Genomic DNA, 53,358 nt, shown 5'->3' with positions numbered 1-53,358 from the left:
TTTGATTCACAATTAACTAAATAGTTTAATCCTGTACTCAATATCGATATGATTGTTCTCAAGATCGATTTTTTTAATTAATTCATGAAGGAGGGTTCTTAATCTCCCTATATCGGATGTGTCGAGTTCCAAGAATTCCGTAATTATTTTGTAAATGTTGGCCGTTTCATTCGCCACAGCCTGTATAGCTGAAATTTGATTATTAATTATATTTACCTCTTCCTCGATACCCTCAGCTTTCGTCTTTATTTCAATCATCTGCTCCTTATACATAGCCTCTGGGAACAAATCCCTTTGATCAAAAAGATCCCGTTGGTCTCTGTACAGCCTGTCGAGAAGTTTCATTCTGGATTTCTTATCTTCCTCAAGACGAGCGATATCGCTATTCCTATTATTGAATGCAGCTAGTTTGTTTTTATCTAACGTTCTTACCCGATTTCGAACAATTTCAATTACATCCGACTCCAACTCATCAGCGTTAACATTTGCTTGAGGGCATGCATCTCTACCGTATTTGTGGTAAGTTTTGCAAATATAGTACCGATATTCTTTATCTTTGAAAGAACGTTTTTGACATACCATGCCTTGGCCGCACTTTTTACAAAACAGGATCCCAGTTAATGGGTGATACGCTCGCCGTGGCTCTCTGTGATGTGTGCGTTCGTTTAGAATGGCTTGTGCTCTATAAAATACTTCTTCGCTTATCAAAGGCTCATGCGTGTTTTTTACTATCGTCCAATCAGAAGGTTTTATTTTTTGTACAACTTTCTTTTTTGTCATCCTGCCGGTATCATCATAATTTCTTTGAAGAACGTTTCTCCTTTTTCCGTAAACAGTATGGCCAATATAAGCTTGGTTCTTCAGAATTCGATTAATTGAAGTCCTGCTGAATAAGTTTCCGTCACGCGTACGTTCCCCCTTGTCATTCAAAGTTTTTGCTATTGAAAAAGTCCCCATGCCTTGCTCCGTGTACAAATTAAAAATCGTTCGCACTACATGACTCGAATCAGGATCAACTTCCAGTTTTTTTGTTTCGCTATTCAGCTTATAACCTATGGGGGCATCCGTATTCCATTGTCCACGACGTGCTTTTTGTTTTTTAGCGCTACTAACCCGAACCGATATTTTTTTGCTTTCTTGCTCGGAAAGGACAGACAGAATATCAAAGGTAATATTGTCTTTGTTATTACTGTCATAATTATCGTTAATCGCTATAACCCGTACCCCATATTGTTCAAACATCCCGATGATCGCCGGATTTTCCTGCTTATCTCTGCCAACACGACTCACTTCTTTGAATACTAAGACTTTACACTGACCACTCTTTGCTTTTTCGATAGCGTTTTTCATGGCCTCTCTATCAAAAACGCTCGTATAGTATCCTGAAACAGCATTATCTACAAAAATGCACTCTTCATCGAGGTAATATGTATCTCCGAGCCGGCTGATAAACTCCTCACCTTGGCTTAATTGATTTTCAACCGAATCGCCTTGCTTGTCCGTACTTACCCGGGCATAGATTCCACATGGGATCTTATTCGTTGTTTCCAATCCGCTTCTCACCCCTAAGGTTTTTTAGTTAATTCTAACAACACCCATTAATTTTTTCAATGTATCATTAACTAAAAAGGAGACCTCTTATGCAGAGGTCTCCTCATCGTTATTTGATTTTTCTACTTCTCTATCAGGCAATACGACTATGTCTAATTCCATACCATACTTAGATTTTGCATATTCTTTAACTTTTACTGCTAACCATTCATATGCAGGTTGGTCTCCGTCTTTTTCGGTATAAGTAAATTTCATTCGACCTCCCTCCCTTGAAACATTTTATTCACTGTTGCTCGTCCTCTATGTGCTTTACCAAGGTTTGAATATTGAGGATACGGAAATCCGAAAGCGTAAAAGCGAGCCGATAAAATGCCCTTAACCTCAAGTTTGTATATTTTGTTTTAGACATGGGCATTTCCGTGTCATAAATTTGGTAATCCCGCTTATAGTCGTCCTCCATATACCTTTTTGAGATGAGTAACCTTTCTTGGACAGGAAGTTTGGACACAGCTCGCTCGATCTTTTGTATGAAAATTCTCCGTCTCGCTGGCTCATCCACATTAAAGACCGCTACATTGGCCGTTTGGTCGCTGGTAACATTAGTTGGTCCACTTGGCCGATCCTCATAACTCGCTGTCATGGTTGGCTCCCGCTCATCAAAAGTGATCGATTTATAAAAACGGTATTTTTCAAATACTGCCTCAATCGCCTTCTGAGTTTTGGACCCGTCCAAATCATCTAATCTAGGAATTTTAAAATCAAATTCTTCCTGCATCCGTAATCACCTCGCCTCCAAGGTAACGAATTCCCCGGCCGAAGCCGGGGCCGGCATCAAAACGGCAGGTCATCGTCGCTTTTGGAGCCTACGCCGGCCATCGGATCATCTTCTTCGTCGAAATTAAGCTTTCCTTGGTTTGGATCGTCCGCCTCAACCGTTCCGTCTTGGTTGATTTTCCCTTTCAGCCCTTCGCGGTATTTTTTCTGATGCTCCCGGAACTCCTCAACCGATTGGTTGGTCTTAGATATGGTGAGGGCAACGTCCGTGCCGGATCGGCTGTAAAAGGCGCTGCTGCTCTCTTCGGATGTGCCGCCCTTGACCTCAAATTCCAGCACAGTTTTCTTGTCATCACGGTTTAGCTTCTTGAATTCCGCCTCGACTTTAACATCTCCCAAGCCCTCAATTTCCAGCGTAACCACGCTGCGTGAAAGTGCCCGAAGCTCCTCTTTTTCCTCGTCCTCACCCTTGACCCAGAAGGTCATAGATTCCTTTTTGCTGTCGCGAGTTTGCTTGTTAAATAAGGCTTTGATTGTAGTAGTCATGTATAATTTCCCCTCTCTATGAATTAATCGTAATAATTGCGATTGCTACGATAGCCGCGCAGCAGATGTATGCCAGAAGCTGCGAAAGCTTTTTGTCATCCCCACTCTCCGCGATGGTGCCTGCGAATGATAGGCCAGCAACGATATCTATTTGTATCAGGATCGTACTTTCCAGCAGCCTTACACGCCATCCTTATCACCTTCCCTCGGGAACTCATCCCACGTTCTACCGTCCAGAATACGGCCGGCGGCTTTCTTCCCGACTTTCCAAACCATCTCATCGTCAGGCGAACGAGTCCCAAAATCATAAGCAACACTCGCGGGTATATGTTCGTCGAAGTTACCTCCCGGCGCCCACTCTCCCCACTGCTTGAAGAAGAATGAGACTTCTGCCGTCTGGCATTGGTCCCGCAGGCTTCTCGCCCAATCCGGATTCATCGGGCGGGCGGCATGGCCGCTCTCTCCGCCGACGATGACCCAATTAATAAACTCGTTTGTCGGTTCCGCATTCGGGTATCCGTGAATGTTGTCGGGGTCGTAATATGACGGCTTCCACCCAGGAGTGAGCAGCCATTTCGACATGTCAACCGGTCCCAACAACGGCTCACAGGAGAGGAACCGTACCGCCGCCGGCGTTTGGAGCAGCAGCGGAATACGCTCGCCTGCCGCCTTCTGGTTCTCCACGCTGACGCCGAGCCAGACGTTGGGGAGGGGCCAAGCCATTCCTTCAGCACGTCGTTCATTTCCCACTTGTGCCTGGTATACTCCACCCGTTCCGGTCCATGCTGCAATCTTTTCTTTCCGGTTTGAGAGCCTGAAATATTCAGCCATCCGCTCCGGCCGTTTCGTCAGGACTTGGAAAGTATGCTCCGGGCACGACGCCATAACCGCAAAAACCTGATCGATGTAGTCGTCCGGAACGTCCGGGTGAAACAAATCGCTCATGCTGTTGACGAATATTCGCCGCGGGCGCCGCCACCGCAGCGGCTGGTCCAGCTTCTCCGGCCGAAGAGTAACCTTAAATCCTGTTTCGAAGTAATGCCCCGGCGTGCCCTGAAACCTTTCCGTGAACATTTTAGCGTAGCAGTTGCGGCAGCCCTCCGATACCTTCGTGCAGCCGGTGACCGGGTTCCAAGTAGCATCAGCCCATTCAATTCCTGTTTTGTCGCTCATGGCCGGCCCTCCCAATTCCAAAGCCGCTGCATGCCCTTGGCCGGGATCGGCTCGGGCAGTCGGCGAACGTCAGTAATCTCCCAGGCATAGCGCCCCTTTTCATACCACCCAAAATGATATTCATTATCCAAAGTGCTGAAATGAGTCTTCCGATTCTCGGATTCCAACACAACCACGCCGCCCAATACATCCCGATATACCTGAAAGCATTCATTCAATTTTGCTACGGCCACCACCGCCCCGGTTGGCAAATTATCCGCCGTGTACCCATGCCGAGCGAGTACCGCCTTGATTTCCGGTTGCTCGCAGGCAGAGCGGTCCACCTTCTTGCCGGCGTGAATCCCGAGCGGGCCCCGGTGCTTCGTGGCCCATCCTCTGGTTTCAAATCGTTTCTCGCCGAGGGCGATCAGCGTCGCCCAGGGCTGGAGTATCGTTATGGCTTTCATTTAGGCACATCCTCCCCTAAACTAATTTCGTTGTTCTTCCAGCGGAGATACTCTTCCAACTCTCGCCGTAGCGCCTCGTTTTCCTGGCGCAAGGTGCGGCTCCCCTTACAAGTGGAATGCCGCATATGGTCGCCAGTCCGAGCTATCTCGTCCTCATAAACCCCATAGCCGCAAATATAGCAATCGCCAAGGATGCAGCCGCTGGCCATCAGTCCGCCTTACGAAAGGGAAATACTTCCCAGCCTCTATTTCTCAGCTCATCACACATAACAGTTACAGCCATTGCCCGCTTGTTTCCCTGGCCCCCGCTTGTCGGGGGAATCATGTATCCGGGGCCAATCCATTCGCGCTTGGCTCGGCAATATAATCCGGCATCAATGATGGCTAGTAGTACCTTTGCCTCACGCTGCCGGGGGAGCCGTAGGAAAACCGAATCCAGGTTCGCCGTGCCGCCATCGTCTACCGCGTCAGCCGCAGCTTTTGCCGCGGCGTTAGCCTCTCGTAAATCGGTTACGAGCTTGTTCCAGTCCATGCTCAGCCCTCCACTTTTCTGAGGAATTCCGTGGCAAAACCGCCGCTGTAACCCTTAAGCCTCACCACTTCCGACCCACATAAATCCCAAGGTTCTGAATCTACTGTCCACACCGTCCCGGCGTATTTTTCCTTCCTCGCTTCGTAGCAAGAGTGCATTACTACCTGGTCGCCCTCTTTTAATCCAGACTTTTTATATTTTGGTTTCTTCATATTGATTAGCTCCCCTCAAAATAGAGTTAATTGTTCAACTACAGTCGGTTTTATCACTCTCGGCACCGCAAACCTGTCCCAGTTCGGCCCCGGCCAGGCCCCTGCGCCGTCCTCTGTGCGGAAGTAAACAAACTCTTGACCGTCTGGTAACAGCAGTCGCTCCACAAACCTGGCCGGGCCGACGTGGATGATGTACAAGTCATGCGTCCAATCGCCGGGCTGTGATTGTCTTATGCCGGCCAGAAGCGACATGCATTCTTCGTGGGTCAGCTGCCGTATCATGCCAATCCCTCGATGTCGAATAGCGTAGGCATTTCAACCTCGGCTTCCGCAGCCTGCAGGTAGCCAATCCCGTCTCGGTAATAGTCGGTGTTGAGTTCTACCCCGTAGCCGCGGCGCCCCATTTTGACCGCCATGTAGGGAACCGTCATCAGGCCGCCAAACGGGTCAAATACCAGGTCACCGGGGTTGCTGTAGCGGTTGATGATCCGCTCCACGATGTCGAGTTGGAGCGGGCAAACGTGCATTTGCTGGCGCCGCTGGCTTTTCGTGGTGTTGAGCGTCCGCATGCGGTTGATGTCGTCCCACACCTCATCCGTCCAGGATCCGGGAGCAACTACCATAAAGGTAGCCGGCAGTTTTCCGTCCCGGTCCAGCTTCTTCGCAAACTCCACGTGTTCGGCATAGCTATAGACGTTGCCCCTCGAGTATTTGCGGTATGCATCCTGCAGCTTATCCACCGGAACCGCGGCGAGCTCATCTTTGGTCAGCAGCCGGTCCCCGCTGGATCGCCAATACCCATGCGCGTCGATCTGCCATTGCGCCCGGGTGTACTCCTCTTTGGTTTTGGTGACCGGTTCGTCGGCATATGCTCGGCTGGTGTCGCTTGGCAGCCGGCGGAATAACAGAATGTATTCCGGGCAGCCGACGCCCATTTTGCTACCGTCTTTGCATTGCTCCGACCACCCGAGGCGGTAAGTCTGGTTGTTTTCCCGGACCACATCCGTTACAACCGTGATCATCCCAAAATAGCGGAAACCGTGCTTTTTGTAATGCTTGATGCAGTCCGCGTGGAAGTCCTCCATGGTCGGCATGCCGTCGCCGGTTGCATTTCCAAATAGGACCCGGTCTTTGACGTGGATTGCCGCTACCCGGCCAGGCTTCAAGATCCGGAGCAGCTGCGGCGTCAGGTGGTCCATCTGCTCAAAAAACCGCTCTGTGTCCTCGTTGTGGCCGAAATCGTTGTATGACGGCGTATATTCGTAATGATTGCTGAATGGGATGGACGTATGAATCAGATCGACGCTGCAGGCTGGCATGCTCTCCGCCTCCAGTACGCAATCGTTATTCACGGCCGTCCAGCGTTCGCCTTGTAATTTCACTCTCTCAACTCCAATCGTGCGGGCCAGCTTGTCGAGGACTGATGTTCCCGATAGCCCGTATTTCTTGATGATTTCCACCATCTTACCGACCAGATAATCATGCTGCCGCCATTTCTCCAGGAGAGTCTTCATGATCTCCGATTCGCTATCCATGTGGATGAAATGGACCTCACATGGGTGCTTTTGGCCAAATCTATAAATCCGGTGGACGGCTTGAATTGTGTCATTGAATGAATAATCGATGCCGGCAAAGACTTCGATATGGCTTTGCTGCAGGTTGGCCCCGGATCCTAATATCTCCGCTTTAGACAGGAGCACGATGTATTTCCGGGCCTTCCAATCCAGAATTCGCTGCTCTTTCTCGTCATGGGGCAGGCTTCCGTAAACGGAGGCAACGCTGATCCCCTCGGCGGCCAGCGCCCGCTCAATGGCGTCCTGCTCGTCGTTGAGATGGCACCATACAACGATCTGCTCCGGCAGGTTGGATTTGACGATCTCCACCACCCGGGCGACCCGCTGACAGATGCTTTCCCGCTTCTCCCGAGCCGCATCCTTAAGTCCCATGGCCGCATCCCGTAGTAAAAGCAGTTGTCCGTCCCGCTCTGCTCCGGCCTCGCTGTGGTCCACTGGCAGCTCATGGTACTGGATATCGAGCGGCGGCAGGTCATACCCCTCGTCGGAATACCCCAAATCGCTCGGCTTGGTGATGAACAGCGCCCAGGTTGATACCCAAAGCCAAAATTCCGTTTCCTTATGCGGGTACAGCGTCAGGTTGTTGGCCTTGGTCGAGTCCCGCTGAAAGAACCGCGTCAGCGCCTGGCCAGTGTCCATGACTTCTAAAAAGCCGGCGTAATGGATCAGCTCCTTGTATTTGTTCGGGCTCGGCGTGGCCGTGCAGACCAGTTTGAAGGGGACGCCTTTGAACTTGTCGAGGAACGTTTGATAGGTCTTGGTGCCGTATCCACGCAGCACGCTCGCCTCGTCCAATACACAGGCCGTGAAGTAAGTCGGATCGATGTCCCCGTCCCGAACCCGCTCGTAATTCGTGAGAAGGATGGAGCCGACGGCGCCCTCTACCTCCGCCATGGTCCGGACGTATTCCGGTTTCTCCATCCCCAGCAGGTTCACGGCGTCATTCTCAAACTCCAGCTTCACCCCGAGCGGGAGGATGATCAGCGCCTTGCCGCCTTTGTGCTTCATAACCAGCCGGCAGAACTCCAGCTCCTGAACTGTCTTTCCTAGCCCGAAGGCTTCGAACAACGCCCGGCAGCCGCCGCGGAGTGCCCAAGCGACCCCGCCCCGCTGATGTGGCTTGAGTACGGGATGTATTTCATCCGGGGAGACCATGAACCCCGTCTCCCTGGCTATCTCGATTTTGGTTTTTAAGAAATCAATGTAATTCAAAGATCAGGCCCTCCTTTCGTCTAAAATAAGAACGTTTGTTCCGTCACATGGGTGTGACCGTCCGCCGCCGCAGTCTTCCCGCGCCGTTTGGTCGTTTTTGGTTTTGGCTTTGGCTTTGGCTTTTGCTTCTTAACCGAGCCTGGATCGATGATCGCCATAATGACTTCTCGCTGGTATTTCGGATAAGCATCCAATTCTTCGCCGCGCTTGACGTTGTATACAGCTTCGGCGATCCGGGCAAGTACATAGGCATCAGCGATGTTGTCTGTTCGTGGCTTATCGCCCCAGTGGGATTCAACTGCAGCCATTACTCGGCGTTTAACTTCTTTGCCGTCCAGCTTCACCTTGCTTCCTGGCTCGCCTTCCCACTCGGCAACATTCACGAATTTTTTCAATTGATTAGGAGTTGCCGAGATAAAACCGCCGACTTTACGATCTGTTGCCAACCTGGCCCCCCAATTGAATCCGCTCGAAACCTTATTCGTATCGTATTGGGCCTCCATCGCGAAACCCTCTATGCAGACGTCATCGTCTGGCTTCAGGTGTCGATAGACCTCATTGAGGATCATATTTATGCGGGCCGGCGGCGAAGCTCCTTTTGCGACAAACTCAGTCCAACCGATCAGTCTGCCGTCAGGCCCGATGGCAACGAATCCCGTATGGGTGGCCGGGTCGATTCCGACGTGCCTCATACCGGAACACGATACGGCAGGATCAGATATAGGCTATCGCTGCCGCCTCCCGGCCGGATGATGATCGGGCTCATCGGTCCTGTGAATCCGATGTGTATTTGCTCGCTCTCAACCACCTTCAGCACATCCAGCATGTATTTGGAGTTGAACGCGATCCGCAGCGGTTCGCCCGTAAATTTGTCGGCCTCCAATTCCTCAAGTACCTTGCCGACCCCGGAGGATGTAGATTCAATTCGTACCGCCCCGTCATCCGCAGCGTTCATTCGGACGATGTTCGTTTTCTCCTCTCGGGCCAACAGGTACGCCCGGTCAAGAGCCGACTCGAACGCTTTGGAGCTCACATCCAGCTCCGATTTAAACGCGGTCGGGATGATCTTCGATGTGTCCGGGAAAGTGCCGTCCAGCAGGCGGGTGTAAAAGTGAGCTGCTCCGACATTGAATAGCACTTGGCTATTGCCTACCGAGATTTCGACATCGCCCTGATCCGGAATGATCTTGACCAGTTCATTAAGCGTCTTTGCGGCAATGACGGTGTTATGAAAGCTCATGTCCTCTGGTGCATCAATAGCGGCAATTACGCTGGCCAGACGATGCCGATCGGTTGCTAAGAGCTTTAGCCGCCCGCCGTCGAGGTTCCATAGCACCCCGGTAAGAATCGGGGAAGCTTCGTTGGTAGAAACCGCGAACACCGTAGACCGAATCAGCTCCTTGAGCTTACTCCCCGCTATCGCAAAGGTCAGATCATCGTCTACCGCCGGCGCCTTCGGGAACTCCTCCGGTTCCATTCCAACCAGCTCGATATCTGTCCGGCCCGACTTAATCCTGGTGCTAAATCCGTCCCCCACCTCGATCTCGACGGAGTCTTTCGGCAGCTTCTTTATGATATCGATGAAGAACTTGGCCGGGAGCACCACACTGCCTGTTTGCTCCACTGTGACGATCTCCGAACCGCTGGCCGCCTCTATCGGAATGAATGCCTGAATCGTCGTATCGATGTCGCTCGCCGTGAGCGTAACCTGATCTGATTCAACTTCCAACTTGATGCCAGTCAGGATCTGGATCGTCGTCTTGTTGCTGATTGCTTTGGAGACATGCTGGACGGCCTCGTTCAGTTCTTGCTTTGAAATACGGATTTTCATGCCCGTTTCATCCTCCTTTGTTGGCTTTTTGCCTTGCGATAGGACAATTTTCTATTTTTCTTACAACGCTTCTTGTAGGCTGTAGCTGCCAACAACCATTCCGCTCTAAGTCTTTCAACTTCATCGTTAGGCGTCTTGTGGTTATAACTCGCCTCAAAATTCCCGGCGATCAAGTCGGTATATCCATAGGAAAAATGGTCTTTAAAGTGTGTGTCCTCAGAGCTACGGCCGCATAGTGTTATCGTTTCGACCACGCCCCAGTGTTCTTCACTCCATGATCTGTTGTAAAGCTCCTCTCCACAGATTGGGCATTTGTTGAATCCATATTTGCGCTCGCATTTCATAGAGATCAGCTCTTCTTCCAGCTCATACCTGTCATATTCAAAGAGAACTGGCAGTTTCAAAAGCTTGCGGATAGATACGTCTCTCATTCCGTTCACCTTCCTTTCAGTCATCATCCAGCCAGGCCCCAATATCGATTTTTTTGCCCGTGTCCGGCGGAGCTGCTACTGGTTTGCTCGCCGGCGGCTTTGCGGCCGCGGGTGCGGTTTCAGGCGGCGGAGTGACGGCGCCCGGGTAAAAACTCACTCCCCGATCCCGGAGCCGGTATTCTTCGGCCACTTTCCACATCCGATCGTAGGCGGCTTTATATGCGGCCACTTCCCTCGGAGTGCTCAGTGGGTCCTCGATCAATTCTGCGCACTTAACCATCCGGCCGCATAGCTCGTTAAACTCCTCGTCGCTATCAATTCGTTCAGGAATTTTTGCCATTTCGGTCACCCAGCCTTCTTAACAGGCTCTTCATCAGAAAACTTCGAGAACTGGCGAAGGAACCACATTTCAACGGTTCCGGTGCCGATATTCCGCCCTTTGGCGATAATCACCTCGGCTATGCCCTTTTTCTCAGAATCCTTGTTGTAGTAGTCGTCCCGGTAAAGGAAGATGATAATATCGCCATCTTGTTCCAGCGAACCGGATTCGCGCAGGTCCGAAAGCATTGGCCGTTTATCGGGGCGTTGCTCGACGTTCCGGCTAAGCTGGGCTAATGCAACGACCGTTATGCCGTATTGCCGGGCCATTAGTTTTAGGCTGCGGCTGACATAAGAAACCTCCTCGCTTCGGTTCGGGAACTTCATCCCGGACGGAATCAGCTGAAGGTAATCGATGTAGATCACGATCCGTTTTCCCGGATTCTCTTTAACCAGGCGTTTGACCTCGCTGCGAATATGCTGCAGCGTCATTCCAGGCGTTTCGTCAATATAGATCGGGAGCCGGTCGAGTTCATCCCTCGCGTAGCTGTATTTCTCCCAATCGGTATCCGAGAAGCCACCGGACCGCATTTTATGGCTGTCGAGATTGCCCAGCGAGCAGATGAATCGTTCCGTAACGGTGATCGCCTTCATCTCCGCCGAGAATATCCCGGCGATTGCTCCCGAGCGAGCAACGGATATGGCATCATTCCCCATGTAAGCCGTTTTCCCCATACTCGGCCGCGCTGCGACGATCACGAAATCACCTTTCTGGTGGCCACCTGTCATTTTGTCGAGCTTCTTGGACAGCGTAGATGGCCCGGTCATACCCTTCTTTTTAGCCCGCTCCTGGATATCCTCGATGTGTCCATCCAGCACGTCCGCCATTTTGATCAACCCGGCACCTTTCTGCTTGGGGGCGAGCTCGGCCAGTTCTTCCAACTTCGCCCGGGCATCGGCAAGATGCTTTTGAACGTCTATTCCGTCCTGCTGCCCTTTTACGGCCATGGCCTCCATTACCGCGGCGGATTCGCGCTGAATGTATGCATTTCGAATGATTGCTTGGTATTGCTCGAATCGCGCCGCCGTCGGAACGGAGGAAGACAATTGACTAAGGTATGAAATGCCGCCCATGCGCATCATTTTGGACCCGGAGCGCGCGGCCATGAGTGTAAGGTCGATCGTCCCATCCTGCTCGTAGACAAATTTCATGTACCGGAAAATCAGGGAATGCCGTTCATCTGCACCGAAATCGTCGGCCGTCAGGTAGCAATCATCTATCAAATCCGGCTGGAGAAGGAAACTCCCCAGGACTGCCGTTTCCGCTTCGTAAAGTCCGTTCATCGCCGCGCACCCCATTTCTTTAAGATGTTCTCAGGTGGTGGAGTGGCATTTTCCCACCAATTCTCCTTTTGTTCAAGGAGCAGAGTGGTTTCGAGCTTCTGTTGCTCATAGTCGGTTTGCTCCTCCAGATCGGCCCGTACGATATCAGAGATTTCCGGGAAAAAGTGCTTCGTTTGGATGTAATGATTCAGGTTCCGAAGCGCCCTTTCCCCGTCGATATCGGCAAGCATTTCGCACCACAGGCGGAATATGCCAGGGTTCTTGCTAAGATTCGGGGCGCTGTTCGGGAAGGCCGCAGTAGCCTTCGCCAGAATTAAGCTGACCTCGTTCTCCGTCAACGCCGGCACCCCCCATCTGTTTTTTTAAGAAGTCCAGATTTTCGGATAGCGTATCGTTATTGCTCGAAGCCAATCCTTCAGGATCAACGGTAGGATAGTCCTTCCATCTCTCTTGGTTTAAATAGGTGGCTGGGTATGGAATGAACTTGGTTTCGGTCTCGAGCAGCTTGCAGGTTTCTACGAAGTTATTTGTAAAGGCGATCGCTTCGTCCGGATTAAATGAGTTGTGCTTACATAATCTCTTCCAAGACTCTCGGGCCTTTTTTCTACTCACCTTTCTTGGATAGATTTTGTAAAACTCATCGAAGAGAGCTTCTTTATCTTTAAAACTTATATTTAAAGAACTTATATCTTTATCTGGGGGTCTCTTTTGATACCCCAAAACCGGCTCTTGAGGGTTCAAATCTGATACCCCAGGGGGTTCAAATCTGATACCCCTATCCCCATCATTAGGGGGGTTCAAATCTGATACCCCGGGAATCGAGAACAGATCAAGTTGTTCATCCATCGAATCACCGCTTTTTTGAATTTCCCATTCATCATAATTTTTGTTAAAGGACAGCCTCCGCGGTTTAACACTCGTTTCTTTTTGAGTGACGACCAAGACGTTATAGCGTATAAGGTTTGAAGTCTCTCTTTTGATCGAGCTCTCCGGGAGGCCTGTGTTCTCCTGCAAAAAGGAGAGTGAGAAATCATGGTCTTTCCGGTGGAAACCGTATGTGTAACGCCATACAATCAATATGATCCTGAACTGAGTGGCGTTGAATTTGAACTTAGCCGCTGCTTCAATCAGTTCATGAGCCACCGGGGTAAACCCGTTTTCCTTCTGGACGTCCGCCATGCCTCCTCACCAACGTTCAGGTTTGTATTGATTTCAGATGATCCACGATTCTCTGAGTAAGTACAGATACTTCCCCACGCGGAGCCTCATGCCAATCGAGAATGATTTCTTCGATCTCGTTGCTCAGCCGCTCCTCCGGCGTTTTCTCGGCGGTGTAGCCGTAGGCGAGAGCGCAGATGAATTCATACCCGTGTGCAACGGCATACTCTCTTATTGACTCAAGCCGAGGAAAACCGTCCCCAGGTGATATTCGCAGCAAGCACTTAACAATATGGTCAATATCATAACCGTCATCGAAAAAACTCTGGAGTGCATCAACCACTTCCCGCGGCAGCTCCATCAACGGTTGCTCCCCGGCTGCCTTTTCAATCGTTTCAAGCAATATTCGTTTCTCTTCCTTGAGTCCGGCCAACTCCTTCGCATGCTTGGCCAGATCGTCGATTGCTTTGTCGTGCTGCCGGCGCAGCTTATTGCATTCATTTATTTTTTGATTGGCCACGGACTCGGCAAAACGCTTATGTTCTATCGCCTGGTCGAGCTTCTTCTGGATCCCGTTGTACTCGGCTTCGGTGTAAAGGAGCTCGCCGTCCTCTACACGGACGCCCTTAAGATGGTTACCTTTGATCAGATACGTCGAGGAACTGATATCATCAACCTCAAAAACGCTCCCTTGCTGGCCGAAATACCATGTCTCCTCATCGGAACCATTTGCGATCAAAACCTTTGGCATCAGACTCCGCCTCCAATCAGGAGCAGCGCCCGCTCGGCTTCTTTGCGATCATCCTCCGACAGATTGCCGAAGCGGAGCTGGTGAATCAGCTGCTTTTCCCGGTGCTTCTGGTCCTTCTCGACCAGATTTTGAAGCTGAGTGAAATGAAATTTATCCATTTATAAGACCTCCAAGAAATAATCTCGTTTATTGATAAGTCCTTTTTCAAAGAGCGCCATCCGAACCGCCTGCGAAGCGAGATTCGGCGAATTGTTTTTGGTGCTCAAGTGTGTTAGATAAATCCGCTCGCCGCGGCCTTGGACCAGCTTTTGAAGCGCCTCGGCTGTCTGGTCGTTGCTCAGATGGCCGCGATGCGGGTCGGCAATCCGGTCTTTGAGGTAATCATCATAGGGCCCGGTTTGCAGCATCTCCAGGTCGTGGTTGGCCTCTATGATGTAAATGTTGCTGCCCTCCATCATCTGAAGCATCTCTGCATCGATCTGGCCGGTGTCGAATACCACGCAGGCGCGGTTTCCAATGTCGTCCTCTACGGCGTATCCGACAGGCTCCAGGGTGTTGTGATGGGTTTGGAATGGATACACGTGCAGGCCGCCAAGTTCGACCGTGTCATACTTGCTGTATGTGGTTTCAAGGACCCGCTGCAGTTCCTCATCTACACCGCTGATCTTCTGCCATTCCCCGTGCGTCGCATATACCGGGATGCGATACTTTCCGGCCAGAGTCAAACCGCGCACATGATCACTGTGACTGTGTGTAATGAATACCGCTTGAATGTCCGTCGCGGCATTGATGCCCCTGGCCAGCAGCCGCTTTTCCAGGTCCCGCTTCCATTTGCCGGCATCGATCAGGATTCCGGTGGAGCCGCTTTGGAGAAAAATGCAGTTTCCGTCGCTCCCTGTCGCGAGAATCTCGACTTTCATGGCTTGAAATCCTCAAACAGCACAGAATTGAATGGTTTTCCGGGAAACTCTTGCAGGTAGACATCTGTATGAAAACCGCCCACTTCCGTCTTTTCGACCGTATAAACGACGCCTTCAACCAGACCGGATTCGCGAGCCTTTTCAGGCTCCCAATCATGCCCGTTCTTGTTTAAAAACCTAACCTTATCGCCTTTTTGGGCGTAGATGTTCATGGTTGGCGATGGTTCAATAAAGTTAAAGCTCATATCGATCGCTCCCTTTTGATTCGATCCTGCCAGCTTCGTTCAAATGTGCAGCCCTTTGCCGGCCATTCTTTATAGCGGCGGCCCCGGGAGAAGGAAACGAACATATCCGTCTCCTTCTCGTAGTACACGCCGTTCAGGGGCTTTTCGCCGCCAAGGTCAGCGCCGCCGAATAGGTCCAGTTGCTCAATATCAGAGCGGGAGGACATCTTGTTCCGCCTGCCGCTCGGCAATGTGGAGGTCCATCACCTTCAGGAGCGCCTTGTATTCGGTTGCTGTCGGCTTTTCACCCTTGATCTTGGCATTCTTCTTGATGTAATCCTCCATGCCTTCCGGTGTGGTGATGCCGAGCTTTTCAAAGTTTTCTTTCATTTTCTCGCGGTACTTTTTCAACTCGGCTGCATCGTTGGTTTGCGGCGCAGGCTCTGTTTTCGGCGCTTCTGCCGGCTGCTTGGTCTCGGCAGCGGCGGCGTTTACTTCGGCGGTGATGTCGCGGCGGATCGGTTCGCTTGTTTCCCCCGAAACCACAAACTCGCCTGATTCATCAATCGCGGCTGCGATATTAAATTGAGCCTTTACAGCGCGGGTACCGACATGCTTCTTGAACATATCAGGGTCGATGCTTCCGTCTTCAAGCTTCCAAAAGTTCGGGTTTTTCTTGACGTACTTCATGACCTCCGAAGTTTCCATGAGCACAATTACGTCCCGGGCTCCCTTCCGTTTAGCTATGGAGTACGCGCCGACAACCTTTCCGCGTGGAAAGCGAATCTTATGAGAGATTTTTGTTATGACACCTTCATCGTCTGTTTCAGCGAGAAAGCTATCAGTCTCGTTTTCGCAAATAACTTGGTTGAAAACCCCTTCGTAATCCTCGCATTCCTTGGCTTTCGATAGGAATCCCTCGTAGGAAACGCGGATATCGAGCTTTCCTCCATATACAATGGGGAAGGCGTGTTTCAGGAAAGGGTCCAGTCCCATCCGATTTACTTGGTACATAAAGAGATTAAATTGAGGGACGGAGCAATCTTTGCCTATCGTTTCCTTTAGGGTCTGAACTTCAGCGAGTCCCCATTGGCCGATGGCCTGAATTTGAGTAATATCGATTGCTTGAATCTGTGTATTTGAATTTGCCATATGAATGAGTGCCTCCTAAAAGAAAATGATTTTGACTTTGCCGGTATAGCGCTGAATCAAATGCCATCTGTCCGGCTCCTGCTTGCTGATCAACCAGTCCGACGGGGTAGCTACATGGGCGGCCAACATCTTAAGCTGGCGGCGTGTGGGGTTCTTGCCCTGTTTCATGGCGTCAACCCTGCGAATAGTATTTTTGGAATTTCACATCGAAGACTCTGGCGTGCTGTTTGCGACCGCGGCGCGAAACGATCCGCCCGTAATCATCATTGATCGCCTTAGCTACAGCCGACGGCCCCAGTTTCCCGCGCTGGTACGGCTTCTTTTCGGATGCCGGCCGCTTGAACTGGCGGCGAGCTTTGGCGGTTGCGTAGTCATAGGCGGCGCCGGATTGGATCGCGGCGATCAGTGCGTACTTTTTATCCTTGATGCGGCTGGTATATTTCATTTGGATAAGTCCTCCGTTTCGATTTTGAGTTTTTGACCTTTTACGGCCCGCCCGGTAATCAGTTGGCCGTAAACCGCGACCTCGCCCGTATACTCCCCGATGCCGTCGATAAATGTCGGGACAATCAGGCCGGATTGCTTATGCAGTACCTCTGTGAGCTCCAAGCCTGCGGTGATCTTCTCTCCTACGGAGAGGGGAGCATAGTCCTTGCCGTCCATCTGGATGCTGAAATCTGGATCGTATTCATTGCGTTCCTTAACGTATTTGTGCAGCCGAATCTTAAGCCGGGTGAACAGAGACTGGACCTTTTCTGCTTGCAGCTCGGCCTCTTTGGCGCGGTACGCCTTGATCGCGTCCAAAATGAAGACGGACTCTTTTAAGCTGGCGAGCGTGTCGGCCTCGGCCTTTTTGGCTGCGTCTACGTCCGCCTGCAACTGCTGCCGTCCCTCTTGGGCTTTGATCGAATCCTCCAACTCGTCCCGCTTCCGCTCCAGCTCCCGCATGTCGCCCCAGAACTCGGAAACGTCGATCAAATCAATGCCGGCAAGCAGTCTCTCCAACTCCTTGCGCTTGGTGACCAGGGCGGCATGATCCGTGCGCAGTTCCTCTTTCCGTTTTTCTTTGGTGTCAGTAACTACTTTGACCGCTTCCTCATCCAGCGGCCGCTTGCAACTCGGGCAGGTGTCCTCGATCGGCTCGTCGTAAACTTGCATGTACCGGTCTCTAGCTGCTTCAACTTGCTGCCGCGCCGCAACGAGTTCCGCCTGTAATGCGGCCCGCCTATCGTTGACCGTCTTGGCCGCCTCAATCTGCCCCTCAATTGCTTTGATCTGTTCCAGCAGCGCAGCCGACTCGGCTTTTGCCGCCTCGATGTCTGCAGGCCCATCCGGCAGGCGGTCCAGTTGTTCCTGTAGCGTTTTGGTGCGGCTCTGCGCGGCGATGTGCTGCTTCTCAAGCTTCGATTTCTGCCCGCCAGTCCCGCCGTGAATCTTCTGGAGATCGTCGAGCGAATGCTTCTTGGTCAACTCGTCGAGCTTCGCCGCGGCCGGGTTAAGCGGAATGTCCTTCGGCTTTTGCCCTGGATCAGTCCGGCTCATTTCGGCCAGGACTTCGGACTTCGCCGGCGGAACGGTATACTTGAGGATCTGTTCCCGCTGCTTAGTCCAGTGTTGGGTGAAGAAGAACCCCGGGTTATAAAGGGATAGGAAGTCCTCTTTGTTGAATAGGTCGGCCACAGCAGCCGCGTATTCCTTTGCTTTGACCGGAACATCGTTGATCAGATAAACCGTGTCCCCGCCGTCAATCCCCCGCTCGAAGGTCATTTCCTCGCCATCTACGCTAAAGGTGAGCCGGGCCCGCACGACGTCGAAATCATAGGTGGTTGGCGAAGGGTTATAGGTCTTCCCGAACAGGTCTGTGCCGAAGAAAATCCATGCCGGCGATTCACCGATCGTCGTTTTCCCTTCGCCGTTCTGGCCGGATAATTTCGTGATGTCGCCATAATTGACATCCACTTTACGGGTCCCGGCGAAGTTTTGAAGCTCCAGCCGGATGAATTCAATTCGCTTTGCCAATTCACGTCCCTCGCTTTCTTGTGTTATATTGAGGTTGGAATATTTCTTATTGGCCGCTCTCTTTTGGGCGGCTTTTTTATTGCTCTTCCAATTTGCCTAACCAAAGCTCCGCCGTTTCAATGTGCGTGATAGCTACGCTGCGCTCGCGGCTGTTATCCAGCTTTTGCACCTCTTGCAGCGCCTCGGATAAGGCGATCAGCGCTTTTTGCAGTTGGTCCATGCGGTTCACCTCCCTTCCTGAATCTAAAGCTCGGCGAGTTCTTGCTTGAGTAGTTCGATTTCTTGTACTACTTGGTTCAGGACAGCGACCTTGGCGCTGGCTGCAAGGCGTTTGAACCTGTATTTCTGAATCTCGACGCTCCTGTTTCCGGAAGTAAGTTCAACATTTTCACAAGGCTCGCTGTACTTGATAAAATCCTCCAAGATCTCGATGTTCTTTTTGATTTCACGAGCTTTATCAACCCGTTCGCCCATGTATTGCAGCGTTTGATCGTCCATGCCTTTCCCTCGCTTTCGCTTGATTTTTGGGCTCAGAAGCCCGATTTTGGCAAAAAAATAAATAGGCTTAGCGAAAATCAGTCGTTTTCGCAGTCCTCGCAGAGTCGCGGATAACCCGGCTCCTCGCCGTCGATCAGCGTGCTGCAACACTCGCACAGCAACCCTTCCAGGGCCATTTCAGCAGCTTCTCCCATCGTCTTCCTCACCTCCTTCCAGGGCTTCCTCCAACTGCTCGTCACGCTCCCGCTTGTATGCGGCTATCTCGTCTTCCTGGGGCTGCCGGGCCTGTTGCTCGCCCCAAAGCGGCCGGGAGAAGCGGTCGAGGTTCAAGGCGTCCACGCCCCGGACTGGACCTGCCGGACAAATTCCTCAAATGTGATGCCGCGCTGCAGCCGGACCCGAAGCGTTCGGAAATATGCTCCCAGTCGGTCAATGTCGTCGCGGCGATCCGGCTGCGGCTTGCGTAAAAGGCTGAGTATCATCCGGTATTTCCGGTATTGCCGCCGGGCCCAATCTGCCATTTTGCTGCGCCCCTCCGCCTCCAACTTGCCCCGCAAGAACAGGAAGAAAGCCATTTTCATTCGAATCATTCTCATAAGCTCTGCGCCTCCATTTCATACAGTTTGTCGCAAAAGTAACGGACCAGGTCCTTATTCTTGATACACTCGGCTGCGTATGCTGCTTCTTTCAATCCGTCGATCTTTTGCACCAACTCCGCGTTGTCACGCAAGGCTTTAACCAGCTCCGGCCCCTGTAGTGGGCTTAGAGTGCCCGCCGCAAATTGTCGGTACAGATGGGCCAGAACGCGATGAGTTGAGTGGATAAAGATCGCCACGTTATCACAATCCTTTCGTTTGGTTTCAATTCGCTTCATTCAGTTGTCAAAGAGCGGATGATGATTCTAGCTAAAGGCTATTTGAGAGTTCGCCTGCTCTATATCCCGCAGTAACTTCCCATGTGGCCGCCAGCCGCCAACATATTCCTTCGCCTTGTCGAAATCCTTAACCAAGGTGTTTTTATAGGAATGTGTGTTGAAGTAGCCTTTGAAGTCCTTCCAGAGCGAAGAATAGATTTCCCCGCGGATCGTCTTGTCCTGATATGCAGGACTCTCTTTCCCGCCGAGTGCTGCAAGCACGGTTTTATTCGCGATCAGCTGCAGGTCGTTCTGCTGCCCATAATCAATGGTCGTGTTGTTCTCCAGCCGAGCCACCCGGACCTCAAATGCCTGAGTGCGCTGGTCGAGCAAGAAGATCGCCTGAAGCTCTTGGCTGAGTTGCTCGTAGGGGTTCGACTTAACCCGGTAATAATCGTCCACCAGCATTTCATAAGCTTCCCATGCCTGATCCGTGTTGAGTGACTTGGCGTGCATCCAGGCGCCCTTTTCGGTCCAGAGGTAGAGGATGGGAGCGAATTTAAGGTTGTCGTCATTTTGACGAGAAGATTTGAATGCCTTCAGTTCCTCGCCTTTTAATGAATAAAAGTGCTTTCCTTCCGTGTAACGCGATTCATTCCTTTCAAAATTCTTGCTGATGATCTTTGTTTCAGTCCCAAACGCCTCCGCCAACTGCGCCGTCGTCAGCACGCGCTGGCCTTCGTGATCAATTACTTGCAATTTGCTCATGTTCTACCTCCTTTTCGTCACTGGAAATGCTCGTGATCTCGATTTTGATTTCGAGAGCTTCACAAACTTCATTGATGATTAGTTCATGCCAACGACGCTCACCTTTAAGCAAATCGCTGATATATTGATAACTTCGCCCAGTTGCTCTTGCTAAATCAGCTCTGCTCATTCCTTTTGCGTCCATGGCTTCCTTGACTGCTGCTGTGAAGTTCATCTTGTGCTCACCTCCATGACCCAATAATAAGCATTGTGCTTACATCTGTAAAACAGCAAAATTAAGCATTATGTTTAAATAATTAGCATTATGCTGATAATACAAGCATAATGCTTTAAAATGCTCAATATTTCAACAAAATGCTGATTGTTTAATTTCTGCTGTAATGTTATGATCTATTTCAGCAAAATGCTGAAATTTAAAGAGGTATTTTTCATATAAGGAGTTGTTTATCGGTGGCAGAAGTCAATAATCGCTTGAAAGAACTAAGGAAGGATCGGGGTTTAAGTGGAATTGCAATAGCAAGGCAACTCGATATTACTCCGCAATATTATTACGACATAGAAAAAGGAGAGCGACGCCTTACGACTGAAATAGCTGCTAAGCTTGTTCCGGTACTAAAAGCAACGGTGGATTACATCATTGGTGTGACCGATGTAAATCAATATGGAGAAGAATCAGAAGTAAAAAACCCCGACCCTCACGAAGAGTCGGAGTTAGCTGATATTCCTATCGAACGATTGAATCAGTACAAGCTGTCATACAAGGGGCATACTTTAAGCAAGGACGAGGCTGACGACATCATTGAGCTTTTGGAAGCAGCTTTGAAGCGTTGGAAGAAATAAGGCACTCTAAATACAGTGTCGCTTCTGAGACATCTACACCTTGGCAATCCAGCAGCTTTATATAGTCTTCCAAATCAATCTCTCTGTTTCGAATAGGTCATCACTCCTGGTAGAAAATTTTTCCGTGGCGAGACGTTGATATGATGATAGCATAAAACCGAACAAAAAACGAGAACAAATGTTCTGAAAATGAAATGAAAATGGAAAGGAGTTTCCAATGGCGTTCCTGCTCGGGGAATGCCTGTTGTTGGACCGATTGAATGAGAAAGAGATTTCGTCGGCTGAATTCGCAAGACACATGAAATGTTCCCGCTCCTTCGTAAGCCAGTTGATTTCTGGCAAGTCTAAAATGTCTCTTGAATTTGCGATCAACGCCGCCCACTTTCTCAATTGCCGCGTGACTGATTTGTATGTACTTGAATGGTCCAACGACAGGAAAGAGTAGATTTTCTACTCTCCCCCGAGTATGTGGTTAAGCAACGCTTAACAATCCATTTTCACCCTTATTTTAAGCTCTTTTCGACACCATGTCCCACGAATAAAGTCGATTAAAATTTACCGTTCACCCCCTGCGAACGGTTATCATCACCACATTTCCTTTGCTTTCCTCCGCGACACTTTCACGCCCTTCCCCAGACCCGCTTTGTCGAAATATGCAATTTTGACAACATTGTCATACTTTTTTACTAGGTTAATATTCACAAGAGCCCGCCTAGACGCCCTTACGTAGCCTTCTTTGGCTAGTATAACTTCCCATTCGCCTAACGTTTGCGGCAGCCTGTAGGCACTATCAGGCGTATGAAAACGCAGGTCTCCATTCACAACCTCAACGTACAAAATGTCCGCGATACGTTGTTTTTGCAGCCTTCCGTTTTCGTCAATAAGTATGATTATCATGTCGTCACCTCAGTTGTAAGTTTCCTATCAATCACTTAAATTATGTACTGATATAGCAAATATTGAATGGTTCTGATAGACTAAATTAAAATCCAGATTTTAGGGGGAATAGAGTTGAAAAAGCCGTTTTATAAGCAGGTTTGGTTCTGGGTTGTGGTCGTCGTCCTCGGAGGAATAATCGGATTATTTACGGAGGATAAAACGCCTGAGGAGCCGGCCATAGCCGAACCGCAAAAAGAACAAGCTAAGCCAACGGAGCCTGAAAAAAAAGAAGAGGCAAAAGAACCTACAGAAGAGGAATGGCAGAAGAGTTATAGGGAAATTGCTTTGGGTGAAGCTCAAGCCTACATAGAATTGACGGTTAAAGGGACCATAACCCCTGAAAACCACGAATCAAGAACCGGAGTGCTTTTGCAATATTCGGAAAAGATAACCGGCGAGGATAAAGAGGACTTCAAGAAGCTCGCTGAAGCTGTGAAATCTGATAATCTTGCTGAAGCAAAGCGGCTGTACACGACGCTTGGTGGCGAAGATTTTGAAGAATTGAACAAGGAGCCCGGGCCTAAGAAAACTGAGTCAAAAAAAGAACCTGAGCAGAATTCGAAGCCTGGAGACATTGGGATGGACGTCGAAGGTTTCCGCAAAGCGTTCAATTCTGCTGCCAAGAGTTCGAACATTGATATGAAACTTGGGGAAATAAAGGTTGAAGAGGGAGCCGTACAGGATGTATTCACACACAAAATTAGTGACTATGTTGCTCTAACAGGCAGTGTGAACAAATCAGATAAAAGTATGCGAGAAGTGACGATGGTCGGGGCCGGGGATGGAAGCATTGAGTCTGGAACAGACATGCTTCTTACCGTCGGTTTATTAATCGCAGCAACGAATCCAGATTTATCTCCTGATGAGCGTGGCAGTGTATTGGAAGATGTCGGATTACTGGACGAAAATGTGGACCTTAAAAAAATCAATAAATCCACTGAAAGAAATGGTATCAAGTACACATTGAAGGGCACGGAAGAATTGGGAGTTTGGTTCATCGTTTCGGATGCAAATGAAAAGTAAGAAAACAAGCAGCTCCCTGCAAATTAGGGGCTGCTTTTGTAATGGCCTTATATCAACGGCCGATATAATCCCGCTCAGCTCGGTGTCTTCAAACTCGCCCCAACCCCCGCAATGTAAGCTCCTAGCCGGATACTGATTTCCGAACGCATCACATCGCGAGTCATCCCAAAACGCTCCTCATATCCTCGACACAGGAAACGGTGATACACGACCAAATCTGCATGTTCGTCACTGACAATCTTTATGTTACGTTTCGTTAATTCGCGTTTTATATCACGCATGTCTTTGCTTATTTTGTTCATGACCGCTTGGCCAACTGCCAGATAAAGCTGCTTTAAAAGGTTAGAACTGCGCTCAATGTCATCTACGCTCTTTTGCACCATCGTAAGCATGTAAGGTAGTAAGATGTAGTCGCGGATCATAGTGAACTCCTCTATCGTGGGTCGAGACGTCTTTTTGGGGTCATTTCGACTTTCATATTGCTCTTGATGCTCGGTGAGCAGCATCTTTGATTTCCACCGCTCGTTACCGTCCAGTTTGCCCAATTATTATGACCTCCTATCTGTTCCGCTCGTTATCGCACTAAAACGCGAACATTCGTTTGTATTATAAACCAATCAAATTTAAATGAAAAGCCCCCTCGGAGTTATTCCAAGATGGGCTTTTCATTATGTGTACAGTTAAAAAAGTACAGAAATCGAAACAAAATGTTTTACATTACGTACATAAAGTGATATAATAAATACAGGAAGTGAAACATGAGCTTCCGAAAGGAGGGAAAAGAAACGATGGACAAACTGGTGTACGAAGCTTTTAAAAAGCTCCAAAAACAGGAACACCTCCTGAAAGTGATTCGCGAACAGCGCGGGCTGGGACGAATCACTCAGAAGGAGTTCCGGGAACGCGAGGCGGAGATACTTGACCGGTATCGCCTCACAGTGCAGGAGCAACGCGCATACGACCTATACGTCATCATGACGCAGGGCCGCAAGCGCCGGAAGTAAGATAGGGAGAGGGGCCGAGCAGTTAGGCCCCTCTCTTCCTTTTCCCACGCCGCACCTGCTTATAATTTATCACAAACCACTCGTAGTGATCCATAAAACTATCGAAGTCAACGTAGACAAACGGTATTAACAAGTTCCCCTCTACTTTGTACTCGATTTCCCTGGGCAACATTATGCCTCCTCCTTTATGTGCTCCATAATATCGTTGGGTTGGCAATCAAAATACGTGCATAGCTTATCAATCACGTCCAGGGAGACATTTTCCCCTTTGTCAAATTTAGCTACCGTTGCTGGCCCAAAGCCCAAAGTTGATTTCAAATCCGTTCTTTTCATATCTTTTTCTAGCAGTAGTCGAAAAAGAGGTTTATACGAGAATGGCATATCATTCACCTTCCGAAACTTTATAATCTAAATATAATACACAAAATACAGAAAAGCAAACTTTTTGTTTGACATCATGTATCGTATATGATACATTAAGTACAGGAAATAAAACTTATCAAAAAAAACGGAGGGAATCGAAATGAAAAACGTAATGGTAAGAGCTTGGGAGATCGCACAGACGGCTGTAGTAAAGTTTGGCGGTAAGGTAAAAGAATACTTTGCCCAGGCTCTTGCCATGGCGTGGAAGGAGGTGAAGGCCAGAGTGGAAAAGTTCGAAATCACACTTAATGCGGACACAAAAAAGTGCCGTACTTGGCTGGCGCAAATCGTAGGAACGCATCCGGTCTACAAGTTGGATCGCAAATTCCTGGTGAAAGACTGGGACGATGAGTACGGAAACAAAGTATTCTGCCTCAACGACGGATATTATGAGTCGTTTAACGGCAAACGGAAACAGTTCTTTAAAGTAGTCGGTGGGGAGTGTGTCGAGATGTCTTTACTCGACATGCAAGTGGCGGTGACGGAGTCGGGATTCTAAAAGCCGCTTGATGCTCGAACATCAAGCGGCCGGGCGGGAAAACTTTCGACGGCCTTCCCGCCCTCCATTATAACAAAATTGGAGGAATTGCAAATGAGAACGTGGGAAAGAAGCGGTTACTCTGTAAAGGAAATGCCATTTGATTACTCGCTGCATGAATTTGCGGTTGTTAAGGATAACGAAACGGTGGCAGTTATTACTCCTGGATCGATCGACGACATGGAGGCCATCATCTCCGATCTGGATGCCGGCCATGACGTAAACGGCTGGGAGGACGGCATGGGGAACACGATCAGCATTTAATGTAGTCTGCGGTCGCGGATACCCGCAGCGTATAGTTTAATATAAAATACTCAACTGCCAACAGATTTGGAGAGATGGTATGAATTTAATTGAATTGAAAGACGATTTTGATATGTGGCTTAGATCAGAAGGGATTAAGACGCAAAGCATCCGCAATATCATTTCTCCATTCCAGGAGTTCGCCGCCTTTTGTGCGGCGAACGGAATACATCAAGCTGAGAGACTGGACCTAAGTTTATGCCGGGAATATATGGTTTGGCTGACAGATCGACCAAACCACCACACAGGCAAACCTCTATCCGCTGCTACCCGAGCTAAACATTACGATGCTTTGCGACGGCTGGATCAGTTTCTGCGGGAGCGCGGTGTAATACCCTCGTCAATAACTGATGGTATTCAACGACCGCTGTCCCGCAAAACGATAATCCAAAGCTTTACTCCCGATCAACTACAAGCCATCATCGATGCCGTGAGGGAGACTCGCACAGAGCAAAGATACAAAGATCGTATGGCATTGTTACTGTACATGCTGGCCAGTAGCGGATTAAGGATTAACGAAGCGTTGCATTTGCGTGTCTCCGCTATTGATCATAACAAGCGGATGATGGTCGTGCTAGGCAAAGGTGACAAGGAGCGAGAGGTGCCGGTGTCGTATGAGCTCTCCCGGCTGATGCAGGAATATATACAAAAGTATGCCATCGATCACGATGACTATCTATTTGCCTCTCGTTACGGCAAGCCTTTACAGACATCCTCAATACGGGATGCGCTCCGGAGGGCAAAAAAATTATTGGGAACGCACTTGGGCATAGATCAACTTAGGGTTAGCCCTCATACATTCCGTCATACTTTTGCTAGGTTGTGGGTAGTAAATGGCGGCAATACAATCGCCCTATCTCGCATTATGGGACATACATCAACACAGATGACCGACAAATACGTGCGTCTGTGGGGCGTTGATTTAAACAAGGCTTATGACACCTGCAACCCATGCAGGGACATAACGCCCCCTAAAATATAGTCAAAAACCCGGGCTTCGGCCCCTCTAAGGAGGATACAAATGGATAAAGATGAATTAAACGTATTAGGTACATGCCGAGCATGCGAGGAAGCGGAGCTACTGAACAGCGAACGATATTGCAGAAGTTGCGCGGAAGAAATATACAACGAGGAGAATAACGCATTGAAACAGTAACGCTGATTGTCAGTATGGCGGCGCTGGTGCTGTCGGTTGTAGCGCTGGTGCTGTCGGTTGTAGCGCTGGTGCTGTCGGTTGTAGCGCTGGTTCGGACGATCAAACGAATATAAGCGCGTAAGCCCTCACCTACAGGGAGGCGGTGCGAAAGGGGAAATGAAGGATGAAAAGACTAATGCGTGTAGTGACAAAGGATTCGTTATCTTCACACGAGTTTGCGGTGGAGAGAGGATTTTTCCCTCCTGAAATTGACGTGATTGGGGTGGAAGTCCCTACCTTTGACACCCATTTGCTGACTAGGATTCATCGCCCCTTTTTGTTTGACAAGGGTGTGAAAATCCCGGAACAAGGGGTATTGTTTGTCGCTGAAACATCAGGTGACAAAATAGTATCTTGGAGCGACGATTTTAAAATTAAGGTGGTTCCTTACTTTTACAGAGGGACATTTACCAGCTTACAGTTGGTAAGAACTTTAGAAAGTTTCGATATTCGGGAAGCTATTTTTAATGAATCTGATGTTGAAAGGGGAGGCGAACCTTTTGCTCGATTTGGGTATGACAAGGCAACCCTGTTGTCCGCACTTAATTCTCTTAATAGGGAATTAGAGGAATGTGGACTAGAAGAAATGAAAAGTCGTACAGAAATTATATTCGGATGACAAAAGGCCCCGTTATGGGGCCTCCGTCGTAAGTGTAGCTCGATATCTTTCAATCCGTGCCCGCGCAAGGCAGGCAAAAACTACACTGTCATTTTATACCTATGCTCCAATATCGTCAAGTAATAAAAAGCCCACTAACCTATGTGGTCGGTGGGCTTTGTCGTGGTCAGGAAAATTTTCCTTGGGTGAAAAGAAAAAAGCCCCACCCGCAGGACGCGGACAGGGCTTCTTCTACCGATTCTTTCGGATTTTATTAAATCATATCCTATTTTTGGGATGCTCGCAACCCTATGGCTAAAGTTCTCCATCCCTCCGCTGTAAGTTCCGGATCTCTGATCAGTCCGCCCAGGTCTGCCGAACCAAATTCATCTACAAACCATTTCGGTGCCGTCACCTTTTTATTCTCTTCCTCCAGATCTGTCACCCGGGATACCAATTTATCAAATGCTTTCTTTTCTTCTGGCGTCATTGCTTCTTCACTCTCCTGTTTTTTAGAAATGGCTGAAAAAATCCAATATTGCTTTGCCTCAGACTTAAACACCGATTCTTTGGCTGTTACTTTGCCGTCGTCCTTAACACCTTGATTAATCAAGCCGTCGGACCCATATTTTCGGTTGTCATGGTTCGGGTCAAAAACGTCGATCGATCCGTCCGAATTGATACCAACGAGCAAAATAAAATGACCGCCGGACGTAAAATGCCCGCGGCCCATCGAGGCGATCACTAATTTGCCTTCCCGCAGCGCAGCCTTGGCGGCGTCCAGGCTACCAGTCTGGACACAGGATAAACCGTAATGCTTCGCAGCGCTGGCGAAAAACCCCCACGCAGTGCCGTTATTCGCGGTCCTGTACCCGTTTTTTATGGCGTACTGACAAGTTTCAGTCGGCAGGATCTCTTTACCCAGGAATGTGCTCGCCACCATTGCGAACGATGTGGGGCCACAACCAGAAGCGCCTATCGTCTCGCCAGCGTCCCCGTCAATGGTGTACGGAGTGTTCTTCCATTTCTGGTCCTCTTGGCTATAATATACAAGCTTCATTTTCCTTCACCTTCTTTTCCAGTCTCGCCCGCTACTCCGCCTTTACCTTGCAGGATAGCAATAGCCTTTTGCAGTCCCGGAGGGATAGGCGCCCCGAGCCGCCCGGCGTTTTCAAGCAGGCTCAAAAGCTCGTTAGCAAGGTAAAAAAAGATTGCCGCATCCCTAAATAGGTGTGCGTCTCCCAACGCGGTATCTACCAAGTGAGCCACAGCCACGATGGCAAAGATCGATACTTTTTTGGCGATCCCCCAGCCGCCGATCCGGCTACTCAATTTCCCCTCCTGGGCTGCTGCGGCTACCCCGGAAATATAGTCGATAACCACAAAAGCCAGTAGGATATTTAACAACGACGACCAACCCCCAAATAAAAATGATGCTGCCGATCCGCCGACAGCGATAAGCCCTTTGATTACGGTATCCACTTTGATCATCCCCTCTTATCTTTAATAACCCCGGATCGGCTCCGAGGGCATAAAAAATACGCCTATTTGGCGTCAGTATCAAGCAGCTCTTTCACCTGTTCTTTCCAGCGCAGCGGCACATCATCGACGGTCCGTAACTGCTTCCGGATTAAATCACAGTAGATTTCAGCCATTTGTTTTCTCACCTCCTTGACCGGCGGCGATCATCTCAGCCAATTCCGCTAGGGCAAGCTGCGTTTTGGTCTTGTCTACTTCCGCCGCTTCGGCCAGCTCGGCGAGTGCCACTTTCAGCTTTGTGTTTTCTTCTTGCAGGCGCTCCAGCTCTGTCTGTTCCGCTGGCGGATGAAGCGCAGCGATCTCTTCCGGCGTCAGGCCTTCGGACCAGTACGCCACCGGGTCCCGGTTGTTGTCAGCATTCCACGCCTTCAAATCAAAACGCGGCAGGTACAGCCCAGTTGGAACCGGCACGCCGACGATAAACCCGGCTGGCTGCGGCTCCTCTTCCGACCGCTCCAGTTCAGCGGCGGTATCGGTTTCAGGCGGCATCTCCATGGCCGCCGCAGGTGGATCGGCATAAAAAGGGACGACGCCGGAAAAGGCATCGTCCACATGTTTGACACCAACATAATAGCCCTCAAGGTCTATTTTTATCGCTTCTTTCACAGGTGCTACCTCCAATCTAAAGATACGGAAACAGAATTAAATATAATCACGGAACGGGCGTCAGAGGCCAGTCTCACTGATCCGTCCGGGTAAAAATCAACCACGACGCTTCGGAGCTCCGCGCCGGAATCATATGTGGCAAGCACTAACGTCGTGACTGTTTTCGGCGTGTAATCATCCGGCAGCCTAAATAGTACGGTTCCCGCAATTTTAGCACCCGTAAACAGCGTTCCACCGACGTACAAAGTCAAGCCAATCTTTCGGTATTTTACGCTTCCAGTAGCACCATTAAGCAAGGTTGCGCCTATCCACCCCGGCACATCCTTCTCTTCCTTCTTCTGCTCAACAACGGACACACGCTGCAGCGCCTCGGCCACGCCAGCCGTCAGGTCGCTAATCTGCGCCTTTTCGTTCGCGGCCAGCGTGCCGATTATCGGCTGAATCGGGGATTTGTCGAGTTTAATATAAGTGGCAGAGTAAGTTGTTAAGGGATCATAACTAAAGGTTACACGGCGCTCATTCCCATAAGCGTTATTTGTCCTTAACTCCCAAGTGCTATCTTTTCGACTATTTCTATAAACGGAAATAAATCGATCTACCATATTAGTAAGCCGTGACGATGAATAATTTATGTCGTTGATAACAAAAGCAACACCTGATTGAACCGGGTTAGCCCGCTCTCGCAGCACAATCCCCGTACCGACTTCTACCATGTTATCGCCTTCGGTCAGCAACAGGCTACCTTCAGAAACAATTGGTTCAACGCTTTCTTTGGCTAGGCGGTACAGGAGTTGGCATGGAGTCCATTGGCTGTACGTGCCTGTTGGTAATATCTGCGTATCGGCAGGACCTTCCGGAGCTGAAATATCAACAATCGCTACCCATGCCTTAACCCCTGTACCATTGTAGGTACTGGTATGTCCTTGACCGACCGTAAACATCTTGTATCCGTTAAAATACGCCTTAACCTCGTCTTGAGTTGGCTCGTAGTCATCGCCCCAACCACTGTCAGCGCTAGGAATTGAGAGGATAGCACTTTTAATAGCCCCGTTCAAATACCATGAATCATTGATGTTAAAAGCATCATTTTTGGTAAGTAATTTCCCATCATACTTTGTCATCTCCCCTATTGTATCTGTGACAGTTGAGGGGTACACAGCGCCAGGAACAGGGGTTGAAATCGTCCTAAATCCGTCTTTACTTCCGTAAACGGTATAATTAAGCGATCCATCCAGCACAACCTTTTTCCACTTAGCCAACTTAAAATACTGCCCATTTTGTTCAAACAGTATATCCGGATCGCTCCCGTCCGTCGGGTTCGCGTGCAACTCCGTTTGAAAAGCAAGCACGGACTTGCGCTGCGGCTCAAACGGTTTGGGTTCGGCGCCTATGGTGAGCATCGGGTTTTTAAAGGTATAGGCGCCTGCCACTCCTGTACTGCCATTATAATTCCCAAAGAATATATATATGATGGAGTCATTTGGATTGATGGTCACTTCTTGCGAATTTGTCCATGGCACGATTTGAGTGGTACCATCCCGTGTCGTGACTGCCATATATCCATTATGTTCACAGGATAGGGTGTACTCCATATCTGGTTCTACATCTATCTGGAATTTAATGTAATGTCCTTCCGTGGACGTTGTCTTCTGAACCGCTTCATAATCGGAATTAAAACTCCATTCAGACGAAGGATTTGTAATTCTTTCATACTCATACAGCGGCGGAATCAGATTGTCAAACGTACTGATCGCATAGGGGCCGTCTACGCCATGAATGCCCGATGAACACATCGGAAATTCATCCGATATTTCTGCATGGGGCTTGCCGCTCAGCTCGTTATATTTTTCATCGGTAATCTGATATACGCGGACGCCGTCAACGTTAAAGGCGTCTTCTGAAGTGCCGCCTTTCGCTTCGAATCTTATTCTTACTCTTGTTACGGCCCCAAGTTGTGTTGGGGAAAGAAGGACGGTTACGGGCATCCATGTTAATCTTTGAATTGAGTTAAGCGTGGTAGAACTTAGCTTGCCCGCTGCACCCGATCCCTCAAAATACATAGTTAATTCGGTGAATCCCGTTGCCGGGAATCTTAAAAACGCTACCGCAACATAGTACCCACTAGAATCAACGTTAAAATATGGCGAACTTACCCCAGTATCCCCGGAACCACGTTGCTGTACCTTTATAGAACTTGGAACATCCTCATATGTTGAAGAATCTACGGATAAAAGAGGAGAATTAAATCCCGTCCATCCTACAATAGAGTCGCAACTTCCGGCATTCCCCAAAAGATTAATCAGCGTCCGGCCACGCATCTCCCCGAGACGGAACCGCGCGTCCTTCGGCGAATTGACCACCGTCAGCCCGGGCTGCAGCGCGACCGAATCAACCTCAGCGGTGTTAAAACGATCGGTAAATTCATCGTATTCGGCCACGTGGCTGTTGAATTCCTGCCTCGTAACCAAAGAGACCGATGGATCAATAGTAAATGTGACCGCTGATGTGTTACTGACGGCCAGAATCATTCGGAGGTAGAGATCCTTGGCGCTACCTTCTGACGGCGCAGGCTTATACGTTGCAGGATATTTGCCGATTGCAATTAGATCGCCGTCAGCATCGATTATACCCGCCTCTCTGATCGTAAACCCGCCAATCTCCGTCGGGATCGTGGTGTCGACAACAACCCAATTATTATGAGTGCTGTCAATAGACACATCAGATACGTTGCCACGCCATTTTTCGGCCCTGAGAGTTGTCTGAGATGGTGAAGGATCATAATAAGCACCTCCACCATCACCGACGGCCATTTGCGTGAGATTGACCAGTGGGCCGCCAGCTGCCGCAGTTGCAATCTTGTTTTGCCCGACGGTTGTCAGTATAGAATAAAACTCTGCCACAATTACGCCTCCTTGGGGTAAACTGTTATGACTTCTCCGGATTGCATACCCCATATGCCGTATGCTGTGCCGGTGGTCGATAAATAAATATTAAAATCCCTCATGTGACTTCGGGTGTTTTTGTATTGCATGATCAAGTCATCAAGTTGTGCTAACATCTCCTGCGTGATAGGCCTGGTCACTTCCAAAATCTCAATTCTAAATGTGTACGGATCACCGCCGTATTCAAACCATTCCTCAACGGCCCCCCGCATGCCGAGTAGCTCAAGAATCCGCTTGAGCGCTGCTTTTGTCCCCTTTTTTCGGTGTACATTGATCGAATTGAGGACAAGATTTTCCTCCTCCCCCCGAGTGATCGCCAAATCTACGCCCTCGACGTGATACTCCCAAAGCAATTCATCTATCCACTCGTCCGGCAGGCTGCTGATGTTATCCAAAAGTGTCAACCGGTCCGCTGCAAGTGATATGTCTTGGAGCTCACGGTCGAGAGCGCGGGCCGCAGCCTTGATACGGTTGTCTCGTAGCAGGTTTGCGGGCAGGATATCTACAAGGCTGACCGTTTGGATATTAGTCATCTGCAAGCCCTCCATACGTTACTGTGACTGTTTGCGCTATAGCTACTGTGTCATAATCAATCTCATAATAACTAAGCCCTCCAGTGTCAACTCGATACGCCCCGGCCTGCATAACTCTCCTGATTAGCTCTGATGGATTAATATCCCGTCCAAGGCGCGATTTTTGCCATAATACATAAGCCTGCACTGCCGCCTCTACCGTAGTTTGTATGGATGATACCGCCGCTGCATCATCTTTGTTAATCCAGTAGGTCAACTTAATGTCATAGTTGTATACCTCTGGCGCCCTGACAGTCACATTGTCCGTTAATGGTCGTATCTCTTCATCGTTGCATTTCTCCGCAACGGCATTTAAGATTTCCTCCCCGGGAATCTCCCCGCCCTGCAGTAACGGAATGATTTCGACCACTCCGGGCGTAGGGCTTTTGACTTCAACGTCAACGATCAATTGATTTGCGGATGCCGCCCAAAATCGATATGCACCGTCTGGACCGGCCACCGAAAAAGACTCCGGTGCAATATGGATTCGCTCGCGATATGCGTCGTCCGTCTCCTCGTCAGCCCCCCCTTCCGTAACGGTTGTATTGCTGGCTGACTGCACAAATGGCAGGGGATCAATAATGACGTTGATCTGTCCGATTGTAAACCCGTTGCCGATAGCTCCAGCCGTCGTACACTCTGCTGTAACAGTTCCGGTTGTTGATCCAGCCGGAATTTCAAGCACCTCAGTTGTTGCAAAATACAAGTCACTCCCATCATTAAGCCCCACCCTGATGCCTGCCGGGATATTTACCGCAGAGGTCAAAGATGCAGATAACTGAAACGAGAGTGTTGTACGAGCTGGAGTAGCTGGCAGGCGCGTAACATTGCTCCTTGCACCGATGTTGTCAAGTATCCCCCCGGCAGCATACCGCAAGAGATTTTGCTTTGCGCTATAGTTGATCGCCACCCTTTGCTGCACGATGATTTGCGCCAGGGCCGTCAAAAAAAGCCTTACCGGATCGCCTGGATAAAGTGTGCGACCAGCTAAGGCTTCGTAAATCGAGATAATATTGTTTTGCGTCTCACTTGCATCGACGCTTATAAATTCGATATCCGGCAAATCGGTTAGCACCATCAAGCTCCCTCCTCTACAACAAATTTGATAACCGGCAGCAGTTTGTTGGGCTCATCTACATTTGGATTGCTAAACGTAACCTCTGTCACCGTTGCCCGCGGCTCCTGCTCAAGTATCGCTGATATAATTAAGCCAGACAGACGGGCCTGCGCAACGGGTACTGGATCGTCAATCAGACTCCAATCGATGCCAATTCCGCGCGATCCGGGTGCCGAACCAAGGGCAGTTGTAACGATTGTTCGTATGTTCTGCGCCACTTCCTCATGGAGTGTGCTTGGAGCAAAGTTCACCCATTGAGTTTGAGATAAATCAACGCTATACGACATGGACATACTCCTGTAGCGTTATGGATACCTCTGCCGTCAGAACATTACCCCGATTATCTACAGTGCTCCAAGTCTGTTCGTATTGGGTAATGACCCACAGGGCCGTGCCGACACCTTTGCCGCCGATGGTGAGCGGCATTGCCTTACCGTCGCGCTCCAAGGCGACAATGTTGTCCATCTCCTTTCGCGGATTCACACCGTATTTCGCATCGAATCGCATCACAAAGCTTACGGTATCCAGTCCCGGCCCGATCCGTTGGGTAATGGGCTTTTTCCCAAGCACCTCATGCACGGCATAGCGGCCGCCGCCGGTCCGCCGGAAATCCCGGAAAGTCCGCAGTGTCTTTTCAGTTGCGATGAATACTATTGGTCCGAGAGAGCCGAGCATCATTCACCCTCCTCGGTAGGTATTTTCCCGAGGCAGTAACCATCTCCCGCGGAAGTAAATACGCACAACACTACATCTTCTACTTTCGGAGGAACAACTACAGCTTCAGTAAAGGGCAAAACGATAGGTAACTCATCAGATACCATATCATCCTGGTCTTCGAACAGTACCCTCACTGACAGGGCCTCTTCATCAACGGTTGAAACTGTACCTACCCTGACCGTGTTAATCATAATTACCACCCCAATACTGGCCTTATAGTTAAGTCGGTTACATAACCGCCGCTGCCTATTTTATGCGAAGCACTCTCAACTAAATATTTGCCGTTGAAGGTCCCCACTCCGCCGATTTCAATGACTACCCCAGCAGCCATCCGGATGTCACCGACGATCGACAGACTTGAGCGCCCCATATCCTTATTCTTTTCCCGCAGCGCATTACGGGCCTTTCTCAATGCTTCGGCTTTGCCGGTTACTTTCTCATTTATCTTCAAAACAGGCCCAATGGTCGGAGCGCCTGGCGGAACATACCTGACCCTATAGGTCTTGGTAGTCTTGCTGCTCCCTTTTGCTGCTGCTACCAATGCAGTCGCTGTACTGGAGGTCTTTGCGGTCTTCTTTTTCTTTGTTTGTGGTTGCGTGTAGCTGATCTCGCAGGCCACATATGCCGCATAGGACAGGGAAAAACCGAAGGTGTAGGAGAGAACTTTGTCCTTGCCAATGGTGTACGTAGCCACCGGCGCCTTTTTCTCGTACTCAAATTCGTCGAAAAGCACCAACTGCTTGTCGGTTACTTTTAGCGCGATCCCCTCTGATTTTGTCTGTTGCAGCAAAAATTCGAGGTCAGACTGTTCCGTCTGATCCAGCCGGTCATATGTCGGGTTAACTGGCGCAGAATACACAAGCTTATATCCCGCTCTTTTGGCTATCTCCCCAGCAATGGAGCGAAGCGTCACCTTTTCCCAGGCTTTGCTGCGCTTTTCCTGCCGGATGTTCGAGCGAACCCCCAGGCTCACGCCTTTGATTTGGACGACACTCGGCGGACCAGACACTTCCACGCTATCCACCTCGAAATCGCCCAAGGTAAGCTTCTGGGCCGTCCCAGGCTTATCCCAATGCCGGATCCGGATAGCTGCCTTGAGGCTGTCGCCGGGCAGCGGCATCCACTCCGGGGTTTGCCACTTGTTATCCCGGTCCTGAATGGTGATCTGCAGGTCGTCAAGCTCGCCGCTTGGCGCATCGTTATATGAAAAATCAGTCAGATACTTTGCGATATCAATAGACAGGTCGTATCCGTTGTAAGACAACTCCAGTTCGGCCCTGCGCGCGTCCACAGTCTTCATCCTGCACCTCTTTTCCACGGTGGCAGCGTGGCTGATTCCTCATCCGGGATCGCAGGGACGTTAAGGACCTCTCCCCCGCCAAAGATCACGGTATTCCTATGCTCAAGGTTGGCCATTATCAATTCAGGCACATATCGCTCTGTCCCAAAAAGCTTAAAGGAGATACCGTCCCAGGCATCTCCTTGTGTAGTGGTATAAGTCACGAAAAACTCACCCTCTTGCGTTGATTTGCCAACTGCTGCAGCATGCGCTCCAGTTCCGGCAGTGTCATAGCGACGCCCTGCCGTACCTGCTCTTTAATGCTGGAGTCACCGCCGCCTTGGATAGTAATTTGAGGCGCGAAATCCACGTAGATATCACCGCCGCCGCTACCTCCAGATCCTGCGCCTCCCGCAAAACCCAAAAGGCTCTCCAGCTTCGACAGCGGCAAGACCGCCTCTTGTTCTGCCCCTTCGCCGATCATTGCCAACGTCGGGCCGGTAGTCACCCCGCCGGCTGCCAATAGGGGAATCTGCGGCAGCTCGAATCCAAGCGTCTTGCCACCAAATCCCGGCACCCAATCGGGGATATCAATGCTGACCGTTCCGATTTTTTCAAAAACCTGATTAATCAGGCCAATGACCGCATTAATAGGAACCTTCAGAATTGAGACCAAGGCGGAGAATATGCCGTCGAAGACATCGACAACCCCCTGCCATGCCTTTCCCCAGTCCCCCGTGAAAACCCCTGTTATGAAGTCTAAAACGCCGCCGATGGTAGTCATCAGCCCGTTAAATATGCCGGAAACGGAATGTATTACAGAGAGAACCACAGCCTTAATCGTTGGGAATGCGAAATTAAACGCTCCGACCAAAGCGTCGATCACTGGCTTGACGAAGTTAAATAATGCCATAAAGGTGCTGCCTACCTTGGAGGATACGGAAACGATTGTTGGAAGCATTGCGTCAAACGCCCGACTCACTGCCGGCGCAATGTCATCGGCAATGAACCCGAAGACTTTTGAAATGATGGGCCACAACTTAGAACTGATGTACTGAACAGCTGGCATAATACCCTTGAGGATATTTGTTCCGACTTTGTACAACGTAGCCCCTACCTTGAGAGCAATGGGCAGTATCTGTTTAAATATGTCCCCTATACTGCCGAAAATGCTCTGAAATGTCGGGGCCATCGATTTGAACGAGCCCATAAGTTCGCCACTAATTCCCTTGAGGTCCGCAAAAACTGAGCCGATGGTGTCCTGTACAGATGCGGCGTCACTATCAGATAGTCCAAACATTTTTGCGATATCAAGTCCAGCGCCCACGAAGTCTCCGCTTAACGCCTTTTCAAAAGCTGGCTGGAGTTTTCCGCCGATCTTCCCGGCGGTTGCTGATATAAAGCCTCCCATCTTGGAGAAGAACCCCTGAATCACAGGAATTTTAACCTGAAACCAGTTACTGAATTTTTGTAGCAAGGGGAGGGCTGCCTGCGACAACGGCAGAAGGAACGTCGTCTGCAATTGTCTACCGATGCCCGAAAATGCTTTGCCGATGGTACTGTATTTTATTTCCGTGATCTCTTCCATCGTCGCCTTGGTCATGTCGAATTGTTTTTGTACATTTCCGTAAGCCTTGATTACACGTTCTTCGAGATCTTCGGCCTGCGTGCCGAACAGTTGCACTGAAACAGCGTTTTTCTTTTCGGCATCACTTATGGAATTGATCGCTTTAACCGTGGCCAGGAAAGCCTTCTGGGCAGTTACCCCGCCCTCAGCGAACTGTTTTGTCATTTCCTGACCATTAAGACCGATAGCTTTGTATGCTTCAAGGGATGCCTTCGACCCGTCTTTTGTCCGGATTCCAAACTCCTTGATACCATCCCCAACCTTGTCGAGATTAAAGGCCCCTGCCTCTAATCCAGCTGCGAATATATCAAACATTTGATCCGCCGAGAAGCCCAATTTAGCAAAATACGGAGCGTACTCATTCGCTGTATCAATCAGCTCGTCGGACTTGTTCAGCCCTTTCTGAGCCCCTTGAGCTAAAAGGTTGTACGCCTGTTCGCTCGTGATACCGAAGTTCTTGACCATCGTGTCCGCTGCCTTGATTGACTGGGTTATGTCCTCGCCAAATGTATCGGCATATGCAATAGCATACTTTGTGGAATCTTCCAACTCGGCGCCTGTTTGCTTAGTCACCTGCCGGACTATACTGATCGACTGAGCGAGGTCGTAGAACCCCTCTCCCAGGCCTTGGTTATACAGAGATTGGGCAACCTTGCCGAAGTTGTCCATTTCCCCCGCGGAAGCACCCGTAGCCGCTTTAATTTGGGCCATGGCACTGGAATATTCGTCGGCAAAGTTGTATGTTGCCACTCCAGCCGCTCCAAATGCAGCTGCTCCAGCTAAGGCCGCGCCGCCAACAAGGCCAACTGCTCCTATAGCCCCTGCAGCACCGCCGATTCCACCTCCACCATCAGGACCACCGCCGCCACTGCCCGGACCACCAGCATTTTGCAGGTCCCGCATTCGCCGCTCCAACTCTTCCACATCTCGCAAATATCGGCGCATGTCATTACCGAACATGTTACCCGGCATGCGTATGCCGCGTATTTGCTGCAGATTGGTGAGCAGTTGCCTGGACTCTCTGGCCGCTTCCTTCAGTTCTTGATTAAGGTTTGTAAAAATCCCTGTTGGCTTTGGAGCGGTGCGGATTTCTTGAAAATCCCGCTCCAGATGGCGCAAACCGTCCCTCAACGGCCGGACCATATCATCCGATATCCGGATAGAGTTGAGCCGCCGGGCCTTTTCCTCAAGGTCATTCAGGTCGCCCAGGGCCCGAGTCATGGACGTGGTGTATGATCCGGCGAGTTTTGCCGCCAGTTCAAAGGCTATTTTGTACGTTTTTCCGGCCAATGTTTACTCACCTCCTGCGACCTTTCCGCCCCCGAGGGGCTGTGTTTGCGTCTGCCTTTGCCCTTCGTTTATTGACAGATTCAACAGCCGCGGCCCATTTTGAGAGCTCGTCAATGCTCTGATTGAGCCAATACTCAAACGTAGAGCCGGGGACAGAGGCCAGCATAACGATGGCTTCCCTCAGCCCGCGCTCTATGTCGTCTCCTAGCCCTGTAAGAGCAAAAAATTAGCCGCTTTCTGGGTGACTTGAGAAAAGTCAGATCCCTTAAGCGACTGGATAAGTTCAGGTACAACATTTGCAGCTTTTGCAGCTACTGTGACCTGATAACTGATGGTAGTAGCTCGGACTGGAGCCACAATCCCTTCTTCCGGATCGATCCGCCGAGCCTGCTTTACACAGGCCAGCAAATCGTTGCCGTCCAAACTCTCGAAATCGAGCGTCAGTTCCGTGATTTCTTTGCCGTCGAAAACAATAGGCCGCATAAGCTTATAAACGCGCTCATCGGCCAGGGCTTGTACTTCGGTATTCTTTTTTTCGGTTGACATATATATTTGCTCCTCTCTTACATACCCAGATTAGCCCGTACTTGAGCAAGAAAGTCTACGCCGTCGATTACACAGATCATATTAAATTTGTCGATCTCTACCACGGTGGAGCCATCGTAATCCACCTTAAGATAAGTGACTTCCATCTCGTTGCTGTTATCCATGGTAGCTCCTACGGCCAGTGTACCCAACGGCGTATTTTTGGGCATGGCCCTCATAGCCACCCTAACCCCGACCTGCTTGTAAGTTGATGTGGCAGTGTCATATTCCTGAATCGACCCACGAAAATCGAGCTGGTGGGACTCCTGCCGAGCCAAAACGAAATTCGGCTTGGCGAGAGTGCGCCAGTTAAGCGTCGTCGTCATCGATCCAAAATGACCCAGGTTAGGGGAGTCGATTTCCCCACCAATGCCCGCTCCGCTCACCGTTTCTGACATAGATTCAAGGCTGGGTAGTTCTACGTCCACCACCCCAAGGTACTCTGTTCCGTTTCTGTACGCATTGAAATTGTTTAATTTCTCCTGAATTTGCTTCATAGTTCATCCCCCCCCTTAAGCTGCCAGTACAGACAGGTAGCTTGTGTCGTACTCAAGATCCATTACCAGCTCTTGCGCCGGTCCCGGCGGAGTTAAGAAGATTTTAAACCGTACGACCCCAGCCATAAGGCTTGTTGTCGGGTTGTCCTCTGCCCGGAACTCAACTCGCCCGCCGAGCAGGTTTCCGCTGGAAGTGAGCCCGTTGAGCCAGATGTTGATGCTATCGACCACCGTCTGGGTCAATCTCTTGTTCATCGGATCGTCTACCTTTTGCCAGTACGTTAAAACGAGTGAATTCCCCACCCAATTGAACATGCGGCGAATCGGAATAAAGCAGTCTTTCGGATCCGTTACTGCCGGATAAGCAGCAGTGTAGTTCCCCCACGCCTTCAGGCCGCCGATAAAATTGAGCCCGGTCACAATGCCCTGGCTGTTAAGGTAGTTGGATTGGTCAAGCCCCAACAGCACGTCTGTACCGTCAGCCAAAACCAAGCCGTTAGCCTTAAACGACTTATTGGACGGAGACACGGAGGGAATTCCGGCATTTGCTGCATCCGTCGCTCCGATCACACCCGCCAGTTGAGTGGACATGTGGTATTTGTATTCCCCCAGCTTGATCATAGGCCAGAGCGGCACCTGCATATCCGATGTGTAATTGTTGCTGTTTTTCCAGAGCGGCACATCCGTATAGCGTTTGGCCTCCGTGGTGTCAATGTCCGTGAGGGCCAAGGCTTTAAACACACTGTTTATGTTTGATGCCTTCGCCGTCATCACCGAAGCGACAACGGGGTCGCTGGAATAGCCAGGGGCCAGAATAAGACCCGGGACCAGCCCAAAGCGCGGAAAGACCTCCTGAATAAGCTCCAGGCCCGTCACCTTGCCTTCCGGGCTCACTCCGCCGATGATATCCGTAGAGTCGACAGCCCCCGGATCAAGCTTGGAATATGCCACGCTGAGCTCTTTAGTATCAGCGGGCACCGTAGACTTAAGCGAAATTACCACGTAGCCATCAGAATTAAATGCCAGCGTGTAATCCGTGTCCTTTTTGTATGTGGTTGTGCCACCAGAGTCCTTAACGACCACGGTGTTAAGCAGGATGCCTTCCTCCGCCAGCGTCACCATGCGGTTAACCACTGCTTTAGAGGCAGAAGGAACAGCAGTGAAGTGTTCAGCCGGGTTAAGGACGTTGATAAATACAACCGGCTTGAGCGCGTATTGCCGGAAATGACTATCCATGAACTCGCATAGAGTGTATTTCTGCCAGTCGCTTGAGTAACCAAACGCCCCGACTGCCTCCGCGAAGCTGTAGCAAAGGATAGGTACATTAACTGGTATCGTCGTCTCTTTGGACTGGTTGACTGGAGCCGTACCCACCACAATCGGCAGTCCGGCCGTGGCCTCGACAGGGCTTAACAACGATGTGGCCGTTTCATTAATCGTGATACCGTGGTTAGCCAACTACTCCGCCTCCATTCTTGATAGATTCAAATGCCACTTGCTCGAATGTTCCCGGCGTGGCGATGCGTTTTTGTGTGTATGCCAGCTCGGATACCGGCACAATTAAATCGGTGAGCTGCGGATACTTCTCTTTGAGATCATCCAGCGTCACTGGCAGGCCGCCGGAAAATACCGTGTATTGATTCAGGCGTCCCCTCTCCAAACTGGGGCCGACATAAATCATTGGCACCGGCTTAGTGGTCATGGTTTTCGCCTGTTTTGGTGATTTTTTGACCTCTACAGGATCGCTTTTGACATTTTCATCACTCATTCCATCTTGCCTCCCTTCTAATAGTCAAAAGGGACCTCTTCCAGCACCGCCGGAAGGGTCCACTTTGTCTTTGCCATCCCAACCCATTCCGGCTGCGGCTGGCCCTCGAAGAGCTCCCACGAGTACGGAAGCTCCATCCTAAACCGTTTTTCAATAACCCTTTGCTTGAGCAGGGCTATGCGTACATGCTCCATAACGTTCAAAACGTCCTTGAAACCTTCGTCATCATCGGATTTCGTACCAAAATAGAGCAGTACATTTACCACATGCCCGCTGTCCTGTGCGTCTCCAGTGTGCAGCCGAACGATGACATAAGGATAATCCGGTGTATTGATGTTTTCGGCTGTCTTTGACGGGAGATATCCCTCATGGACCTGCACCTGCTCCGAAACATAATCCGACAGCACGTCCTCAATAAACCGTTTAATAGCTCCGCTAAGCAGTATCGGCGTGGACAACGCCTTTCACCTCATTTCAGTATTCGTCCTACTTCGTGCTCCAACCGTTTAAGCATACGGTTCTCGGCCTCATCCTCGATGTGCTTGATCACCTGCGGCTCATTGAGCATGACAGGGATTGCAGGGCCGTGCAGCTCGGTAATTGGCAGCTCGGGATAATCCTTTTTGGCATTTCTTGCACGTTTTCTGCCGCTCTGGCCGTGCGGGTGCTTCCTCTTCAAAACACGTATTCCGCCTGAGCCAGCATGGATAAAGGCTGAACCAATCTTTTTTGTATTTCCCCGCTTCACCGCAACCTTTACGGGCTTAGGCTTCGCTGGGTTAGCCTGTTTCGGCGTCAATTTGAAAGCTCTGAGCGGCAGATTAGGCCCCTTGGCTTTAATGATAACCTCGCCTGCATCGGCCGCAGAGAGCACGATCCGCATGGACGCCTTCACATCTTGCGCCTTGACGTTGTACGTCTCCCGCAGCTTGCGGCTGGCTTCCGTCATAACGCCCTGGCCTACCCGGTTCAGGGCCTTAGAAGCCGCCTCCTGCATCCTGTGACGTAGCGCCTTGGTGCTTTTGACAGCCTCCCTCAAGCCCTCCGTTTTCAATCCAGATTCGCCTCCAGTGTGATAACGAACATGCCTGCAGCATCGTTTACCAGCGCAACAGTGAATCGATCCCCGTCAAAATTAATGACCTGTCCTTTCCTCGGCGTATATCCGAGTGTCGCTGACTCAACGTGAATGATTTTGCGCAGCACAGAAACCCCCTCAGCGTAATCAAGGGGGCTTAGATTGTCGCTCGCATCCACTATGACGGGCATTGTTCGACCATCGATCGTGTGCTCATTTGCAAATTCTTCGAGGTTCATGAACACATTTTCAACGTCCCTTGCGAGCTGGTCTTTAAAGCTGGACATTCAGATCACCATCCAGCGGCAGTTGGTTGGCGTACCACTCCTCGTATTGGGCAATACGGTCCTCTTCCTTGCCGGCCGGCTCAATCGTCAAGGCTTTAAGATGGGCCTTTTGCTCATCGGCTTTCAACTCGGCGAATTCCTCGACGGAGAGGACCAGGCCAACGAGCGGGAGCTGACCTCCAACAGCTAGACCAGGCGGATTGACCATCGAGTCCTCGTCATTTGCAAGCCCCGTTTGCGCCGGCCGAATATCAGGTGCTAGTTCACAAACGCCGAGTTCCAGCAAGCGCTGTTCTTCCGTTTCATCCAAAGGAGGGATGATCTCCCCCGCCTTATACATCCGGTCACCAGCCAAAACCTTGTTATATTTTTTTACTTTCAAACTCATAGGGCGCCTCCTATACCTGAGCGACGAACCAGCCGTCAATATCATCTGGGATTGGTATCGGGCGAGTGCTTAAGCGAATCATACGGGCATCGCTGTTTTGGTCCGCCCAAGACTTAGGAATACGCGTGCCCTCATAAGTATGAAACTGACCATCTGCCTCCATTTGGGTTACAGCGCCATAAGAAAAGCCGCCCAGATTCGGCCGGCAAAGGATAACATAATCGTCAGGGATATATGGCTGCTCAGTGTTATTATCATCGATAAACCAGTCATTGTAGGTGTACATTTCCATGCCAAGTTCAGGAAGACGTCCTACAAATGTCAAAGCTTCGTTGATAACGCTCGGATTCATCAGTGCAAGGGTGGCGTTTTGTTGGTCAACCAACTTTTGAATTTCAGGATCTTGCCTAAAATCCTCCCATGCCCCTTGTCCAAATATAACCATCGTCGGGGCGCTTCCGGATTTTTTAATAACCTCAAGCCGCCAATCCTTCAGGTTCTTCAGCTTTTTACCGGCGGAACCAGCATCTTTCCATCTATTGGTGCCGGCCAAAGTCACCTTATTGTCAAAACCGTAGTTGATTTCGTCCTCAACATACTCGGAATCCAGTCTATCGATGTAACCTTTCACAACGATCGAATGACCCAAGAACAACTCTCTAGCCATCCATTCGATCCGACGAGCGTTCATATCCTCAAGTTCTGAGAGGTCTTTGGCAAGCATTTCGGCTTGACGTTGCGCCGGCGTGCGCTGGCTGAATACATTTTCACCCATACCACGGGTCATTAGGTCGTCAATCGTCAAAATCCGCTGTGGCGCGATCTTCGGCGCCTTGTATTCCTTGGTTTGGTAACCATCACGGGCCACTGTGATACCACCAACACGCGGTGCCACGAATGGCGCCATCGGGCGCTTGCCCTTCTTGTAATCGAAAATCACGTTTTCAGTAACAAACGTCGTAACTCTCGGGAAAAATGTGCTGCTGAAAAACTTCCGCAGCGGCATTGTCTTATTAATAGCCTGCAGCATTGTCGTAGTTCTGTACAAATCCAAATTCATAGCCATTATATGGTTTCCCCCTTAACCTTCATAAGCTTGAACATCTTTGATAAAGATGCCCAGCGTGCGCAAGCGCTCTTCGTGCTTATCGGCCGTATCAGTGCCGCCAAAAATGAGGGCCTGGCGATTGAACGAGCCGGAGCTGTAAGCAGTTGTGACGACATTATCGGTCGCCCCTGCGGCCCCGGTGTCGATCGTATCCGTCAGGATGGAGTCGGCCAGCTGGCTGCCGTCAGTCTTGGAACTATCAACAGGTACGGCCAGGCTGTCTGCCGTTACGATCCCGACGACCGTACCCCTTTTAAGCACGCCTTGGCCTGCTTTAAGCGTCACGGCTTTAATATCCGTCGGGTGTTTCGTGTCGTAAAACAGATTATCCGGCGTTGTCGAGCCAAAGTTATCATTCCAAAGGTTTGCCATTAATTTTTCGCCTCCATTCCGCCTCTTTGGGCATTCATCGCGTTTGCAATAGCATCGATTTGAGCAGCTTCCTGGACCTTCTTCTGGTCGCCGTCCAATGGTGTTTGTGATTGGATGCCGCCATTGTTTTGCAACTCTTGCTGGCGAGCATTGATAAATGCCTCGCCGCGGCCGGCATCCTGTTTCAGAGCTAAGAAAGCCAGCTTTTCAGCATTCATAGGCTCCTCATATTTAGCCTTATTGACCAGTTCCGGGGAGACGGTGTTGGCGATTTCTTCGATCTCCTTAATCCGGTTCCGCTCTGCAGTTACTGCATCTTTCGTAACCTGATCGACAAGTTGGTTATACAGTTGCGGGTACTCGTTTTTCAGTTCTTCAATATTTGTGATAGGCACGTCGTCACTCTCCTTTGCGTTTTTGTTTTGCGGCGCCGATTCAGCACCGCCGGCAGCTGGATTTACCTTTTGCCATTGCTCGAAAAAGCGTCTCATCGCCGAATCAGTGCTATTTTGAATGGCCTTCATGCTAAACGAGAACGAATTTTGAACGGGGTCGGTACCGCCTTCCTGGTACAGGATCCCGTCTGCAAACTTTTCGTTTACGGCTTTTTGAGCACTCATCCAAGTCGTTTCATCCATCAACTGTGATAAATGCTCTCGACTTGACTTGGTTCTTCCCTCGTAGATATTCAGGATCGCTTCCTTGACCTCATTCAGGACCTCGGCAGCTTTAATCATGTCTTTGTATTCCCCTTGTGCTTGAGTCCAAGGGTTATGAGCCATCATAATCCCGCCAGGGCTGATAAGAATCTCGTCTGCCGCCATCGGAATAATGGAGCCAGCCGAAACGCCTTTTGTGATCTTCGCAACAACGTGTCCCGATTGCTTTTTATGCTCCTGGAGGGCGTTATAAATCCCCATAGCCGCGAAAACATCACCACCCCAACTGTCCACCCAAACCGTGATGTTCTTTCCCTTAAATTCAGCGAGCTGCGTTTTAAACGTGTTTGGGCTGGCCGCTGGGATACCAAGCCATTCGTAAAACCAAGCGTCGTCGTCGCTGATAATCTCGCCCTCAATACGCAGTTCGGCTTCTTCATCGCTGAGATTTTTAAAGCTCCAAAATTTACTCATCTTCTTTGTTCACCTCCTTTCCTGGATTGGATGGTGCGGCCGGCTTCGCGATCGATGTGGACAGCCCAGCCTTCTGCAAAGCTTCGTTTTCAATTTGCTGCCGCTGGATGTTCGTCCAAAAGTCACTTCCGTTCGCCTCAATCGCTTCCCTCTCCCTTGTGCTTAGGCCGAGAGCAATCCTGCGTTCAGCTGCTTCGACTTCCTTGACTGGATCGAGTTGCCCCGGCGCAGGTCCATTCCATTCCGCCTGACACCATGCGCGCCGAATTCTTGGATCGCCAAAAAACCCGGGCGCACGAATGCGACCGAGTGCTATAGCTTCAGCAAGCCATTCTTCATAAATTGGCTGGCAAAACTCTTTCGCCGTCCATTGGCGGCGCATGCGGAACATTTTCCAAGCTTCTAACAGCGCTGCTCTGGACGCTGAATAGGACGACTGGAAGTTTTTAAGCAGCAGTTCATACGGGATTTCAAGCGCCGCCCCCACGTAAAGGCACAGCGAGCGGACGAACGGATCAAAGCTGGAATTAGGGCGTTTAGGATCGGCAATCTGGATCTCCTCACCCTGCCCCAGGACGTTGATCGCCCCCGCCCCCATTTCATAGTTGTTGGGATCGTCTGGAGCTACCTTCTGGCTTTGCGCAAGCATATCGCTCATAGGGTTTTCCGAAGTTGGCCCAGTAGTCTTGATAAAAATGGTGAACATTGCGGATATGACCGCTGCCATCAACTCGGCCTCTGTGTACCTTGTGATCTGCTTCAACGTTTCGATCACCGGCGCCAGCAGCGGCACGCCGCGGCGTTGTTCCGCCCGCTCCGTGTCCATCAGGTGCAGTATGTTAGGCCGGCCTGTGTTACGGCCGTAGGCTTCCACTCTGACCCACTCGCGGATTTTCCCGCTGGTGTAGTCGGTAGCATAGGTATTGGCGATATGATAAGCCACAAGCGCCCCATCATCGTCAATTTCGACGCCGGAATAGATGCGATTGCCGTTCTCTGCCCTACCTTCCACGGAGTCACCCAGCACTCCATTTCCTTGCGGCGTACATATTCGATCCGCCTCGATAAGATGGATTCGTAAACTATACGGCATCCATGGCATTCGCTTCGCTTGTTTAAAAACGGCGAATGAGTCGCCGTTCATCAGCATCCCCAGGAACGCTATACCCTGCTGGTCATAAAAGTCGTTCATCCGGATCGCGTCGGAATGCTTCGACTCCGCCCAGAGGTTGAATTCATCCTCAACCTGGCCGCACCAAGCATCCGCTTGTTCCGTCGTAAGCCCCAGCAGTTCGGCGTTGATCCTTGCTTTTAACCGCAGGCCAGGTCCGATTACGTTCGTTCGGGTGGTCCTTAACGCCGACGTACCTATCGGACCGTTCATGTACAGGTCCCTGGACCGGCTGCGCAGCGTGTCGAGATTGCGGTCAATGTCATCCTTCGGATTTTGGGCCGAAGTAAGCCAGCCGCGCATGCTCTTCTTTTGGTGACTGGCCCCTCCCTGCTCGTACCCATTGATTACTCGCGTAACTTGCCGAGCTGCTACTCGCCGCATGCCCGCCTCCGGATTAAAAAATGAGACAAATCGATCTGTAATATTGATCTGGATCACCCCCTCTCATGTACGGAAATTAAAAATCCCGGGGAATAATGCCGAACACTTTGTTCCGGCCCTTCCCGCGGGATTTTGCTTCCTCTGCTGCTATTTCTTTCTCCAGGTACCTGATCATTTCAGCGATTTCAGATAAATTCGCTCGTGTCAGGCTTCTGCCTGCGATTGAATACGTCTGCGCGCCGCTCAAAATCGCGGATTCACATGCAATATACTGCGTTAATCGGAGCCGCAGTTCTTCTAATCTGGTCACGGTGCCCACTCCTTATATTTGAATTCCTTTGTTAGCTACGCCTTTTTTTCTCGTATTGACCGGGGCTACGCCGGCAGCGCTGGATATCCCCCCCATACAAAACGGTCGCATATTCTCTAAATCAGGCTGCAGAATCTCGATAGCCGCCCGGTTGTACACCGCCAAGTCAAGCTGTTCATTCCGCGCCCGCACCTTCACCCATACTTGATACGGCACGCCCATTTTCATACGGGTATGTAGCGCCTCGGCAGTCAAGCCTTCGAAATATTGCCGTTCATACCCACGGTTTCGCTCCGGCGTGGACAACGGAAAATGACAATACCCCTGCATCCTGAACCCGTCCTCGTCCACCATCGGCGTTTTCAGGGCGCTCATAACCTTTGACTTCCCTTCATCGACCCCGAGGCGAACAACCGTCGCCTTGTATCGGTTATTCGTGGACGTGCCAATGATCAACGGCAGGCGCGTGCCATCGCCAGTTCCTTCACCTTTGATCGCGAATATTCGACGATCTGCCCGCAATTTGCAGAAACGATACACCTCATTTGTGAAGTGGCCGCCGGAGTCCATGCAGGTGAATGCGATCGGGAACTTCCTGCCCTCGGCATCCTCCCATGTGCGTTTCAAATATTCGTCGAGGTCGGCCCATACCCGCGGTTGCTTTAGATCGCCGTAAATCACATGGTACTGGATATGCCAATTCTCATGGCCGGCTCCCCAGCCCTGGACTTCAACCTCAAAACGGTCGTCCTGGGTATCGACGGCTGCCGTCAGGACCTTCACGCCGTCAGGCACGTCCGCTTGATACATCTCCCGGCGATTCAGTAAAATATCTTCGTCCAGCTGCTCGCCCTTTTCTTCCCACGATTCTGCAAGAACTGTGTTTAAGAATGTCTTGAGCTTCTCGGGGCCGCCCCGGTTTGCCTCGTACCAATCGTTAACGATATCCTTCCATGTAACGTTGATTGTTGCGTACAAGGAACTTAACTTGAACCCGCGAACGGAAGCGTGTTTCTTCTGCGGAATCCATACCGCATTTTTCGCGTAGTCCTTTTTCCATTCGTGTTCGGGAAATTTAAACCCGCAATACTTACATTCATGCTCAACCTTGATACATTGATTTGACTCTTTGTCGTATTCAAATCTCAGTCGCCCGAATTCAAGTGGTTGCAGTTCCTTGCAATTAGGGCACGGCAAATGCAATTCTTCCATCGTGCTGTCTTCGTACAATTCCTCGATCCGCGACGCACCTTTGATTGTGGGAGTTGATACCAGCACCAGCTTTTTATTGTAAAACGTCTTGGTTCTGGCCGTGACCAGCGAAACAGGGTCGCCTTCCTTGCCCGCAGATACGGGGAAACGGTCGATTTCGTCAGCAATTACAACCCGGATCGGTTTCGATGCCAGCGACGCCGGCGAGTTGGCCCCGGCAATGTTGATTCTTCCGCCCGGAAACGACTTATAAAGGATAGTGTTCCGGCTGTCCCGGCTCTTATCTTTGACGACAAGCTTCGACAACTGCGGCGAATCCCGGTACATCGGGGTCAAACGGTCGTTAGAAAAGTCCCTCGCAACCGTCAAATCAGGCTGTACAACCATGATTGGGGCCGGGTCATGACCAGTAAAATAGCCAATTGTGTTGAGTTGGAGGTCCGTTTTCCCGAGTTGTGCGGCCCACATAAGCACAACCTTTTCAACGTTAGGGTCAGAAATAGCTCGCATCGGTTCCCGTTGGTATGGAGCGCGGTCTGTTCTCCATGGACCAGGCTCCGCAGAAGCTTCAGGTGATAATACCCGGTGTTCATCTGCCCATTCATCGATACCTAGCGGCGGCGGCGGAGCAACCAGTTTAACGGTATCGCGGAGCAGCATGAGCGTACGCCGCTTTTGCTCTTTCATCATGAATCATCACGTGCCAGAGGATCATATTTCGCCAGTTCCCGGAGTGCAACACTGATTCTATCCTCCAGCAATATCCGAATCTTCTTCGGGTCGGTCATATGTGACAATTCGTTAGCCAGTTTCGGCGGCAAACTCGACAACCTCCCACGGAAATCAACCAGCAACTCCCCCCAAGCATCCTGCACGTCAGCCGTAGTATGGAGATTGTTCCGCTTTTCTTCCAGTTCCAGCATTGCAATTTCCTTTTTGACCCGCTCATGCTCTGCCTTCTCGTCTCGGAAGCTGATTTTTCCGTCAGACGATTCGCCTTCAATATGTTTTATGTAGGCTTGGATTGCATCAGCCAGGACGTATTTCCCCCGTCCCACTTTTTCCAAAATGCCATCGCGGGTTAATTGGCTGATCCATTGCGGCGTTTTCCCGATGATTCCGGCCAATTCAGACGTGGAAACTTCCCTATTCTGCAATGATTCGGTTTTCGCTTTTGGTTTCACCAATTTCACCCACCTACTTTCATTTTTTCTATGAAAATTGCCTGATTGGAATTTTCAGACTTAATTCGAAGCGAAAATTAAAAACGCCCTCTCTTAGGCGTTAGCAAAGAGAAAGCGCAAGTGAATTTCAAAATCAAAATCTAGCGGGATTTCGGGCTCACGCGCACCCGCACCTATTTGGCCCTCCAAAAAGGACCCGTGACCGCCAGAATCGCCCGAATTTCCTCGTTCCAGATATTCCGCTTGTGTTCGTCCGCGTTTTCAGTCAAGCGCTCAGAGGGGCCATTCTGTGCGTTTGGTGACGCATGCTATTCAATACCCTTCACAATGTCTATCGACCGTGGCAAGACACGATCAATCATAGCCTTTGGTATCATAGTTTCAAGCGCGGGCCTAAGGGCTAACTCTCGGAAGAACTCAGCCGCCTTTGTCATATCCTCCGTCTTTCCCACGGCGCTGCTCTTAACAATAACTAACTCGCCTGCAGTCTCATCCCATTCCATAATCATCACCTCACTGCCTATTGTTCGATATCATTGCCGCCTGCCATCCAATTACTATCTGCATCGCTTCCTGTGCCGTAAAACCTTGTTCAAGCAGTTTGTTTCGATATTCCATCAAAGCAACAGCAATGTCCTTAAATGATGTGACTAACTGATCTCTTTCTCCAATATTCATAAAGCTCACCCTTTCTATGTTTTGTTCAAAATAAAAAGGCCACCCGTTTGGATGTCCTTGAATTGCCGTATTAATTAAATTGATCATATACCCCTACCTCGAAGTATCTATGTGAAGCCTTGAGAAAAGGTAGAATGCTGCCGTTATTATTCTTCGGTAAATTGTTCAGGTGATATTTTACCTGCTCTTCCCATACTGCCTCATCAATATCGAAAGAGACCAAATGATCTATCTGATTTTCTATAAATGCATAGTTTGCTGCTGATATTCTTGGGTGCTTTTTCTTCATCATTTTCTCGAAGTGTTTAAGATAAATCTTTATGAAAATATGAGCGTCACTTGTCAAAGTGATGTAATGTTTTTCTTTAACTTCTTTCTTTAATTCTTTCTTTATTTGTATGTCTGATGAGTCATACCTTCCTATGTCTGATGAGTCATGGTCAGGTGTGTCTAATGAGTCATAGGAATTTTCGTCTTGAGGCGTCTGATTGTGCACCTCATTTGCTAAAGCAGGGTTAATACAAAGATGCCTTTTCCCGTCTTTGTAGAACTGCAGCAATATCCTTCTTTGCACCAGGTCTTTTAATTCTCTCGCGATCTGGCGCTGATTACATGTCGTCCTCTTCGCAAGAAAGGATTGAGAAAACGGCGCCGATTTTTGATGGAATCCAAACGTTTGTCGGAGCACAACCTGAAAGATTCTGTTTTGCGTCATGTTCATATCCGCGGTTTCAAGGAAATCACTTACCCAATGGGGCACTTTTACGAACGGTTCGTTCATGGTCGGGCACTCGGATAGTATAGAGTGTAAGAGTTCATTGCGTTCCCACCAAAATCAGGCTTTTTCTTTTCAATAGAAACCAGCCTGAGTTCGGCCAGCTCTTTCACCACGCTTTTCACCTTCGGTAAGGATATCCCTGTTTGCTCGGCTATTGTGGAGTAACTCAGCATTGCTTTATTAGATTCGCCGTGACCTCCAATGTGACCATACAAACATAAATACACTCTGAATTGATACACGTTCAGATGTGGTTCCAATAACATTTCAGAAGGAACTCCGATAAAGTTTTCGCGGCAGGACTTTTTAAAAAGCTTCGGCACATCTATTGAATCAACTGTTTTCATTGGCTAAACTCCTTGCAATGTGATTTACAAGGTTAGTATATGATATTTACCAAGTTGATTCAATATCATCCCACACGGCAAAAGAAAAAGCACCGGTTAGGGTGCTTTGTAACCTACAAATCAACGTGAATGTTGTTTGCCCTTGCTATTTTTTTCAATGCAGCTTTTAGTTTCTCATTTTGGGCGCCAATGTTGTAGAAGTCCATAACACCAACAACTCCCCCGCAAGATGCGCACTGAACAAACATTAATCTATACGCTGAGCTGGAAGGGGAATTCTCTACCATTTCAAACCTTGTGCTTCCACAACCCAGGCATTTAGACAATGCCATATCGATCACCTCCCAGCATCACATTTCGACGCCAGGAGCCCACTTCCTGCATTTCCCAAAAGAAAAAGCCGCTCGTTTGAGCGACTTAATCAGCACGGCCGTTGTTCATTCAGAGCTGCGTTTCTCCAGTTTAAGAAAACTGGACGTATCCCAGTCGATATCGGGGCTCCCCGTAGATCATTTAACAGGTACGGTATCTACCTGCACCGTACTTGATTTAAATATAACGTCGTTTTGTGACAACTGGTTGTCAGCGAACGAATGTTTGTAAGAAATTACGCATACCGCCGAACAGCTGAGCCATTGCCAGTATGCGTATGTTGCTGATGTGGGCAAGGATTTGCACCTTGCATACAAACTTTGCTTTTTGGCTTTCGCCCGCCCCCTTTGTTTGCGTAACGGGTTTATCCGCGTCTACCTATTCCGCCACCACATCATGTTTCGCTCCCTGCCGGCCAGCTCGCGCGCTGCTGGCAGCAAGTCGCTTGTACACCAATATGTTGTTTTGTATGGATCATCGGATCGGAGCTTTCACAGCATCATTTTTTGCCTTCCGCCGTCAGGCATTTCGTTGGGATGTTCACGCCCCTCGGTGTCCTCTCTCGATTGTCCACGATATCAATATACCACGCCCATAAGCAAATTGCGGACTTTTACGGGATGAGTTTCAAACGACTTTCGGTCGTTCTTTTTCTGATTCCGAAATATTTAATTTACGCGCAGAGAGAATGTCGGCTCCGGACCAAGGATCGTTGCATTTCCTCCCTTTCAATTTGCAGAATTTCCTTTTAGCTTCAGTGCTATTTTTGGCCTCTACGTTGATTCTTTCCGCTTCCCAGCGTATACCTACCTCATAGATCATTATTCGAATCCTCCTTTAGTTATTTATGATACTATCATAAGTATG

At 49.9% G+C, this 53,358-nt stretch carries 77 protein-coding genes; 9 read left to right on the top strand and 68 right to left on the bottom strand.

Annotation, left to right across the window (positions count from 1 at the left end; genetic code table 11):
* Positions 1-12 precede the first annotated feature (12 nt).
* From NYE74_RS33190 to NYE74_RS33035, 32 genes are all read right to left on the bottom strand, one after another.
* Positions 13-1,551 (bottom strand): recombinase family protein, encoded by a 1,539-nt coding sequence (locus NYE74_RS33190; protein ID WP_341005622.1) that lies wholly within the window; start codon positions 1,549-1,551, stop codon positions 13-15.
* Positions 1,552-1,638: 87 nt separating this feature from the next.
* Positions 1,639-1,806 (bottom strand): hypothetical protein, encoded by a 168-nt coding sequence (locus NYE74_RS33185; protein WP_341005620.1) that lies wholly within the window; start codon positions 1,804-1,806, stop codon positions 1,639-1,641.
* 28 nt (positions 1,807-1,834) lie between these two features.
* Complete coding sequence (locus tag NYE74_RS33180) at positions 1,835-2,326, bottom strand: ArpU family phage packaging/lysis transcriptional regulator (RefSeq protein WP_341005619.1); 492 nt, start codon at positions 2,324-2,326, stop codon at positions 1,835-1,837.
* Between the two features lie 56 nt (positions 2,327-2,382).
* Complete coding sequence (locus NYE74_RS33175) at positions 2,383-2,871, bottom strand: hypothetical protein (protein WP_341005618.1); 489 nt, start codon at positions 2,869-2,871, stop codon at positions 2,383-2,385.
* Between the two features lie 180 nt (positions 2,872-3,051).
* Positions 3,052-4,044, bottom strand: a complete 993-nt coding sequence (locus NYE74_RS33170; RefSeq protein WP_341005617.1) for a DUF5131 family protein — start codon at positions 4,042-4,044, stop codon at positions 3,052-3,054.
* On the bottom strand, positions 4,041-4,490 hold the full coding sequence (locus NYE74_RS33165; protein WP_341005616.1) for an ASCH domain-containing protein: 450 nt from the start codon (positions 4,488-4,490) through the stop codon (positions 4,041-4,043). The genes NYE74_RS33170 and NYE74_RS33165 overlap by 4 nt, the downstream gene beginning before the upstream one ends.
* Positions 4,491-4,698: 208 nt before the next feature.
* Positions 4,699-5,022, bottom strand: a complete 324-nt coding sequence (locus NYE74_RS33160; protein ID WP_341005615.1) for a hypothetical protein — start codon at positions 5,020-5,022, stop codon at positions 4,699-4,701.
* 2 nt (positions 5,023-5,024) lie between these two features.
* Positions 5,025-5,234 carry a hypothetical protein gene (locus tag NYE74_RS33155; RefSeq protein WP_341005614.1) on the bottom strand — a complete coding sequence of 70 codons (210 nt, stop codon included), beginning with the start codon at positions 5,232-5,234 and terminating at the stop codon, positions 5,025-5,027.
* A gap of 278 nt (positions 5,235-5,512) precedes the next feature.
* Complete coding sequence (locus NYE74_RS33150; protein WP_341005613.1) at positions 5,513-8,020, bottom strand: DNA methyltransferase; 2,508 nt, start codon at positions 8,018-8,020, stop codon at positions 5,513-5,515.
* A 20-nt stretch (positions 8,021-8,040) separates the two neighbouring features.
* A complete protein-coding gene (locus tag NYE74_RS33145) occupies positions 8,041-8,466 on the bottom strand; it encodes a hypothetical protein (protein ID WP_341005612.1) in 426 nt (141 codons plus the stop codon).
* Between the two features lie 242 nt (positions 8,467-8,708).
* Positions 8,709-9,851, bottom strand: a complete 1,143-nt coding sequence (gene dnaN, locus NYE74_RS33140) for a DNA polymerase III subunit beta (protein ID WP_341005611.1) — start codon at positions 9,849-9,851, stop codon at positions 8,709-8,711.
* Positions 9,848-10,282: a hypothetical protein gene (locus NYE74_RS33135; RefSeq protein ID WP_341005610.1), complete on the bottom strand. Its 435-nt coding sequence runs from the start codon at positions 10,280-10,282 to the stop codon at positions 9,848-9,850. The genes dnaN and NYE74_RS33135 overlap by 4 nt, the downstream gene beginning before the upstream one ends.
* A 16-nt stretch (positions 10,283-10,298) precedes the next feature.
* Entirely contained in the window at positions 10,299-10,622 is a 324-nt protein-coding gene (locus tag NYE74_RS33130) for a hypothetical protein (protein ID WP_341005609.1), read from the bottom strand.
* Between the two features lie 5 nt (positions 10,623-10,627).
* Positions 10,628-11,944, bottom strand: a complete 1,317-nt coding sequence (dnaB, locus tag NYE74_RS33125; protein WP_341005608.1) for a replicative DNA helicase — start codon at positions 11,942-11,944, stop codon at positions 10,628-10,630.
* Positions 11,941-12,282, bottom strand: coding sequence for a hypothetical protein (locus NYE74_RS33120; protein WP_340929163.1), 342 nt, complete (start codon positions 12,280-12,282; stop codon positions 11,941-11,943). The genes dnaB and NYE74_RS33120 overlap by 4 nt, the downstream gene beginning before the upstream one ends.
* On the bottom strand, positions 12,209-13,123 hold the full coding sequence (locus NYE74_RS33115; protein ID WP_341005607.1) for a replication protein: 915 nt from the start codon (positions 13,121-13,123) through the stop codon (positions 12,209-12,211). Before NYE74_RS33115 ends, NYE74_RS33120 begins: the two co-directional genes overlap by 74 nt.
* Before the next feature lie 16 nt (positions 13,124-13,139).
* Positions 13,140-13,853 carry a hypothetical protein gene (locus NYE74_RS33110; protein ID WP_341005606.1) on the bottom strand — a complete coding sequence of 238 codons (714 nt, stop codon included), beginning with the start codon at positions 13,851-13,853 and terminating at the stop codon, positions 13,140-13,142.
* A complete protein-coding gene (locus NYE74_RS33105; RefSeq protein WP_341005605.1) occupies positions 13,853-14,011 on the bottom strand; it encodes a hypothetical protein in 159 nt (52 codons plus the stop codon). Before NYE74_RS33105 ends, NYE74_RS33110 begins: the two co-directional genes overlap by 1 nt.
* Entirely contained in the window at positions 14,012-14,773 is a 762-nt protein-coding gene (locus NYE74_RS33100) for an MBL fold metallo-hydrolase (protein WP_341005604.1), read from the bottom strand.
* The gene (locus NYE74_RS33095) at positions 14,770-15,018 is read right to left on the bottom strand and encodes a hypothetical protein (protein ID WP_341005603.1); all 249 of its coding nucleotides are present in this window, start codon (positions 15,016-15,018) and stop codon (positions 14,770-14,772) included. Before NYE74_RS33095 ends, NYE74_RS33100 begins: the two co-directional genes overlap by 4 nt.
* Complete coding sequence (locus NYE74_RS33090) at positions 15,015-15,224, bottom strand: hypothetical protein (protein ID WP_341005602.1); 210 nt, start codon at positions 15,222-15,224, stop codon at positions 15,015-15,017. The genes NYE74_RS33095 and NYE74_RS33090 overlap by 4 nt, the downstream gene beginning before the upstream one ends.
* Positions 15,208-16,149: a resuscitation-promoting factor Rpf1 domain-containing protein gene (locus NYE74_RS33085; RefSeq protein ID WP_341005601.1), complete on the bottom strand. Its 942-nt coding sequence runs from the start codon at positions 16,147-16,149 to the stop codon at positions 15,208-15,210. The genes NYE74_RS33090 and NYE74_RS33085 overlap by 17 nt, the downstream gene beginning before the upstream one ends.
* Before the next feature lie 15 nt (positions 16,150-16,164).
* On the bottom strand, positions 16,165-16,317 hold the full coding sequence (locus tag NYE74_RS33080; protein WP_341005600.1) for a DUF6906 family protein: 153 nt from the start codon (positions 16,315-16,317) through the stop codon (positions 16,165-16,167).
* 4 nt (positions 16,318-16,321) lie between these two features.
* Positions 16,322-16,594: a hypothetical protein gene (locus tag NYE74_RS33075; protein WP_341005599.1), complete on the bottom strand. Its 273-nt coding sequence runs from the start codon at positions 16,592-16,594 to the stop codon at positions 16,322-16,324.
* Entirely contained in the window at positions 16,591-18,168 is a 1,578-nt protein-coding gene (locus NYE74_RS33070) for an ATPase (protein WP_341005598.1), read from the bottom strand. The genes NYE74_RS33075 and NYE74_RS33070 overlap by 4 nt, the downstream gene beginning before the upstream one ends.
* Positions 18,169-18,244: 76 nt before the next feature.
* Positions 18,245-18,397: an Acb2/Tad1 domain-containing protein gene (locus tag NYE74_RS33065; protein WP_445323437.1), complete on the bottom strand. Its 153-nt coding sequence runs from the start codon at positions 18,395-18,397 to the stop codon at positions 18,245-18,247.
* A 14-nt stretch (positions 18,398-18,411) separates the two neighbouring features.
* Positions 18,412-18,666, bottom strand: coding sequence for a hypothetical protein (locus NYE74_RS33060; protein ID WP_341005597.1), 255 nt, complete (start codon positions 18,664-18,666; stop codon positions 18,412-18,414).
* A 177-nt stretch (positions 18,667-18,843) separates the two neighbouring features.
* Positions 18,844-19,005 carry a hypothetical protein gene (locus NYE74_RS33055; RefSeq protein WP_341005596.1) on the bottom strand — a complete coding sequence of 54 codons (162 nt, stop codon included), beginning with the start codon at positions 19,003-19,005 and terminating at the stop codon, positions 18,844-18,846.
* A complete protein-coding gene (locus NYE74_RS33050; RefSeq protein ID WP_341005595.1) occupies positions 18,993-19,262 on the bottom strand; it encodes a hypothetical protein in 270 nt (89 codons plus the stop codon). Before NYE74_RS33050 ends, NYE74_RS33055 begins: the two co-directional genes overlap by 13 nt.
* Positions 19,259-19,501 (bottom strand): DUF7667 family protein, encoded by a 243-nt coding sequence (locus NYE74_RS33045; RefSeq protein WP_341005594.1) that lies wholly within the window; start codon positions 19,499-19,501, stop codon positions 19,259-19,261. The genes NYE74_RS33050 and NYE74_RS33045 overlap by 4 nt, the downstream gene beginning before the upstream one ends.
* 66 nt (positions 19,502-19,567) lie before the next feature.
* Positions 19,568-20,287: an ORF6C domain-containing protein gene (locus NYE74_RS33040; RefSeq protein ID WP_341005593.1), complete on the bottom strand. Its 720-nt coding sequence runs from the start codon at positions 20,285-20,287 to the stop codon at positions 19,568-19,570.
* Positions 20,265-20,501 (bottom strand): helix-turn-helix domain-containing protein, encoded by a 237-nt coding sequence (locus NYE74_RS33035; RefSeq protein ID WP_341005592.1) that lies wholly within the window; start codon positions 20,499-20,501, stop codon positions 20,265-20,267. The genes NYE74_RS33040 and NYE74_RS33035 overlap by 23 nt, the downstream gene beginning before the upstream one ends.
* 236 nt (positions 20,502-20,737) lie before the next feature.
* Here NYE74_RS33035 and NYE74_RS33030 point away from each other — a divergent pair, with 236 nt between their 5' ends.
* Both NYE74_RS33030 and NYE74_RS33470 read left to right on the top strand, forming a co-directional pair.
* On the top strand, positions 20,738-21,127 hold the full coding sequence (locus NYE74_RS33030) for a helix-turn-helix transcriptional regulator (RefSeq protein ID WP_341005591.1): 390 nt from the start codon (positions 20,738-20,740) through the stop codon (positions 21,125-21,127).
* Positions 21,128-21,344: 217 nt separating this feature from the next.
* Complete coding sequence (locus NYE74_RS33470; RefSeq protein WP_445323436.1) at positions 21,345-21,572, top strand: helix-turn-helix transcriptional regulator; 228 nt, start codon at positions 21,345-21,347, stop codon at positions 21,570-21,572.
* Positions 21,573-21,712: 140 nt separating this feature from the next.
* Here NYE74_RS33470 and NYE74_RS33465 read toward each other — a convergent pair whose 3' ends face one another.
* Positions 21,713-22,024, bottom strand: coding sequence for a LytTR family DNA-binding domain-containing protein (locus NYE74_RS33465; protein WP_445323435.1), 312 nt, complete (start codon positions 22,022-22,024; stop codon positions 21,713-21,715).
* A gap of 114 nt (positions 22,025-22,138) precedes the next feature.
* On the opposite strand from NYE74_RS33465, the gene NYE74_RS33025 reads away from it, so the two are divergent.
* Entirely contained in the window at positions 22,139-23,089 is a 951-nt protein-coding gene (locus tag NYE74_RS33025) for a hypothetical protein (RefSeq protein WP_341005590.1), read from the top strand.
* A gap of 74 nt (positions 23,090-23,163) precedes the next feature.
* Here NYE74_RS33025 and NYE74_RS33020 read toward each other — a convergent pair whose 3' ends face one another.
* Positions 23,164-23,634 (bottom strand): hypothetical protein, encoded by a 471-nt coding sequence (locus tag NYE74_RS33020; protein WP_341005589.1) that lies wholly within the window; start codon positions 23,632-23,634, stop codon positions 23,164-23,166.
* A 243-nt stretch (positions 23,635-23,877) separates the two neighbouring features.
* On the opposite strand from NYE74_RS33020, the gene NYE74_RS33015 reads away from it, so the two are divergent.
* Complete coding sequence (locus NYE74_RS33015; protein ID WP_341005588.1) at positions 23,878-24,093, top strand: hypothetical protein; 216 nt, start codon at positions 23,878-23,880, stop codon at positions 24,091-24,093.
* Between the two features lie 171 nt (positions 24,094-24,264).
* On the opposite strand, the gene NYE74_RS33010 is transcribed toward NYE74_RS33015, so the two are convergent.
* The gene (locus NYE74_RS33010; RefSeq protein WP_341005587.1) at positions 24,265-24,474 is read right to left on the bottom strand and encodes a helix-turn-helix domain-containing protein; all 210 of its coding nucleotides are present in this window, start codon (positions 24,472-24,474) and stop codon (positions 24,265-24,267) included.
* 142 nt (positions 24,475-24,616) lie between these two features.
* On the opposite strand from NYE74_RS33010, the gene NYE74_RS33005 reads away from it, so the two are divergent.
* The 5 genes from NYE74_RS33005 to NYE74_RS32985 all read left to right on the top strand — a co-directional run bounded on the left by NYE74_RS33005 (position 24,617) and on the right by NYE74_RS32985 (position 27,171).
* Complete coding sequence (locus NYE74_RS33005; RefSeq protein ID WP_341005586.1) at positions 24,617-25,015, top strand: hypothetical protein; 399 nt, start codon at positions 24,617-24,619, stop codon at positions 25,013-25,015.
* A gap of 93 nt (positions 25,016-25,108) precedes the next feature.
* Complete coding sequence (locus NYE74_RS33000; RefSeq protein WP_341005585.1) at positions 25,109-25,318, top strand: hypothetical protein; 210 nt, start codon at positions 25,109-25,111, stop codon at positions 25,316-25,318.
* A gap of 79 nt (positions 25,319-25,397) precedes the next feature.
* The gene (locus tag NYE74_RS32995; protein ID WP_341005584.1) at positions 25,398-26,339 is read left to right on the top strand and encodes a tyrosine-type recombinase/integrase; all 942 of its coding nucleotides are present in this window, start codon (positions 25,398-25,400) and stop codon (positions 26,337-26,339) included.
* A 39-nt stretch (positions 26,340-26,378) separates the two neighbouring features.
* The gene (locus tag NYE74_RS32990) at positions 26,379-26,513 is read left to right on the top strand and encodes a hypothetical protein (RefSeq protein WP_341005583.1); all 135 of its coding nucleotides are present in this window, start codon (positions 26,379-26,381) and stop codon (positions 26,511-26,513) included.
* A 163-nt stretch (positions 26,514-26,676) separates the two neighbouring features.
* A complete protein-coding gene (locus tag NYE74_RS32985) occupies positions 26,677-27,171 on the top strand; it encodes a hypothetical protein (RefSeq protein WP_341005582.1) in 495 nt (164 codons plus the stop codon).
* Between the two features lie 265 nt (positions 27,172-27,436).
* On the opposite strand, the gene NYE74_RS32980 is transcribed toward NYE74_RS32985, so the two are convergent.
* The 33 genes from NYE74_RS32980 to NYE74_RS32825 form a co-directional block, all read right to left on the bottom strand.
* The gene (locus NYE74_RS32980; RefSeq protein ID WP_341005581.1) at positions 27,437-28,210 is read right to left on the bottom strand and encodes a C39 family peptidase; all 774 of its coding nucleotides are present in this window, start codon (positions 28,208-28,210) and stop codon (positions 27,437-27,439) included.
* Complete coding sequence (locus NYE74_RS32975; protein WP_341005580.1) at positions 28,207-28,641, bottom strand: phage holin family protein; 435 nt, start codon at positions 28,639-28,641, stop codon at positions 28,207-28,209. Before NYE74_RS32975 ends, NYE74_RS32980 begins: the two co-directional genes overlap by 4 nt.
* Positions 28,642-28,694: 53 nt before the next feature.
* Positions 28,695-28,805, bottom strand: coding sequence for a CD1375 family protein (locus NYE74_RS32970; RefSeq protein ID WP_341005579.1), 111 nt, complete (start codon positions 28,803-28,805; stop codon positions 28,695-28,697).
* Positions 28,798-29,295: a hypothetical protein gene (locus NYE74_RS32965; RefSeq protein ID WP_341005578.1), complete on the bottom strand. Its 498-nt coding sequence runs from the start codon at positions 29,293-29,295 to the stop codon at positions 28,798-28,800. The genes NYE74_RS32970 and NYE74_RS32965 overlap by 8 nt, the downstream gene beginning before the upstream one ends.
* 5 nt (positions 29,296-29,300) lie before the next feature.
* A complete protein-coding gene (locus tag NYE74_RS32960; protein WP_341005577.1) occupies positions 29,301-32,195 on the bottom strand; it encodes a phage tail protein in 2,895 nt (964 codons plus the stop codon).
* A 2-nt stretch (positions 32,196-32,197) separates the two neighbouring features.
* Positions 32,198-32,770 carry a phage tail protein I gene (locus tag NYE74_RS32955; protein WP_341005576.1) on the bottom strand — a complete coding sequence of 191 codons (573 nt, stop codon included), beginning with the start codon at positions 32,768-32,770 and terminating at the stop codon, positions 32,198-32,200.
* Entirely contained in the window at positions 32,763-33,887 is a 1,125-nt protein-coding gene (locus NYE74_RS32950; protein ID WP_341005575.1) for a baseplate assembly protein, read from the bottom strand. Before NYE74_RS32950 ends, NYE74_RS32955 begins: the two co-directional genes overlap by 8 nt.
* Entirely contained in the window at positions 33,887-34,213 is a 327-nt protein-coding gene (locus tag NYE74_RS32945) for a lysozyme (RefSeq protein ID WP_341005574.1), read from the bottom strand. The genes NYE74_RS32950 and NYE74_RS32945 overlap by 1 nt, the downstream gene beginning before the upstream one ends.
* The gene (locus NYE74_RS32940) at positions 34,203-34,604 is read right to left on the bottom strand and encodes a phage tail protein (protein WP_341005573.1); all 402 of its coding nucleotides are present in this window, start codon (positions 34,602-34,604) and stop codon (positions 34,203-34,205) included. Before NYE74_RS32940 ends, NYE74_RS32945 begins: the two co-directional genes overlap by 11 nt.
* Positions 34,601-34,834 carry a hypothetical protein gene (locus NYE74_RS32935; RefSeq protein WP_341005572.1) on the bottom strand — a complete coding sequence of 78 codons (234 nt, stop codon included), beginning with the start codon at positions 34,832-34,834 and terminating at the stop codon, positions 34,601-34,603. The genes NYE74_RS32940 and NYE74_RS32935 overlap by 4 nt, the downstream gene beginning before the upstream one ends.
* 2 nt (positions 34,835-34,836) lie before the next feature.
* The gene (locus NYE74_RS32930; protein ID WP_341005571.1) at positions 34,837-35,943 is read right to left on the bottom strand and encodes a phage late control D family protein; all 1,107 of its coding nucleotides are present in this window, start codon (positions 35,941-35,943) and stop codon (positions 34,837-34,839) included.
* A 199-nt stretch (positions 35,944-36,142) separates the two neighbouring features.
* The gene (locus NYE74_RS32925; protein WP_341005570.1) at positions 36,143-38,839 is read right to left on the bottom strand and encodes a phage tail tape measure protein; all 2,697 of its coding nucleotides are present in this window, start codon (positions 38,837-38,839) and stop codon (positions 36,143-36,145) included.
* 204 nt (positions 38,840-39,043) lie between these two features.
* Positions 39,044-39,385 (bottom strand): phage tail assembly protein, encoded by a 342-nt coding sequence (locus tag NYE74_RS32920; protein WP_341005569.1) that lies wholly within the window; start codon positions 39,383-39,385, stop codon positions 39,044-39,046.
* Between the two features lie 17 nt (positions 39,386-39,402).
* A complete protein-coding gene (locus NYE74_RS32915; protein ID WP_341005568.1) occupies positions 39,403-39,921 on the bottom strand; it encodes a phage major tail tube protein in 519 nt (172 codons plus the stop codon).
* Positions 39,922-39,936: 15 nt separating this feature from the next.
* The gene (locus NYE74_RS32910) at positions 39,937-41,379 is read right to left on the bottom strand and encodes a phage tail sheath family protein (protein WP_341005567.1); all 1,443 of its coding nucleotides are present in this window, start codon (positions 41,377-41,379) and stop codon (positions 39,937-39,939) included.
* Positions 41,372-41,689 (bottom strand): hypothetical protein, encoded by a 318-nt coding sequence (locus NYE74_RS32905; RefSeq protein ID WP_341005566.1) that lies wholly within the window; start codon positions 41,687-41,689, stop codon positions 41,372-41,374. Before NYE74_RS32905 ends, NYE74_RS32910 begins: the two co-directional genes overlap by 8 nt.
* 17 nt (positions 41,690-41,706) lie before the next feature.
* Positions 41,707-42,147 carry a hypothetical protein gene (locus NYE74_RS32900; RefSeq protein WP_341005565.1) on the bottom strand — a complete coding sequence of 147 codons (441 nt, stop codon included), beginning with the start codon at positions 42,145-42,147 and terminating at the stop codon, positions 41,707-41,709.
* An 11-nt stretch (positions 42,148-42,158) separates the two neighbouring features.
* The gene (locus NYE74_RS32895; RefSeq protein ID WP_341005564.1) at positions 42,159-42,743 is read right to left on the bottom strand and encodes a phage tail protein; all 585 of its coding nucleotides are present in this window, start codon (positions 42,741-42,743) and stop codon (positions 42,159-42,161) included.
* Positions 42,740-43,054, bottom strand: coding sequence for a hypothetical protein (locus tag NYE74_RS32890; RefSeq protein WP_341005563.1), 315 nt, complete (start codon positions 43,052-43,054; stop codon positions 42,740-42,742). The genes NYE74_RS32895 and NYE74_RS32890 overlap by 4 nt, the downstream gene beginning before the upstream one ends.
* The gene (locus NYE74_RS32885; RefSeq protein ID WP_341005562.1) at positions 43,041-43,442 is read right to left on the bottom strand and encodes a hypothetical protein; all 402 of its coding nucleotides are present in this window, start codon (positions 43,440-43,442) and stop codon (positions 43,041-43,043) included. The genes NYE74_RS32890 and NYE74_RS32885 overlap by 14 nt, the downstream gene beginning before the upstream one ends.
* Before the next feature lie 10 nt (positions 43,443-43,452).
* Positions 43,453-44,508, bottom strand: coding sequence for a major capsid protein (locus NYE74_RS32880; protein ID WP_341005561.1), 1,056 nt, complete (start codon positions 44,506-44,508; stop codon positions 43,453-43,455).
* Positions 44,509-44,523: 15 nt separating this feature from the next.
* Positions 44,524-44,922 (bottom strand): head decoration protein, encoded by a 399-nt coding sequence (locus NYE74_RS32875; RefSeq protein WP_341005560.1) that lies wholly within the window; start codon positions 44,920-44,922, stop codon positions 44,524-44,526.
* Complete coding sequence (locus tag NYE74_RS32870; RefSeq protein WP_341005559.1) at positions 44,922-46,055, bottom strand: head maturation protease, ClpP-related; 1,134 nt, start codon at positions 46,053-46,055, stop codon at positions 44,922-44,924. The genes NYE74_RS32875 and NYE74_RS32870 overlap by 1 nt, the downstream gene beginning before the upstream one ends.
* Positions 46,048-47,610 (bottom strand): phage portal protein, encoded by a 1,563-nt coding sequence (locus NYE74_RS32865; protein WP_341005558.1) that lies wholly within the window; start codon positions 47,608-47,610, stop codon positions 46,048-46,050. The genes NYE74_RS32870 and NYE74_RS32865 overlap by 8 nt, the downstream gene beginning before the upstream one ends.
* A 76-nt stretch (positions 47,611-47,686) precedes the next feature.
* Positions 47,687-47,920 (bottom strand): DUF6148 family protein, encoded by a 234-nt coding sequence (locus tag NYE74_RS33460; protein ID WP_445323434.1) that lies wholly within the window; start codon positions 47,918-47,920, stop codon positions 47,687-47,689.
* Positions 47,921-47,932: 12 nt separating this feature from the next.
* On the bottom strand, positions 47,933-49,822 hold the full coding sequence (locus tag NYE74_RS32860; protein ID WP_341005557.1) for a phage terminase large subunit family protein: 1,890 nt from the start codon (positions 49,820-49,822) through the stop codon (positions 47,933-47,935).
* Positions 49,819-50,316: a hypothetical protein gene (locus NYE74_RS32855; RefSeq protein ID WP_341005556.1), complete on the bottom strand. Its 498-nt coding sequence runs from the start codon at positions 50,314-50,316 to the stop codon at positions 49,819-49,821. Before NYE74_RS32855 ends, NYE74_RS32860 begins: the two co-directional genes overlap by 4 nt.
* Positions 50,317-50,624: 308 nt before the next feature.
* Positions 50,625-50,819: a hypothetical protein gene (locus tag NYE74_RS32850; protein WP_341005555.1), complete on the bottom strand. Its 195-nt coding sequence runs from the start codon at positions 50,817-50,819 to the stop codon at positions 50,625-50,627.
* 10 nt (positions 50,820-50,829) lie between these two features.
* Entirely contained in the window at positions 50,830-51,081 is a 252-nt protein-coding gene (locus NYE74_RS32845) for a hypothetical protein (RefSeq protein WP_341005554.1), read from the bottom strand.
* Positions 51,065-51,775, bottom strand: coding sequence for a replication protein (locus NYE74_RS32840; protein ID WP_341005553.1), 711 nt, complete (start codon positions 51,773-51,775; stop codon positions 51,065-51,067). The genes NYE74_RS32845 and NYE74_RS32840 overlap by 17 nt, the downstream gene beginning before the upstream one ends.
* The gene (locus NYE74_RS32835; protein WP_341005552.1) at positions 51,772-52,119 is read right to left on the bottom strand and encodes a helix-turn-helix domain-containing protein; all 348 of its coding nucleotides are present in this window, start codon (positions 52,117-52,119) and stop codon (positions 51,772-51,774) included. The genes NYE74_RS32840 and NYE74_RS32835 overlap by 4 nt, the downstream gene beginning before the upstream one ends.
* A 113-nt stretch (positions 52,120-52,232) precedes the next feature.
* The gene (locus NYE74_RS32830) at positions 52,233-52,451 is read right to left on the bottom strand and encodes a hypothetical protein (protein ID WP_341005551.1); all 219 of its coding nucleotides are present in this window, start codon (positions 52,449-52,451) and stop codon (positions 52,233-52,235) included.
* 667 nt (positions 52,452-53,118) lie between these two features.
* Positions 53,119-53,313: a hypothetical protein gene (locus tag NYE74_RS32825; protein WP_341005550.1), complete on the bottom strand. Its 195-nt coding sequence runs from the start codon at positions 53,311-53,313 to the stop codon at positions 53,119-53,121.
* Positions 53,314-53,358: the final 45 nt, after the last annotated feature.

The organism is Paenibacillus sp. FSL P4-0127 (assembly GCF_038007325.1).
GTDB lineage: Bacteria > Bacillota > Bacilli > Paenibacillales > Paenibacillaceae > Fontibacillus > Fontibacillus macerans.
Note: the sequence above shows the minus strand (reverse complement) of the source record. Positions and strands in the feature narration are given on the sequence as shown.

Excerpts from the sequence above, each read along its gene's own strand:
- NYE74_RS33185 (WP_341005620.1), bottom strand. The coding sequence starts at position 1,806 with ATGAAATTTACTTATACCGAAAAAGACGGAGACCAACCTGCATATGAA.
- NYE74_RS33180 (WP_341005619.1), bottom strand. The coding sequence starts at position 2,326 with ATGCAGGAAGAATTTGATTTTAAAATTCCTAGATTAGATGATTTGGAC.
- NYE74_RS33175 (WP_341005618.1), bottom strand. The coding sequence starts at position 2,871 with ATGACTACTACAATCAAAGCCTTATTTAACAAGCAAACTCGCGACAGC.
- NYE74_RS33170 (WP_341005617.1), bottom strand. The coding sequence starts at position 4,044 with ATGAGCGACAAAACAGGAATTGAATGGGCTGATGCTACTTGGAACCCG.
- NYE74_RS33165 (WP_341005616.1), bottom strand. The coding sequence starts at position 4,490 with ATGAAAGCCATAACGATACTCCAGCCCTGGGCGACGCTGATCGCCCTC.
- NYE74_RS33160 (WP_341005615.1), bottom strand. The coding sequence starts at position 5,022 with ATGGACTGGAACAAGCTCGTAACCGATTTACGAGAGGCTAACGCCGCG.
- NYE74_RS33155 (WP_341005614.1), bottom strand. The coding sequence starts at position 5,234 with ATGAAGAAACCAAAATATAAAAAGTCTGGATTAAAAGAGGGCGACCAG.
- dnaN (WP_341005611.1), bottom strand. The coding sequence starts at position 9,851 with ATGAAAATCCGTATTTCAAAGCAAGAACTGAACGAGGCCGTCCAGCAT.
- NYE74_RS33135 (WP_341005610.1), bottom strand. The coding sequence starts at position 10,282 with ATGAGAGACGTATCTATCCGCAAGCTTTTGAAACTGCCAGTTCTCTTT.
- NYE74_RS33130 (WP_341005609.1), bottom strand. The coding sequence starts at position 10,622 with ATGGCAAAAATTCCTGAACGAATTGATAGCGACGAGGAGTTTAACGAG.
- dnaB (WP_341005608.1), bottom strand. The coding sequence starts at position 11,944 with ATGAACGGACTTTACGAAGCGGAAACGGCAGTCCTGGGGAGTTTCCTT.
- NYE74_RS33115 (WP_341005607.1), bottom strand. The coding sequence starts at position 13,123 with ATGGCGGACGTCCAGAAGGAAAACGGGTTTACCCCGGTGGCTCATGAA.
- NYE74_RS33110 (WP_341005606.1), bottom strand. The coding sequence starts at position 13,853 with ATGCCAAAGGTTTTGATCGCAAATGGTTCCGATGAGGAGACATGGTAT.
- NYE74_RS33105 (WP_341005605.1), bottom strand. The coding sequence starts at position 14,011 with ATGGATAAATTTCATTTCACTCAGCTTCAAAATCTGGTCGAGAAGGAC.
- NYE74_RS33100 (WP_341005604.1), bottom strand. The coding sequence starts at position 14,773 with ATGAAAGTCGAGATTCTCGCGACAGGGAGCGACGGAAACTGCATTTTT.
- NYE74_RS33095 (WP_341005603.1), bottom strand. The coding sequence starts at position 15,018 with ATGAGCTTTAACTTTATTGAACCATCGCCAACCATGAACATCTACGCC.
- NYE74_RS33090 (WP_341005602.1), bottom strand. The coding sequence starts at position 15,224 with ATGTCCTCCCGCTCTGATATTGAGCAACTGGACCTATTCGGCGGCGCT.
- NYE74_RS33085 (WP_341005601.1), bottom strand. The coding sequence starts at position 16,149 with ATGGCAAATTCAAATACACAGATTCAAGCAATCGATATTACTCAAATT.
- NYE74_RS33080 (WP_341005600.1), bottom strand. The coding sequence starts at position 16,317 with ATGAAACAGGGCAAGAACCCCACACGCCGCCAGCTTAAGATGTTGGCC.
- NYE74_RS33075 (WP_341005599.1), bottom strand. The coding sequence starts at position 16,594 with ATGAAATATACCAGCCGCATCAAGGATAAAAAGTACGCACTGATCGCC.
- NYE74_RS33060 (WP_341005597.1), bottom strand. The coding sequence starts at position 18,666 with ATGGACGATCAAACGCTGCAATACATGGGCGAACGGGTTGATAAAGCT.
- NYE74_RS33050 (WP_341005595.1), bottom strand. The coding sequence starts at position 19,262 with ATGAGAATGATTCGAATGAAAATGGCTTTCTTCCTGTTCTTGCGGGGC.
- NYE74_RS33040 (WP_341005593.1), bottom strand. The coding sequence starts at position 20,287 with ATGAGCAAATTGCAAGTAATTGATCACGAAGGCCAGCGCGTGCTGACG.
- NYE74_RS33035 (WP_341005592.1), bottom strand. The coding sequence starts at position 20,501 with ATGAACTTCACAGCAGCAGTCAAGGAAGCCATGGACGCAAAAGGAATG.
- NYE74_RS33470 (WP_445323436.1), top strand. The coding sequence starts at position 21,345 with ATGGCGTTCCTGCTCGGGGAATGCCTGTTGTTGGACCGATTGAATGAG.
- NYE74_RS33465 (WP_445323435.1), bottom strand. The coding sequence starts at position 22,024 with ATGATAATCATACTTATTGACGAAAACGGAAGGCTGCAAAAACAACGT.
- NYE74_RS33015 (WP_341005588.1), top strand. The coding sequence starts at position 23,878 with ATGGACAAACTGGTGTACGAAGCTTTTAAAAAGCTCCAAAAACAGGAA.
- NYE74_RS33010 (WP_341005587.1), bottom strand. The coding sequence starts at position 24,474 with ATGCCATTCTCGTATAAACCTCTTTTTCGACTACTGCTAGAAAAAGAT.
- NYE74_RS33005 (WP_341005586.1), top strand. The coding sequence starts at position 24,617 with ATGAAAAACGTAATGGTAAGAGCTTGGGAGATCGCACAGACGGCTGTA.
- NYE74_RS33000 (WP_341005585.1), top strand. The coding sequence starts at position 25,109 with ATGAGAACGTGGGAAAGAAGCGGTTACTCTGTAAAGGAAATGCCATTT.
- NYE74_RS32995 (WP_341005584.1), top strand. The coding sequence starts at position 25,398 with ATGAATTTAATTGAATTGAAAGACGATTTTGATATGTGGCTTAGATCA.
- NYE74_RS32990 (WP_341005583.1), top strand. The coding sequence starts at position 26,379 with ATGGATAAAGATGAATTAAACGTATTAGGTACATGCCGAGCATGCGAG.
- NYE74_RS32985 (WP_341005582.1), top strand. The coding sequence starts at position 26,677 with ATGAAAAGACTAATGCGTGTAGTGACAAAGGATTCGTTATCTTCACAC.
- NYE74_RS32980 (WP_341005581.1), bottom strand. The coding sequence starts at position 28,210 with ATGAAGCTTGTATATTATAGCCAAGAGGACCAGAAATGGAAGAACACT.
- NYE74_RS32975 (WP_341005580.1), bottom strand. The coding sequence starts at position 28,641 with ATGATCAAAGTGGATACCGTAATCAAAGGGCTTATCGCTGTCGGCGGA.
- NYE74_RS32970 (WP_341005579.1), bottom strand. The coding sequence starts at position 28,805 with ATGGCTGAAATCTACTGTGATTTAATCCGGAAGCAGTTACGGACCGTC.
- NYE74_RS32955 (WP_341005576.1), bottom strand. The coding sequence starts at position 32,770 with ATGACTAATATCCAAACGGTCAGCCTTGTAGATATCCTGCCCGCAAAC.
- NYE74_RS32950 (WP_341005575.1), bottom strand. The coding sequence starts at position 33,887 with ATGGTGCTAACCGATTTGCCGGATATCGAATTTATAAGCGTCGATGCA.
- NYE74_RS32945 (WP_341005574.1), bottom strand. The coding sequence starts at position 34,213 with ATGTCGTATAGCGTTGATTTATCTCAAACTCAATGGGTGAACTTTGCT.
- NYE74_RS32940 (WP_341005573.1), bottom strand. The coding sequence starts at position 34,604 with ATGATGCTCGGCTCTCTCGGACCAATAGTATTCATCGCAACTGAAAAG.
- NYE74_RS32935 (WP_341005572.1), bottom strand. The coding sequence starts at position 34,834 with ATGATTAACACGGTCAGGGTAGGTACAGTTTCAACCGTTGATGAAGAG.
- NYE74_RS32930 (WP_341005571.1), bottom strand. The coding sequence starts at position 35,943 with ATGAAGACTGTGGACGCGCGCAGGGCCGAACTGGAGTTGTCTTACAAC.
- NYE74_RS32920 (WP_341005569.1), bottom strand. The coding sequence starts at position 39,385 with ATGTCAACCGAAAAAAAGAATACCGAAGTACAAGCCCTGGCCGATGAG.
- NYE74_RS32915 (WP_341005568.1), bottom strand. The coding sequence starts at position 39,921 with ATGAAGCAAATTCAGGAGAAATTAAACAATTTCAATGCGTACAGAAAC.
- NYE74_RS32905 (WP_341005566.1), bottom strand. The coding sequence starts at position 41,689 with ATGAGTGATGAAAATGTCAAAAGCGATCCTGTAGAGGTCAAAAAATCA.
- NYE74_RS32890 (WP_341005563.1), bottom strand. The coding sequence starts at position 43,054 with ATGTCCAGCTTTAAAGACCAGCTCGCAAGGGACGTTGAAAATGTGTTC.
- NYE74_RS32885 (WP_341005562.1), bottom strand. The coding sequence starts at position 43,442 with ATGAGTTTGAAAGTAAAAAAATATAACAAGGTTTTGGCTGGTGACCGG.
- NYE74_RS32880 (WP_341005561.1), bottom strand. The coding sequence starts at position 44,508 with ATGGCTATGAATTTGGATTTGTACAGAACTACGACAATGCTGCAGGCT.
- NYE74_RS32875 (WP_341005560.1), bottom strand. The coding sequence starts at position 44,922 with ATGGCAAACCTTTGGAATGATAACTTTGGCTCGACAACGCCGGATAAT.
- NYE74_RS32870 (WP_341005559.1), bottom strand. The coding sequence starts at position 46,055 with ATGAGTAAATTTTGGAGCTTTAAAAATCTCAGCGATGAAGAAGCCGAA.
- NYE74_RS32865 (WP_341005558.1), bottom strand. The coding sequence starts at position 47,610 with ATGCGGCGAGTAGCAGCTCGGCAAGTTACGCGAGTAATCAATGGGTAC.
- NYE74_RS32860 (WP_341005557.1), bottom strand. The coding sequence starts at position 49,822 with ATGATGAAAGAGCAAAAGCGGCGTACGCTCATGCTGCTCCGCGATACC.
- NYE74_RS32850 (WP_341005555.1), bottom strand. The coding sequence starts at position 50,819 with ATGGAATGGGATGAGACTGCAGGCGAGTTAGTTATTGTTAAGAGCAGC.
- NYE74_RS32845 (WP_341005554.1), bottom strand. The coding sequence starts at position 51,081 with ATGATCAATTTAATTAATACGGCAATTCAAGGACATCCAAACGGGTGG.
- NYE74_RS32840 (WP_341005553.1), bottom strand. The coding sequence starts at position 51,775 with ATGAACGAACCGTTCGTAAAAGTGCCCCATTGGGTAAGTGATTTCCTT.
- NYE74_RS32835 (WP_341005552.1), bottom strand. The coding sequence starts at position 52,119 with ATGAAAACAGTTGATTCAATAGATGTGCCGAAGCTTTTTAAAAAGTCC.
- NYE74_RS32830 (WP_341005551.1), bottom strand. The coding sequence starts at position 52,451 with ATGGCATTGTCTAAATGCCTGGGTTGTGGAAGCACAAGGTTTGAAATG.
- NYE74_RS32825 (WP_341005550.1), bottom strand. The coding sequence starts at position 53,313 with ATGATCTATGAGGTAGGTATACGCTGGGAAGCGGAAAGAATCAACGTA.